Genomic DNA, 57,359 nt, shown 5'->3' with positions numbered 1-57,359 from the left:
ACGGCAGCCGGTGATCGGCGTCAACAAGTACCGGGTCGCGACCGACGAGCAGATCGACGTCCTGAAGGTCGACAACTCCTCCGTGCGCGCCCAGCAGATCGCCAAGCTGAAGCGGCTGCGCGAGGAGCGCGACGAGCAGGCCTGCCAGGACGCGCTCGCCGCCCTCACCCGGGCCGCGGGCGGCGAGGGCAACCTCCTGGAGCTCGCGGTGGACGCGGCCCGCGCGATGGCGACCGTCGGTGAGATCTCCGACGCCCTGGAGAAGGTCTACGGGCGGCACGCCGGGCAGATCCGTACGATCTCCGGTGTGTACCGCAACGAAGCCGGCGCGTCCCCCTCCGTGGACCGCACCCGGGCCCTGGTGGACGCCTTCGGCGAGGCCGAGGGCCGTCGGCCGCGCATCCTGGTCGCCAAGATGGGCCAGGACGGGCACGACCGGGGCCAGAAGGTCATCGCCACCGCCTTCGCCGACCTGGGCTTCGACGTGGACGTCGGCCCGCTGTTCCAGACCCCGGCCGAGGTGGCCCGTCAGGCCGTCGAGGCGGACGTGCACATCGTCGGGGTCTCCTCCCTCGCCGCCGGACACCTGACGCTCGTCCCGGCGCTGCGGGAGGAACTGGCGGCCGAGGGCCGCGAGGACATCATGATCGTGGTGGGCGGGGTGATTCCTCCGCAGGACGTGGCGACGCTCCTGGAGATGGGCGCGGCCGCCGTGTTCCCGCCGGGCACCGTGATCCCCGACGCGGCCCACGACCTGGTGACGCGTCTGGCGGCCGACCTCGGACACGAGCGGTGATCGATCTCGACACGTACGTCAAGGGCGTACGTGAGGGGAAGCGGGCGCTCGTCGCCCGCGCGATCACCCTCGTCGAGTCGACCCGCCCCCAGCACCGGGCCCTCGCCCAGGAGCTCCTGACGGAACTCCTTCCGCACAGCGGCAACGCCGTGCGGATCGGGATCAGCGGTGTGCCCGGTGTCGGCAAGTCGACGTTCATCGACGCGTTCGGCACGATGCTCACCGGGCTCGGCCACCGGGTCGCGGTGCTCGCCGTCGACCCGTCGTCGACCCGTACCGGCGGCTCCATCCTCGGCGACAAGACGCGGATGGAGCGGCTGGCCGTCGACCCGGCGGCCTTCGTACGGCCCTCTCCCAGCGCCGGCACCCTCGGCGGGGTCGCCAAGGCGACCCGGGAGTCGATGGTCGTGATGGAGGCCGCGGGCTACGACGTGGTCCTCGTCGAGACCGTGGGCGTCGGCCAGTCCGAGACCGCCGTCGCCAACATGGTCGACTCCTTCCTGCTGCTCACCCTGGCCCGTACGGGCGACCAGCTCCAGGGCATCAAGAAGGGCGTCCTGGAACTCGCCGACGTGGTCACCGTCAACAAGGCGGACGGTCCGCACGAGCGGGACGCGCGCGCCGCGGCCCGTGAACTCGCGGGCGCGCTGCGGCTGATGCACGGCGCGGACTCCTTCTGGACGCCACCGGTGCTCAGTTGCAGCGCCCGGGAGTCGGCGGGCCTCGACGAGGTCTGGGGGCGGCTCGAACAGCACCGCGCCCTGCTGGACTCGACCGGCCGGCTCACGGCCAAGCGCCACGACCAGCAGGTCGACTGGACCTGGACCATGGTCCAGGACGAGCTCCTGCGCCGTCTCCACGCGGACCCGGCGGTCCAGGACCTCGCGCCCGCCCTGGAGCAGCGGGTGCGCGCGGGCGAGCTGACGGCGACGCTGGCCGCCGAGCGGATCCTGGACGCGTTCGGGAAGCACGACGGCTGACGCGGGACCTTTCACGGACCCCTTCACGGAACCTTCAGGGGGCCTTCCTTCGGGAGGGCCCCCTTGCGCATGCCCCCCTCACACCCACTTTTTTGTGCGTACTTGTCGGGGTGCGGGCGCCGGGCGAAGCTGGGAGCGGCCCGGAGGAAGGAGAACGGCAGGGCCTCAGGAAGCGGCGGGCGCGGTCACGAGCCTCTCCAGGCGGCGGTGGCCCCAGTCGGCCAACGGGGCGAGTGCCGCGCAGAGTTCCTGTCCGAAGCCGGTGAGCGTGTAGACGGTCTTCGGCGGCAGGACGTCGTGCACCTCGCGGTGCACGAGGCCGTCCTCCTCCATCTCGCGCAAGGCCTGGGTCAGCACCTTCTCGCTGATCTCGGGGATCTTCCGGCGCAGTTCGCCGGGGCGGTGCGGGCCGGACTCGAGCAGCCACAGCAGGTACGACTTCCACTTGCCCTCGATGACCACGATCGCGGCGCTCACTCCGCACGTGTTCGAGTCCTGGGCCCTGGCGCGTGCCATCGGCTTCCTTCTCCTTCTTCCGGGATGTCCTTCTCTCGCTGTCTCCACATGTCTACAAGGGAGTTCACCCATGTCTTCTTCCCACCGCACCGCCGTCACCGTCCTCGGCCTCGGGCCGATGGGCCGGGCGCTGGCCGCCGCGTTCCTGGCGGCCGGCACGGGGACCACCGTGTGGAACCGGACGCCCGGCAAGGACCGTGAGCTGGTCGCGGCCTGTGCCGTCGCGGCCCCGACCGCCGAGGAGGCGGTCGCCGCGAGCCCGCTCACGGTGGTCTGCCTGGTCAACTACGACGCCACCGACTCCGTCCTGCGGCAGGAGGCCGTGGCCGCCGCGCTCAAGGGGCGGACCGTCGTGAACCTCAGCGCCGACACCCCCGACCGGGCCCGGGACACCGGGCGCTGGGCCGGCGAGCACGGCATCGGCTACCTCGACGGCGCCATCATGACCCCGACCACGTCCATCGGCACCCCGGCGGGGGTGTTCCTTTACAGCGGCCCGGAGGCGCTCCACGCCGAGCACCGGGCGGTGCTCGACACCCTGGGCGGTGCCCACACCCACCTCGGGGAGGAGATCGGCCGGGCGGCGGCGTACGACATCGCGCTGCTCGACATCTTCTGGACCTCGATGGCGGGCTTCGCCCACGCCGTGGCCGTGGCACGCGCCGAGGGGATCTCCGCCACCGAGCTGGCGCCCTTCGCCCAGGGCATCGGCGCGATCCTGCCGCCGCTGTTCGAGGAGTTGGCCGAGGACATCGAGCGCGGCAGCTTCTCCGGCGAGGGCAACCCGCTCACCTCCGCGGTGTCGACGATGGCGCACATCGTGCACGCCTCGGAGGCGCACGGCATCGACGCGAGCGTGATGCGCGCCGCCGAGGGCCTGGCCCGCCGGACGGTGGGCCTGGGCCACGGCGCGGAGGGCTTCACCCGGGTCACCGAGGTCCTGGGGCGCCGCTGATCCGCTCCGGGCGGTCCCCGTCACGCTCGCGGACACGGTCCCCGTCGGGTCCTGCCGTGCCGGCCGGCCGGCCGCAGGCGCCCACCGGTCACGTACGGGCCAGGAAGGCCGGCCGCAGGGAGGGGTCGACGGCGTCGTAGTACCGGTGGAAGACCGGGGTGGCGGAGCCGGAGACCGGGGGCACGATCCAGCTCCAGTCGGCGGGCGTCTCCCGTCCGTGACGGTCCTCCTGGGCGATGTGCCGCAGGAACCGCTGGGACTCGGTGTGGTGGTCGGCCATCGTCACCCCGGCCTCCTGGAAGGAGTGCAGCACCGCCACGTTGAGCTCGACGAGCGCCCGGTCCCGCCACAGGGTGCGTTCGCTGGAGCGGTCGAGGCCGAGCCGGTCCGCCACCACCGGGAGGAGGTCGTACCGCTCGGTGTCGGCGAGGTTCCGGGCGCCTATCTCGGTGCCCATGTACCAGCCGTTGAACGGCGCCGCCGGATACCGTACGCCGCCGATCTCCAGTGTCATGTCGCTGATCGCGGGCACCGCGTACCAGCGCAGGCCGAGGTCGGCGAACCACGGGTGGTCGGGGTGGGTCAGCGCCACCTCGCGGACGGCGTCGTCCGGCAGCTCGTACCACTCGGGGCGGGCGTCGGGGTGCTCCCGCACCATCAACGGCAGTACCTGGAAGGGCTCCTGGTCGCGCTTCCAGCCCAGGTCCCGGGCCTGGGCGGTCAGCGGCGCGCTGCGCGGGTCGCCGCGCCAGGCTCCCTCCGGCGTGCGGTGTCCTGCGTAGCGCACCAGCTGGTCGTTGAGGATCCTGGGGGCGGAGCTGCCGGGCCGGTCGGGGGCGAAGACGGTGATCACGGGCCGGATGCGGCCGCCGTTGCCGGCCAGCCTGAGGTGCTCGAAGGACGCGGCGGCGATGTCGTCGGCGGAGGTGAGGTGCCGCAGGTCGCGCACCACGAGGCTGCGCCAGTAGAGCCTGCCGATGCAGCGGGCCGCGTTGCGCCAGGCGACGCGTGCGCCGAAGGCGAGTTCGGCCGGGGAGTGCGTGTAGGTGCCGGTGCGATCGACCTCGGCCAGCACCTCGCGTATCCGGCTCCGCACGTCCTCCCCGGCACCCGGCTGCTCGTCGTGGAACTGGCGGATGAACCGCTCCGCCTCCTGCCGGTCCACGAGCCGCGACAGCCGGCCGCGGCCCTCGTGGACGGCGGCTGCGGGCGCGGGGTCCCCGGACGCGTAGGGGCAGGTGCCGGTGCTGGGGACAGACTTCCGGCGGCGGCTGCGACTGAAGATCAATGTGTTCCTCCCGGCCCCATGACTACCGTATGAACACGGCCAGGCGCGGAGAGTGGGTGAATATCCGGTCGCGGAAGGTCTGCACTGGTACGCTTTCGCCGCTCATGCCCGAATGACCGGCTTGCGGCGGACGGCTCCGCCCCGCGCGCCGCCGGGCACGCCGGGAGGAGCCGCCGTCACCCACGCGGGCGGAGCCGCCTCTGTGTCAGAGCCCTCAGATCACGCCCTGCGCGGTCATCGCCCGCGCCACCCGCAGGAATCCGGCCACGTTGGCGCCGAGGACGTAGTCGTCGGCGTTGCCGCCGTACGCCTCGGCCGTGGCCCGGCACTCGGCGTGGACACCGCGCATGACCGCGGCGAGCCGGGTCTCGGTCTGCTCGAAGGTCCAGCTGTCGCGGGCCGCGTTCTGCTGCATCTCCAGGGCCGAGGTCGCCACGCCGCCGGCGTTGGCCGCCTTGCCGGGGCCGAAGAGGACGCCCGCCTCCGCGAACACCTTCACCGCCTCGGGCGTGCAGGGCATGTTCGCGCCCTCGGCGACCGCGAGGACCCCGTGCTTGACCAGGGCGACGGCGTCGTCGAGGCCCAGCTCGTTCTGGGTCGCGCACGGCAGGGCGATGTCGCACGGGATGTCGTACACCGTGCCCCGGGCGGAGAAGCGCGCGGTCGGCTTCTCCTCCGCGTAGGCGGAGATCCGGGCCCGTCGCACCTCCTTGACGTCCTTGAGCAGGTCGAGGTCGATGCCGTCCTCGTCGACGAGGTAACCGGAGGAGTCGCTGCAGGCCACCACGCGGCCGCCCAGGGCGTGCACCTTCTCCGCCGCGTACACCGCCACGTTGCCGGAGCCGGAGACCACGACCCGCCGCCCGTCGAAGTCCTGGCCGCGGGTGGCGAGCATCTCCTCCGCGAAGTAGACCGCGCCGTAGCCCGTGGCCTCGGTGCGGACATGGGAGCCGCCCCAGCCCACGGGCTTGCCGGTGAGGACACCGGACTCGTAGCGGTTGGTGATCCGCTTGTACTGGCCGAAGAGGAAACCGATCTCGCGCGCGCCGACGCCGATGTCCCCGGCCGGCACGTCCGTGTGCTCACCCAGGTGACGGTAGAGCTCGGTCATGAAGGACTGGCAGAAGCGCATGATCTCGGCGTCCGAGCGGCCCTTGGGGTCGAAGTCGGAGCCGCCCTTGCCGCCGCCGATCGCCATGCCCGTCAGCGCGTTCTTGAAGATCTGCTCGAAGCCGAGGAACTTCACGATGCCGAGGTTGACGCTCGGGTGGAACCGCAGCCCGCCCTTGTACGGGCCGAGGGCGCTGTTGAACTCCACCCGGAAACCACGGTTCACCCGCACGGTGCCCTGGTCGTCCACCCACGGAACCCGGAAGAGCAACTGCCGCTCGGGCTCGCACAGCCGCTCCAGGATCGCGGTCTCGACGTACTCGGGGTGCCGCTCGATCGCGGGCGCGAGGGAGTCGAGGACCTCGGCGGCCGCCTGGTGGAACTCCGCCTCCCCGGGGTTGCGCCGGCGGACCTCCGCGTAGACGGATTCCATGTGTGCGCTGACGTTCATGGGTGTCTCTCGCCTTCTTCTTCATCGAAAGGGCCGTTGCGTGCGGGCGACGTCACGCCATTGTTCCCCGGCCCTCCCGTGCGGCCGCCACCGCGTCCGCCCCTCGAACACGGCGGCCTAGCGCCCACTGGTGTCGACGTCGTTGTCGATCCACTCGGTCCAGCCCAGGGGGTAGGCGTACGCGGGCCGGGCGAGGTTGCCGCTGGTGCGGAACGGGCGGCCGTCGTCGTCGATGCGGAGCGTTCCGTGCTCCTCGCCGCTGGACCAGGCGAGCTCCAGGTACCAGGTGACGTCGTGCGCCTGGGCGCGCGCGGCCACGTTGAAGATCACGGGGTCGGACTCGCTCGTCTTGTACGAGAACGTCCGCTGCCCGCCGACGGGGACGGCGGTGGGCCGGCCGGCGTCGAGGTCGACGGCGAAGGCCTTCGTCGACACCTCGCCGCCGCACCCCACCCCCATCACGTAGTCGTTCCAGGCCACGGGCGCCTTCTTGGTCACGACCCGGACGTGGAGGGCCTCCAGGACGACCGTCTGCCGCCCGGTGCCCTGCACGGTCAGCCGGAGCAACTGGTCCCCGCCCGGCACCGCGTCGAGCGCCGCGATCCATCCCGGGGCGTCCTGCTCCGTGGGCGGCGGAGGGACCTGCTCGGGCTCGCGGTCGATCAGATAGTGCTGGGTGCACGGACCTTCCCAGGTGTGGGGCGCGGTGACGACCGTCGGCGCGAACGCCGACCCCGTCGCCCCGCCCTCGGAGGGCCCGGACCGACCGGGCGCTCCGGAGGACGCGGCCGCGCCGCCCGCCCGGTCCTTCTCCGGTACGTCCCCGCCCGGGAGGTCGAGGGCGAGCGCGACCGCCGCCGCGGTGGCGACCACGGCGGCGCCGACCACCACGGCGGTACGCCGGCGGCGCGGCGGCGGGGGCGGGTCCGTCACAGCGGAGGCCGGGGCGGCCGGGGCGGCCACGGGAGGCGGGGCGGCCACGGAGGGCGAATCCGGCGCCCGCTCCGTCGGCTCCGGTGCGCGCTCCGTCGGCGTCGGCTCAGGCAGCGGCTTCGGCGTCGGCTCCGCGGCCTTCCGCCCGCGCGACACGTCCGCCCGTACCCACAGCCGGTGCAGCTCGACGAGTTCGTCGGGGGTCGCCCGGCACAGTCGGGCGAGCCGCTCCACGGGCGCGTAATCCACCGGTACGGCGTCCCCGTTGACGTAACGGTGCAACGTGGAGGCGCTCATGTGCAGGCGCTTGCCCAGGGTGCCGTAGCTGAGCCCCGAACGCTCCTTGAGCTGCCCCAACAGCGCCGCGAACTCGTCCCCCGCCACCGTTCCACCCTCTTCCGGTGTTCGTTCCCGCGTCCCGAGGCAGGTGCATCACTGCAGGTCAGCGCCTTGAATTCATTCCAGCGTCCCATACCGCCCGGGAGGGGCGGCCACTGGGACGGATCTTGTCACACGCTGTGGTCGGCGCAGCAAGGCCGCCACGGGGAACCGGCGGCCGTGCCGCACAACGACCGAATTCCGACCCTGACCCGAGGGGGACTCCCATGTCCGGACGCACCACCCGCACCCGTCTTCTCGCCGCCACGACGCTCGCCGTCGCCGCGCTCTCGCTCACCGCGTGCGGCAGCGGCGCCGTGAAGGACGAGGGCGCCGCCACGACGTCCGTCGCACCCACCGCCACGCAGTCGGCCGCGACCCCGGCCACGCCCACCGCGGGCAGTACGACGACACAGCCCCGGGGCGGTTCGTCCGAGGGGACGGCGGGCTCCACCGGAGGAGCGAAGAACGGCGGTACGGCCACGGGCGCCGCCTCCGGCGGGAAGCCCGGCGGCACCGGCTCCTCCGGAAGCGCCTCCGGCGGGGCGGACGCCTCGGCCTCCGGCGGCGACTCGGACGGGCCCTCGCGGAACAAGCAGTGCGGCGCGGGCAACACCAGGACCACCGCCACCCCCGTCGCCCGCCCGCTCAACCACATGCTGCTCACCGTCACCAACACCAGCTCCGGTCTCTGCGACCTCCTCGGCTACCCGGTCGCCCGTTTCGGCGAGGCCCAGTCCGTCCCGCCGGTCATCGAGGAGACCCACCCGCAGGCGGTCGTGACCCTCGCGCCGGGCGAGTCCGGCTACGCGGGCGTGCTCCTCTCCGCCGCCGACGGCAGCGGACAGCACGGGTACACGACGACGAGCCTCACCGTCGGCTTCACCGACGGCACGACCGCAAGGCCGAAGCTCGCCGGCATGGGGGTGTACGTCGACAGCTCGCTGCGCGTGACGTACTGGCAGGGCTCGATGGACGACGCCCTCAACTGACCGTCTCCGTATCCGTGGTCCGTCCCGGTCGCGCGTCTCGGTCGTCCGTCTCCTGCTCAACCGCGCAGGCGGGTGTGGAGACGGGCGGCCTGGCGCGTCAGGTAGTCGCGTTCGGCGAGGTTGGGGGCCTCCCGGGCCGCGTCGGCGTACAGCCGCGCCGCCGTCGCCAGGTCCCCGGCCCGCTCGTGGAGGTACGCCGCCGCGGCGGTCGCGCGGGGCAGGCGCGGGCCCTGGCCGCGAGCGGGCGGGCCCCCGGGGGAGCCGGTCAGATCGGCGAGCGCCGCGAGCCCGGCACGCGGTCCGTCGGCCTCGCCGACGGCCACGGCCCGGTTGAGCCGGACGACGGGGCTGTCGGTGAGCCGTGCGAGCTCGTCGTACCACTCGACGATCTGCACCCAGTCGGTCTCCTCCGCGGTGGGCGCGTCGGCGTGGAGCGCGGCGACGGCGGCCTGCGCCTGGTACTCGCCGAGCCGGTCGCGGGCGAGGGCCGCCTGCAGGATCTCGACGCCCTCGGCGATCAGCGCGGTGTCCCAGCGGCCCCGGTCCTGCTCGGCGAGCGGCACCAGGCTGCCGTCGGCCGCGGTGCGGCCGGCCCGCCGGGCGTGGTGCAGCAGCATGAGGGCGAGCAGCCCGGCCACCTCGGGGTGGTCGATGACGGCCGCGAGCTGCCGGGTGAGCCGGATGGCCTCGGCGGCGAGGTCGACGTCGCCCGAGTAGCCCTCGTTGAAGACCAGGTAGAGGACGCGCAGCACGGTGGCCACATCTCCCGGCCGGTCGAACCGCACGCCCGAGACGGTGCGCTTGGCGCGGCTGATGCGCTGCGCCATGGTCGCCTCGGGCACCAGATAGGCGCGGGCGATCTGGCGGGTCGTGAGTCCGCCGACCGCGCGCAGCGTGAGCGCGACCGCGGAGGACGGGGTCAGCGAGGGGTGGGCGCAGAGGAAGTAGAGCCGGAGCGTGTCGTCGACCGCCGTCGCGGGTCCGGGCGGCGGCTCCTCCTCGACGAGGTCCTCGCGCCGGCGCCGGGCGGTGTCCGCCCGGGTCGCGTCGAGGAACTTCCGCCAGGCGACGGTGACGAGCCAGCCCTTCGGGTCCCGCGGCGGGTCGTCCGGCCAGCCGCGGACCGCCTCGACCAGGGCGTCCTGGACGGCGTCCTCGGCCGCCGCGAAGTCGGCTCCGCGGCGGACGAGGATACCGAGCACGCCCGGCGTGAGGCTCCTGAGCAGGGCCTCGTCCACGTGAGGGCCCCTCACTCCGTGATCGTGGGCGCCGTGGAGAGGAACGGGCGCAGTTCGAGCCACTCGTGGATCGGCTTGCCGCCGGCGCCCGGCGCAGCGGACAGTTCGCCGGCGAGTTCGACCGCCCGCTCGTAGCTGTCGACGTCGATCTCCATCCAGCCGGCGATGACGTCCTTCGTCTCGGCGAACGGGCCGTCGGTGACCGGCGGCCGCCCCTCGCCGTCGTAGCGGACGAAGGTGCCCTCGGGGGAGAGCGCGTGACCGTCGACGTACTCGCCGGTCTCCTTGAGGCGGTCCGCGAAGTCCCGCATGTACGTGACGTGTGCCGCGATCTCCTCCGGCGTCCACTGGTCCATGGGGACGTCGTTGACGGCGGCGGGAGCGCCTCGGTAGTGCTTCAGCAGCAGGTACTTGGCCATGGGGGTCCGTCTCCTCGGTGCCGGTGCGACCCATTGTGGTCACTTCCGCCCCGGGGACGGAGCCGTCCGCGGGTTCTCGACACCGGCGTCCGGACTTCTTTCGTCCTGCTGGGCGAGCCGGTGCCCCCGGACGGCCGCCACGCCCTCGCACCGCCCGCCGCACGCCGTGCGACGGGCCCGGTTCTGTGACCACCATCACTCTGTGGATGTGCGGACCGTGTCAACCGGACGCCTGGCGCCAGGCGTATGCGGGGTGAAGCGAAAGATCCGGGAGTGAGTGTTGACCGTTGAGGAGTTCGAGGCGTTCTACGAGCAGGCGGTCGCGCGACTCACAGGGCAGCTGTACGTGATGCTGGGCGATCTGCACGAGGCTCAGGACGTCGTGCAGGAGGCCTTCGTCAAGGGGTGGAGCCGGCGGCGGCAGCTGGATCGCGACGGGCAGCCGGAGGCGTGGATCCGTACGGTCGCCTGGCGTCTGGCGGTGAGTCGCTGGCGGTTCCGCAGGCGCACGTCGGACGCCTGGGACCGCGCGGGCGCTCCCCCGCCCGTCGAGGGCCCCGGCCCGGAGCACGTGGTGCTCGTCGACGCGCTGCGCGACCTGCCCGCCCAGCAGCGCCGCACGGTGGCGCTGCACTATCTGTGCGACCTGAGCGTCGAACAGATCGCCGGCGAGACGGGCCAGTCCGCCAGCACCGTCAAGACGCACCTGGTCCGTGGCCGGGTCGCCCTCGCCGATCGTCTGCAACCCCGGAACGTTGAGGAGGACCCCGGTGCGTGACCCCCAGGACTCCCAGGATCCCCAGGACTCCCCGGACCCCCGGGACCCGCTGCGCGAGATGTTCCGGCAGGCCGCCGCCTCCGGGCAGGCCCGCGCCCGCGTCGTACCGGTCGCGCGCATCGCCGAACGCGCCAGGCGTGCGCACCGGCGCCGGGTCGCCGTGGCCGCGGGTGCCGCGTGCCTGATCCTCGCCGGCGGCGGGGTGACCGCGGCGGCTCTGCTGTCGGACCCGCCGGCTCCCGTCGTTCCGGCCGTCAGCCCCTCGGCCGAGGCACCGTCCCCCGCGGAGACCACCGGCCCGCCGTCGAGCAGCTCGACGGCGCCGGGCTCGCCCACCCAGGACGGGCCCGTCGGCGATCCGTCGGCGACGACGACGGACCCGTCGGGCCGGGTGACGACCTCGCCGCCCTGAGCCGCGCGGGCCGGACCGCCCGGCCCCGCCCGACCTGACCTCCGCCGCATGGCCCCCATGACCCCCTCGCCCCGCGACGCGCCGCCGTCGCGCGGTCCGCCATGCCCTCCCACCTCGACGAAAGTCCCTCATGTCCGTGATATCCCCGAGGTCGCGCGAAGAGGCGCCGCCGCTCCCGCCGCTCCTCCCCCCGCCCCGCACCGACCGCGGCCGCCGACGGCTGCCGCGGCTCAGCGCCGAGGACCGGGACGTGCTGTGGCTGTACCTGCTCACCCGCGCCTCCCTGTGGATCACCGCGTACGGCGCGTCCTGGCTCTTCCCTGCCGACGCCGGCGCGCGCGACGCGGGACCCGTCCTCGCGCCCTTCGAACGCTGGGACTGGGGACACTTCCTGAACGTGGCGCGCGACGGGTACTTCCCGGCGGGAAGCGGCCCGTGGGACGCCGAGTGGGACAACCGCGAGGCGTTCTTCCCCGGGTTCCCCCTCGCCCTGCGGGCCGTCCACACCGTCGTGCCGAGCTGGACGGCGGCCGGGCTGCTGATCTCGTTCGTCGCCGGCGGGATCGCGGTCCTGGCCCTCGTACGGATCGCACGCCTGTATCTGCCCGACGCGCACGCGGGCCGGCGGACGGCTCAGCTGCTGCTGCTCTCCCCCTGCGCGGTCTTCCTCGCCACCGGGTACAGCGAGTCGCTCTTCCTCGCCCTCGCCCTGCCGGCCTGGCTCGCCGCACACCGCCGCGCCTGGCCCCTGGCCGCCGTGCTCGCCGCGCTGGCGACGACCGTCCGCGTCAGCGGGCTGTTCCTCGCCGCCGCCCTCGCCCTGCACTTCGTCCTGACGGCCCGCACCCGGTCCGACTGGCGGCCGCTGCCCTGGCTGGCCCTGCCGGCCGCCCCGGCGGCCCTGTACGCCTGGTACCTGCACGCCCGTACCGGCGACTGGATGGCCTGGAAGCACGCCCAGGAGCGGGGGTGGTACCGCCAGTTCCACGCGCCGTGGGAGGCCTGGAGCACCACCTGGGAGTCCGCGTTCGACCAGGTCCTGACGACCGGCTACGCCTTCATGTTCCAGGCCGAACTGCTCGCCATGGTCGTCGGCCTCGCCCTGGTGGCCCTGCTCGTCCACCGCCGCCGCTGGCCCGAGGCCGTCTACGTCGGCCTCAGCCTGTGGGCCCTGGGGACGTCCTACTGGTACCAGTCGATCCCCCGCGCGACCCTCCTGTGGTGGCCCCTGTGGATCACCCTGGCCGCGTGGACCCTTCGCTCACCGCGCTTCAGGACCGCGTACATCTGCCTCGCCGCACCGCTGTCGACGCTGTTCGCCCTGACCTACCTGACGGGCCGCTGGGCCGGCTGACATGCCCACGATCTTGATCGCGCCGAGGGGCAACCCCGGGTCGCCGCACGGCGTCCTACCGACCGTGACCGAGATCTTCGCACCCCACTCCTTCGACGACAACGAAGACGAGGAAGCCGCGCGGCCGGGCCCGTTCTGGCGCCACGCGCTGTGGACGGTGGGCGTCACGGCGGCCGCGGTGGCGGCCGGCTGGGTCACCTCGCTCTTCCGGATCGGCCCCGAGGAGTACGGGCTCCCGCCGTCCGCGCCCGGCGCGCTGTGGCCGTACCTGGCCGCCTGGGCCGCGATCGGCCTCGCCGTGGCGGCCGTCCTGCGCGCCACCGCCGCGAAGGTCCCGGTCTTCGCCCCGGGCCGGATCGCGGCCGGCCTGACGTACCTGGGCACCCGGCTCTCCCTGGGCTGGCGCCCGGAGGCACCACTGGTCGGCGCGATGGCGGCGGCCGCCCTGATCACGGCGGCCGTATGGTGCGCCCTCGCGCTCCGCACGCACCGGAGGGGCGAGGAGACCGGGTCCGGCGCCTAGCCCCGATTCACAGCCCCGCGCCGGCCCCGCTCGCCCCGACCCCGACCCCGGCGTCCCGCCTCAGCGGACCCCGCGGGGGCGGTACTGGACGCTGATGCGGGGTCCCACGGCGCGGCTGGTCTTGGGGACGGCGTGTTCCCAGGTGCGCTGGCAGGAGCCGCCCATCACGACGAGGTCGCCGTGACCGAGGGGGAGGCGGAGCCGCGTGGGGCCGCCGGACCGCGGGCGGAACGCGAGGTCACGGGGGTCTCCCAGGGAGAGGATCGCGACCATCGTGTCGTGGTGGGCGGAACGGCCGGTGCGGTCGCCGTGCCAGGCGACGCTGTCGCGGCCGTCGCGGTAGAGGCACAGTCCGGCGGAGACGAAGGGCTCCCCGAGTTCGGGGGCGTAGTGGGCACCGAGCGTCTGCCGGGCCTCGACGAGAGCGGGGTGCGGCAGGGACGCGCCTTCGCCGTAGTGGGCCAGGAGGCGGGGCACGGCGACGACGTTGTCGTACATCGGCCGTTCCTCCGCCCGCCAGGGCACCCGGCCGACGAGCTCCTCGAACAGCGCGTCGGCGCCGTGCAGCCAGCCGGGCAGGTGGTCGACCCAGGCGCCGTCGTCGAGCGGCGTCCGCCGGAGACCGTCCAGCGGGCCGAAGCGGATCTCGTCGCCCTGGTCGAACAGGGATGCCTGGAGTCCGGGCAGGGTGGGTCGTGCTGCGGTCACGGCTCCACCATAACGCCAAATCGAACAAGTAAGCGAATGGGTACGGGCGGCCCTCCGCACCTGCCCCCACGGTCACCGGGGCGGTGCGGACGCCTCATCACTTTCGCCACTTTCATCGCTTTCGTCGCTCACACCGCGTCCACCGCTCTTGTCCCTCATGTCACCGGCGTAACGGAGGCAGGAGGCGACCACCACCAGCGGCCAGGTGGACTGGACGCAGGTCACAAGACGTTCGGCGACACCGGCGGACCCCCGCCGGTTCATCTCGACGAGGAACCAGACCGCACCGAGGGCCATCAGCGCGCTCACGGCGACGGAGGGCGTCAGCCGGAGCCCCCAGGGCACGCCGCCGCGGCGCACGGCGGCGAGCACCGGCCACACCGCGAGCAGCGTGAAGCCGACCACGACGGCCGCCCCGTGCTTCAGCGACCCCCCGCTGCTCGGCGCGGGGACCAGCGCGACCGCGAAGGCCGCCACACCACCACCGGCGAGTGCCACCCGCCCGGCGGGAGCGGCGGGCCGCAGCCCCCAGGCGGTGACGAGGTGGCAGACGCCCAGCGCGAAGAACGCCCCGGTCATGACCCAGGACCCCTCGGCCCCGTAGGCCGCGAGGACGCTGATGGTCTGCGTGACGGGATCGTAGGCGGGCCCTTCGAGCAGCGCCGCGACGGTCCAGCCGCCGGCCAGCAGCAAAGGGGCGCACCCCGAGGACAACAGGGCCCATCTCGGAACGGATCGCATCGAACCACCGTAGGACGGGTCATACCTCCCCCGGCGCATCACGGGGAACGCGTCAGCCGTGTTCTCCGCGCGGCGGCGTGCGGCACGTACGCGACCCCGCCGGGACGGTCATCCCGCGATCCGGTCGGCGGCCGCGGCCGGCGCCGCGTGGTCGTCGCCCGAGTCGTCGTAGTCGACGGTCCCCGAGGTCAGATGGCCGGCGAGGCCGAGGAGCAGGAACAGCCAGACCAGTACCTGCGCGCCGGTGCTCAGCCGGAGCGGACGGGTCGCCGAGTACGCCGGCTGCGCGGCGGCTTCGGGGGCGTCGCCCAGGAGGCCCTTGGGGTACACGGGCGTCAGCATCATCACGTAGGCGGCGAACCGCATGCGGTACCGGACGACGGCCGCCGTGGCCCCGAAGACCGGTTCGGGGAGGCGGCCCAGGATGATGCCGATCAGCCAGAACACCCAGCTGACGGCGAACCAGCCGGACTGCGCGAGGCTGCTGAGGACGGCCGCAGGGATCATCAGGATCAGCCGGAACAGGACGGCGAGCCGGTTCAGCGGGGTGGCCCGCAGCTCGATGCGCACCGGGTAGTCGGGAGCGTCGAAGGCGAACGGCGGGTAGCGGTCGACGAGAAGGGCGGCGCTCGCCGAGACCCGCGTCTGGTAGGCCAGGACCGAGCCGAGGAAGGACGCGATCGGGTCGGGCAGCCGGCCCAGGACCAGGGCGCTGAACCAACCCGCGATCGTGACGAAGAAGGCGGCGAAGGACAGCAGGGCGACGACGATGAACTGCGGGATGAGGAGCAGCCAGCGCAGGAACACCGTCCACCGGCGCTGCTGACCCGGCGGGGGCACGTCCAGAACGGGCCGCCACTCGGCCCCGCCGACTCCGTCGATCCCGCCGGCACCGGTGCCGTTCGAGGGCCGGGGGTCCCAACCTGCTGCCATGACGGCCTCCGTATCTCCCGCGTCCCCCACTCCCCCATTTCCCGGGTCACATCGATGGTGACGCGGGGGGCAGGCCCTCGCACGGCCACGGGGGCCACCTGGACCACGCGGGACACGGGTACACCGGCACACCGGACCGGGTTACGGGGCACGGTCACGGGTTGCGGGTCGCGAGCCCCGGTCGCGCGCCACGCGCCACGCGCGGCTACGACCGTACGTCCGAGCTCTCGTCCTTCCGTCGTCCCGCCAGCTTCTCGTACAGCCAGGGCCAGCGGGCGACCGCCACCAGGGCCCACACCAGGGCGGCCGGGGATCCGTGGCCGCCGAACGCTCCCAGCAGGACCGGTGCGGCGACCACCGGCACTCCGGCCCCCAGGACCCAGCGGACGCCGCGGCCCGAGACCGCTCCCGCCAGCAGGCCGACGGAGAGGAACACCGCGATGCTGCCGCACATGAGCCAGCGCATCCCGGGCGGCAGCTGCCCGTCCGCGTGCACCACCGCTCCGCCGAGGGAGGAGGCCAGCGCGGCCAGCGCACCGGTCGACACGCAGTGCATGGGCAGTGCGAAGCGCGGGGCCAGCACGCCGAAGCCGAGCAGCGGCACCCCGCACGAGCGGCGCACCGCGAGCGCCCACAGCGCGAGCAGCAGGACGAAGGAGCCCACCGCCAGCCCGGCGAGCCGGGAGGTCCACGCGACGTCCGAGGAGGCCTCCACCGTCAGCGCGACGCTCTCGCCGATCACGATCAGGGTGAACAGCCCCAGCCGTTCGTCGAGGTGCCGGGCGTCGATGCGGGCGGCCACCGGCTTCGGGCGGGTCGGCCGCTCTTGGCCGGCGGCGTGCTCCTGCCACTCCTCCGCGGCCCGCGCCAGGATCTGGTTGCGGGACCGGGCGAACGTGAGCCCCAGGTCGACGGCGAGTCCCGCCGCCCACAGCCAGTAGCGGGCCGGCGCGTCGGCCCACACGGACACGATCCAGGGGACGACCCCCGCCGACAGCTGCGCGATCGGCCAGTCCGCCACGACTTCGCCCCGCCGCTGCCAGACGCGCGCGGCCAGGAGCCGCACGAGCACGTAGGCGAGGGCGAAGGCCCGCGCGTGGTCCGAGCGGATCTCGGGAACGGCCGCGGCCATGACGGCGAGCCCGAACATGCCGATCAGGACCGTTCGGGTGTGCACCTTGTCCGCGGCGACGTTGCCGTACGTGGTGAAGCACATCCACGCCGTCCAGAACGCCAGGTACAGCAAGCAGTAGAAGCCCAGGTCCTCCGCACCCGGGGTGCCGTGCAGCAGGTGCGCCAGCTGGGCGACGCCCGCGACGGCGATGAGGTCGAAGAACAACTCCAGCCATGAGGCGTGCCGTTCGGACTCGGCGGGAGAGGAGGCGGGTGGTGTGCCTGAGGAGGCGGTCTCGGAAGCCATACCCGAGTGATCGGCCGGAGCCCGGCCGCGCTCCAGTCCGCCGGGGGCGGGCATGGCGAACGGCCCGCACCCCTGCCAGGTGCGGGCCGTTCGGCTGCTCACAGGCTTGCCGGAAAGGGGGAGACGGCAAGTCCGTGAGCCGGTGAGCGGTCCCATGCGCTCATCACCCGCATGCCCCCGATCCCACCTTCCACACCACCCCACGGGCGAGGCCGCGGCACGAGTGGCCGGGACGTGCCCCGCGGCGGGGTGGGAACGGCAAGAACCCCCTGGTCAGAGGCTCGGCGGGACCGGGGTCGTGTTCCGGGTCACACCGTCACCGTCGAGGGAGGGGCGGGTCAGCATCGGAAGCGGAGCCGGCAGACGACGGCGTTCGTGTCGCGGCGGACCGCGTGGGCGACGACCGCGCCCCGCTGGTTCTGCAGGGCCCGCTGCCACAGGTGCTCGGGTTCGGCCTCGGGGACGAGGACGGTCACCCGGGTGCCCGGTCCGTTCGCCTCCAGGTCGCGGACGTACGCGGTGATGGGCCGGCCGAGCGAACGGCGCTCGGAGGGGAGCCGGACCAGCGGGACGCCCGGGTTCCACAGCGCCCAGTCGCGTGCGAGGGCCTCGGTGGCCGCCTGGTCCTCGGGGTCGGGGTGGCAGACGGTGACCGCGCGGACCTCGTCGCCGAGGGAGACGGCCGCGGTGAGGGCCTCGCTGGTGAGGCGGGTGAGGGACGAGACGGGGACCAGGACGAGCGAGCGCTCGCGGTGCGGGGGTGCGGGGATCCGGCCGACGCCGAGGCGCTCGCCGATCCGCCCGTACGCCCGGTGCACGGCCTCGAAGGCGAGGACGAGGACGGGCAGGGCGATGACGATCAGCCAGGCCCCGTCGTGGAACTTGGTGGCGGTGACGACGACCGCGGACACCCCGGTCAGGACCGCGCCGAGACCGTTCAGGAGCGCCTTCGGGGCCCACCGGGGGCCGCGCTCGCGGTGCCAGTGCAGGACCATGCCGGTCTGGGCGATGGTGAAGCCGACGAAGACGCCGATCGCGANGCGGCACGAGCGTGTTGGTGTCGCCGCCGGAGAAGACGAGCAGGGCGGCGGAGACGACGGCGAGCCAGACGACACCGTGGCGGTGGACCTGGCGGTCGGCCTTCAGACCGAAGACGTGCGGCAGGTAGTTGTCGCGGGCCAGGAGCTTCAGCAGGACGGGAAGGCCGCCGAAGGAGGTGTTCGCGGAGAGTGCGAGGAGCACCATGGTGGCGAACTGGACGACGTAGAAAGCCCCGTTGTGGCCGAGGGAGGCATCGGCGAGCTGGGCGAGGACGGTGACGCCCTCGACGGGCTGGAGCCCGAAGCGGGAGATCAGGACGGACAGTCCGATCAGCATCACGCCGAGCAGCGCGCCGAGCGCGGCCTCCGCGCGCATCGCCCGGCGGGCCGCCGGGGCGCGGAACGACGGCACCGCGTTGGCGATCGCCTCGACGCCGGTGAGGGCCGAGCAGCCCGAGGCGAAGGCCTTCAGCAGGAGCAGGGCGCCGACGGTGGTGGCGTTGTCGGCGAGGACGGAGGCGTGACCGTCCGAGGCGGCCGTGGAGACGGGGGCGTCGCGGAACAGGCCGACGACGATCAGCACCAGGATCGCGCCGATGAAGACGGCGGTCGGGGCGATGAACGCACGGGCCGAGTCGACGATCCCGCGCAGGTTCACGCCCGTGATCAGGACGAGGACGGCCAGGCAGATCCACACCCGGTCGCCGTACAGCCCGGGGAAGGCCGAGGTCAGCGCGGCCACACCGGCCGTCACGGCCACGGCGACGTTCAGGACGTAGTCGAGGACGAGCGACCCCGCCGCGACCAGGCTGGTGCGACGGCCGAGGTGCGCCTTCGCCACCGCGTACGAGCCGCCGCCCTCCGGGAACGCGGCGATGACCTGCCGGTACGAGGCCACCAGGACCGCCAGCAGGCCCGCGGTGGCCAGCGTCACCGGCAGCGTGAAGCCGAGCCCGTACCCGCCGGCCGCGGCGAGGACCAGGACGATGGCCTCGGGGCCGTACGCCACCGAGGCCATCGCGTCGAGCGAGAGCGCGGCGAGACCGGTGACGGCCGTCAGCCGGTGGCGCGCACCGGTGTCCGGCGGCTCGTCGGCGCCGGGCAGGACGTCCTTCTCGGTGGTCGGAGCGGACATGCGGATGTTCTCCTTCGTGCTCAGGTCCGCTCAGGGTGTGTGCCGGGTGCCCGCGTCCCCGTCGTCCCTGGCGGGTTCTTGGCGCCCGACGGCGCTGTCTTCACGCCTTCTTGACGCGAGCGCCGGGGGACCACGGGCGCCCCCGGGGCTACGGTCGTGCCATGAGCCGAACCAGGGCGCGGACCTCCGCCGACAGCCGCGTGCGACGCGGGTCGCTGTCGCTCGCCGCCGCCGCGGTGCCCGTCTGCGTCCTCGGAGCCGCGTACGAAGCCCTGCCGGTGCTCGGGGCGGGCGCCTGGCTCCTCATCGCGGCCGTCCTGATCGAGCTCGTGTACCGACCGTGACCACCGCGTCTTGACGCTTTCCTGACGCGCGCCGCGTCTTGACGCTTTCCTGACGCGCCCGGCCCGATCCGCCGTCGACGCGTTGCTTACGCTGGCCCGGCCCGTCCGCACGACGGCGCATCCCCCCACCAGCAGCAGCTCAGGAGCACCACCATGGCCACCACACCGGACGCGCGCACCGGACGACTGCGCGCGTGGATGCTGGAGGGCCTCTCCGACATGGGGAAGGGCAGACCCTCCCGGCCCAAGGAGGCCGCTCCCGACACCGGGCACAAGGGGCAGCGCTGGTGGCGCGTCATGTGCCTGACGGGCGTGGACTACTTCTCGACCCTCGGCTACCAGCCCGGCATCGCGGCCCTGGCCGCCGGACTCCTCTCCCCCGTCGCCACCATCGTCCTGGTGATCGTCACCCTGGCCGGCGCACTCCCCGTGTACCGGCGGGTGGCGGAGGAGAGCCCGCGCGGCGAGGGTTCGATCGCGATGCTGTCGCGGCTGCTGTCCTTCTGGAAGGGCAAGCTGTTCGTCCTCACCCTCCTCGGCTTCGCCGCCACCGACTTCCTCATCACGATCACCCTGTCGGCGGCCGACGCCTCCACCCACCTGGTGGAGAACCCCCACCTCGAATCGGCCCTGCACGACAAGCAGGTCCTGATCACCATGATCCTGATCGCCCTGCTCGGCGCGGTCTTCCTCAAGGGGTTCCTGGAGGCCATCGGCGTCGCCGTCGTCCTCGTGGGCGTCTACCTCGGGCTCAACGTGGTCGTCGTCATCAGCGGTTTCTGGCACGTGATCACCGAGGGCCACGTCGTCACCGACTGGACCGCGGCCCTGACCGCCGAGCACGGCAACGTCTTCGCCATGATCGGCGTCGCCCTGATCGTCTTCCCCAAGCTCGCACTCGGCCTGTCCGGCTTCGAGACCGGTGTGGCCGTCATGCCGCACGTGAAGGGCGACCCCGGCGACACGGAGGAGAAGCCCACCGGACGCATCCGGGGGACGAAGAAGCTGCTGACGACCGCCGCGCTGATCATGAGCGTCTTCCTGATCTGCACGAGCTTCATCACCACCGTCCTCATCCCGCACGAGGAGTTCGAGTCCGGCGGCAAGGCCAACGGCCGCGCCCTCGCCTACCTCGCGCACGAGTACCTCGGCAACGCCTTCGGCACCGTCTACGACGTGTCGACCATCCTGATCCTGTGGTTCGCCGGCGCCTCGGCGATGGCCGGCCTGCTCAACCTGATGCCGCGCTACCTGCCGAAGTACGGCATGGCCCCGCACTGGGCGCGGGCCGTCCGCCCCATGGTCATCGTCTTCACCCTGGTCGCGTTCCTCGTGACGTGGATCTTCGACGCCGACGTCGACGCCCAGGGCGGTGCGTACGCCACCGGCGTCCTCGTCCTCATCTGCTCGGCCGCGATCGCGGTGACCATCGCGGCCCGCAAGGCCGGCCAGCGGGGCTGGACCGTCGGCTTCGGCGTCATCTCCGCCGTGTTCCTCTACACCACCGTCGTCAACGTCATCGAGCGGCCCGACGGCGTGAAGATCGGCGCCTGCTTCATCGCCGGCATCATCCTGATCTCCCTCCTCTCCCGCCTCGGCCGCGCCTTCGAGCTCCGCGTCACCCACATCGAGCTCGACGAGATGGCGCAGCGCTTCATCCAGGACATCTCCCGCCGCACCCCGCGCTTCATCGCCAACGAGCCCGACAACCGGGACGTGGCCGAGTACCGCGACAAGATCGAGCAGATCCGCGCCGACAACGACCTGCCGACCACCGAGGACTTCGTCTTCGTCGAGGTGACGGTCACCGACCCCTCGGAGTTCGAGGCAGGCCTGACGGTGCGGGGCGAGGTCCTCCACGACCGCTTCCGCGTCCTCACCGTGGAATCCTCCTCCGTCCCCAACGCGCTGGCCGCGCTGCTCCTCCACTCCCGCGACCTGACGGGTGTCAGCCCCCACGTCTACTTCGAGTGGACCGAGGGCAACCCGTTCGCCAACTTCCTCCGCTTCTTCCTCCTCGGCCAGGGCGAGGTCGCCCCGGTCACCCGCGAGGTGCTGCGCGAGGCGGAACCCGACCGCGACCGCCGCCCCCGCGTCCACGTCGGCTGAGGCCCGGTCGGACCGGGCTCAGCGCAGGTCGAGCCGGGCTCAGCGCAGGTCGAGCCGCATCAGGACCCGGGGGTGACCGGCGAGCACCGACGTGGTGTCGGCGGCGTGGGTGAACCCGGCGCGTTCGAAGTTCTTCCGGATCCCGGCGTACGCCATCGTCAGGTCGACCCTGGCGTCACCGCTGTCGACCGGGTACGCCTCGATCGCCGGCGCGCCGTGGGTGCGGGCGAACTCGACCGCACCGGCGATGAGGACGTGCGAGACGCCCTTCTTGCGATGACCGGGGCGTACGCGGACGCACCACAACGACCAGACCGGCAGGTCGTCGACGTGCGGGATCGTGCGGCTGCGCGCGAAGGAGGTGTCCGAGCGCGGCGCCACGGCGGCCCAGCCGACGGGCTCGTCACCGTCGTAGGCGAGCACCCCGGGAGGCGGGGACGTCCGGCACAGCTCGGCGACGTACGCTCCGCGGGCCGGCCCCCGGAGCTCGTTGTTGAGCTTGGACGGGATGCGGTAGCTCAGGCACCAGCAGACGTTCGCCCCGGGGGACTTCGGACCCACCAGGGTACGGACATCCTCGAAGACCGAAGCCGGGCGCACCACGATGGTCATGGCACCACGATGTCACGGGTGCCCGGCGGGCGCCGCCACCGCCACCGGCCACCGGCCACCGCCGTGGCGAACGGCCGGACGCCGGGTCCGGTGCCGCTCTATGGTGGCGGCTCGATCGTGGAACTACGGGAGGGGCGACGGATGACCGTCGACGGTTTCAAGCTACTCGCTGACGCACACGGCTACCTGCTCACCGCCGCGCGCGGCGTCCCCGCCGGGGCCTGGGGGAACGCCACGCCGTGCTCGGAGTGGACGGTGCGTCAGGTGCTGAACCACGCGCGCCTGGACCAGCAGGCGCTGGTCATGCAGATCACGGACCTCCCGCCCGCGAGCGACCCGTTCGAGCCCGTGGACGCGGTGGCCGACGACCCCGTCGCGGAACTGGCCGCCGTGCTGGAGGCGTCGGCCGCCGCGTGGGAGTCGGAGCGGGACGCGGAGAGCGTGCCCACCCCGATGGGACCGATGCCGGCCCATGTCGGCACCGCAGCCGCGGCACTCGACGCCGGCCTCCACGCGTGGGACATCGCGAAGGCCACCGGGCAGGACCTGCCGCTGACCGAGGAGATGGCAGAAGCGCTGGAGGACATCGCGTCGCAGCTCGTCGACTTCGTGCGCGACTCGTTCGGGAAGTACGCCCCTCCGGTGTCCCTCCCGGAGGGGGCGAGCCGCGCGGACCGCCTCCTCGCGTTCACCGGGCGCGACCCCCGCTGGTCCCGCTGACCTCACCCGCGCGTCAGCGCGCCCCGGTGGCGGCCCGTGCGACGTACGCGTCGATGTGGGTCTGGGTGAGGGTGTCGCCGTGCGCGTCCGTCAGCTCCGCGCGCAGCGACACCGCCTTGCCGGGCCCCGGCGTCGTCACCGTGATCCGGCCGCCGCTCACCGGCGCCGACTTCCAGGTGGCGCCCCGGTCCGTCGACACGGACACGGTCAGCGACCGCACCCCCGACCTCCGGGCCGCGCCCTCCACCGTCACCGCCACCCGGCTCGTGGTGTGCGCCGGGGCGGTGCCGTCGAGCCCGAGGTCCGGACCGAAGCGGACGGCGCTCAGCGGGAGGTCGGTGGCGGTGGCCGTCGCGGCGGAGGTGAACGTCCAGGCCGCCGTCACACTGCCCCGCGAGAGCGTCGCGTTCGCCGTCAGCCGGTAGGCGGCCCGCCCGGCCGGCACGGTGAACGAGGCGTGTCCCGGCTTCTCGCCGCGGCGGGTCGCGATCAGCCGGCCGTCGCGGTGCAGCGTGACGGTCGACGCCGTGAACAGGGGCGCGGACGGCACGTGGCCGTCGCCGTCGGCGAGCAGCGGCACCGTCAGGTCCAGGGTGTCGCCGGTGCGCTGCGCGACGGGCCGGGCGCCCGGCGAGGAGTCCAGGGCCGGGCCGAAGACCGGGGTGTCGAAGGTGTGCACCGTGGTCGAGCCGGGCGTGAACGTGCGCCCGAGGACGAAGTAGTTGTTGGTGGGCCCCTCCGCTGCGGAGAGCGCGCCGTACACGAGGTCCCAGGTGCCGCGCTCGGGAGTGAGGAGGAAGGTCCCGGTGGTCCCCGACGGCAGGGCCAGGGACAGCGCCGGGGAGGGTCCCGCCGACGGCGAGAAGTCGACGAGCCCCGTGCCCCCGCCGGACGCGGGCACCCCGGCGCGCACCACGAGCGTGGCCAGGTCGCCGGGCGCCGGGTGCCGGACCAGGCCGGTCAGCGCCCGCTCGCCGCGGAAGGAGTAGCCGAGGGCGCAGACGCCGCGCGGCCGGTTCCAGTACGAGTCCACCCAGGTCTCCACGGCCCCGCGCTCGGCGGCCGGCCCGAGGTGCGCCGTGCGCAGGTCCAGTGACCTCGTCATCAGGTTCGCGAACCCGGTGACCCCCTCGTACGTCACCTGGACGAACGCCCCGGCCTGCTCGAACACGGCGTCGGCGACCGGCGGGCGGATGTCCACGGGGCGCGCGACCCGTGCGTCGAGCACGACCGTCGTGTCGCGGTCGACGTCCAGCCGGGGCTGCACGAGCCAGTCGTTCCCCCAGTCCTCCTCCCCCACCGGCCTGGTGGTGAGGGTCGAGTCGAGCAGGTACCGCCCGGCGGGCACCTGGACGGTGACGGTGCTGGGCAGGTCCTTCAGCTGACGGCCGCTGCCGGCGTCGGGCCCGGACAGCGCGGTCAGCAGGGTGCGGTAGTCGGTGGTCGGCGCGCCGTCGCGGCCCAGGTGGACGAGGGTCAGCGCGTACGTGCCGGAGGCGCCGCCCGCCGGCCGCCCGGCGGGCGCGGCGTGGGCGGTGACGGCCGGGAGGCCGAGGGCGGCGGTGCCCGCGGCCGCCGCGACACCGAGGCCGCGCAACACGGACCGACGCGTCGCCGCCGGGACGGAGGCGGACGGGACGGAGGAGGAGTGCGGGGAAGAAACGTTCATGACCAGCACTGGCCCGCCCCGCCCCCGCGTTCCCGTGACCCGCGCCACATCCCCTCGCGTCGCGTCAGGCGGCCCGGCGCCTGCCCCGTACGCGGCGGGGGTACGGGAAGAGCCGCGGGGAGCGTTTCGCGGCCACGTCCTCGATCCAGCCGAAGGTCAGGACCAGCAGGCCGGTCAGGGGGATCGCCACCAGCAGCGTGAACCACGGGCTCATCAGGAGCCACTGGAAGTGCTCGTAGAAGAAGCCGACGGACCAGAGGGGGTCGATCAGCGGGACGGCGGCCACCAGGGCGGCCTGGTGCCAGAGGTAGACGCTGACCGCGCGGGCGTTGAGCAGGCTGATCAGACCGTTCCAGCGTTCCAGCGGCCGGGGCCACTGCTCCCAGGAGGGGCTGACGTGGAGCAGGATCGCGACGAAGCCGAAGGACCACAGAGCCTGGGCGATCGGCCAGCTCTCGATGTCGGTGGGGACGGTGGGATCGACCGGCCGGGTCTGCAGGTACCACCAGCCGGCCACCATGATCAGCGGCGCGACGGACGGTACGACGTACTGCGGGATCTTCTTGAGCAGACCCTCCTGGTGGGCCATGCCGAGGATCCAGCAGGAGCCGAACATGGCGAAGTCGCTGAGGTTCTCCCAGACCCGGCCGTAGAGGAACTCCTGGTCGATGAGGAACGTGTTCAGCACGACCGTCACCGCGAGCGGCACGGACAGCGTCACCACCGGCATCCGCCGCAGCGCCCACAGCATGAGCGGCGACAGCAGCACGTACCAGAGGTACGCGCGGAGGTACCAGAGCGGCACGACGACCTGGACCGCCCAGCCCTGCCCCACGAGGTGGTCGAAGCCGTTCAGCGATTCGGCGTACGGCGGGGTGCTCAGCGGCACGAGCCAGAACAGCAGCTTGCCCCACCACCAGTCGGGGTGCCCCTCGGCGTCGGGGCCCCAGCCGTCGACGATCTCGAGGGTGAGGACGACCGCGCCGAACAGCCACATCGGCGGCAGCAGCCGGCGCATGCGCCCCCGGATGACGCCCAGGGCGGGACGGCTGAGCGAGCGCGCCATCAGGGACCCGGCCAGCGCGAACATCACGCCCATCGACGGGAAGACGACGGGCAGCCAGAACCAGCCGAAGTTGTGGTAGACCACCACGCGCACCAGCGCCAGCGCGCGCAGCAGGTCGAGATAGCGGTCCCGGCCGCCCTTGCGCGGGGCCGGTGCCGACGGTTCGGGCTCCGGCCGGAAATCCTGCCGCAGAGCGGGCGGGATCCTCAGCTGGAGGGTCTCCTGGGGTCCCCGGAACTCGAAGGACGCGGTCATGGTCAGGCCTCCACCGGTGCGGCGACCTCGCCGGTGCGCCGGAGCTTCTGCCAGCGCAGCCGGCCACCGGTCAGCGCCGTGATCGTGGACTGCAGCAGGACGATGTACATCAGCTGCCGGTAGACCAGTTGCTGGATCGGCAGGCTGATCAGATGCAGGGGCTTCTCGCCGTCGAGCCGGAAGGCGTACCAGGACAGCACGGCCTGGAGCAGGATGAACCCGCCCCAGCTGGCGAGGGTGATCGGCGCGTCCGCGAACAGCACGCCGTACAGCAGGAACAGGTCGACCAGCGGCGCGAGCAGCGGGGCGACCACGCCGAACATCACGACGAGCGGCAGCCCGAGCCGTCCGAAGCGTCCGGCCGGGCCCCGGGCGGTCACGGCGCGGCGGTGCTTCCACATCGCCTGCATGGAGCCGTAGCTCCAGCGGTACCGCTGGGACCAGAGCTGCTGGAGGCTGGCGGGGGCCTCGGTCCAGGCGCGGGCGCGCTCGGCGTAGACGATGCGCCAGCCGTCGCAGAGCACCGCCATGGTGATGTCGGTGTCCTCGGCGAGGGTGTCGTCGCTCATCCCGCCGACCCGGCCCAGGGCCTCCTTGCGGAAGGCGCCGACCGCGCCGGGGATGGTCGGGATGACGTTGAGCATGTCGTACATCCGGCGGTCCAGGTTGTGGCCGAGGACGTACTCGATGTGCTGCCAGGCGCCGATCAGGCTGTCGCGGTTGCCGACCTTGGCGTTGCCCGCGACCGCGCCGATCCCCGGGTCGCCGAACGGCTGGACCAGCTCGCGCACGGTGGACGGCTCGAAGACGGTGTCGCCGTCCATCATCACGATGATGTCGTGCGACGCGGCCGCGATGCCGGTGTTGAGCGCGGTGGACTTGCCGCCGTTGACCTTGCGGATCAGCCGGACGAACGGCAGGCGCATCTCCTCGACGATGTCCGCGGTGCCGTCCGTCGAGCCGTCGTCGATGACGATCACCTCGATCGGATAGTCGCTGGCGGCGAGGGAGTTCAGGGTGTTCGCGATGCACTCGCGCTCGTTGTACGCCGGGACGAGGACGGTGACCGGCTCGGTGACGGGCGGTCCCCACGCGTCCCGCCGCCGGGAGCGCCGGGCGTGGAGCGGCGCGAGGACGAGCATCAGCGCGAACCGTCCGAAGTTGAGGAAGCCGACGACGGCCAGCAGGGCGACCAGCACCGGCAGGGTGAGCACGGCGGCCTGGGTGGCCCAGATGAAGCACTTGCCCGCCCACAGCTGGTAGCCGTGCACCGGCACGGTGGCGTTGGTGGCGCCGAGTGCCTCGGAGATGGTGGTGAAGCGGTATCCCTCGCCCTTCAGCTTCACGATGATCTGCTCGAGCGCGGCCAGGGTCTCGGTACGGTCGCCACCCGCGTCGTGCAGCAGGACCAGTTCGCCCGCGCCGGGCTTGCGGGGCATCGCCGCCTCGACGATCGCGTCGACGCCGGGGCGCTTCCAGTCGTGGGTGTCGCGGTCGATGAACGCGGTGAGGTAGCCGCGGGAGCCCACGTACTTGATCACCGGGTAGTTCCAGTCGTCGAGCGCCGAGGCGTCGGAGGAGTACGGCGGGCGGAACAGCGCGCTGTGGACGCCCGCGACGCCGGCCAGGGCCAGCTGCGTCTGCGCCAGCTCCCAGCTGATCCGGGCCTCGGACTGGTACACGAGGTCGGGGTGGGTGAAGGTGTGCAGGCCGATCTCGTGGCCGCCCGCGACGATCTGCCGGATCAGCTCCGGGTGGCGCGTGGTCATCGAGCCGGTCACGAAGAAGTCGGCGCGGACGTCGTGGGCCGCGAGCACGGCCAGGATCTTCGGGGTCCACTCCGGCGAGGGGCCGTCGTCGAAGCTGAGGACCACGGTGCGGTCGGGGATCCGGTAGCTCACGGGGCGCTCGTTCCTGCTGCCGCGCGCGTCGATGACCGGGCCGCCCTTGAGCAGGTTCTCGGGCACCGTCGTCTTGTCGACCGAGGTCGCGACCCGGGTGTCGTGGAACGCCTCGTTGGTGGCGAGGCCGCGCAGGACGAGCAGTGCGAGCAGGCAGGCCAGCAGGGACAGCGGCATGAAGAAGCGCAGCGGCGGCGCAGCCAGTCGGCGCGGTCTCAGCAGGGACTGCCGACGACGCTGGTGGCGGGACAAGGGTGCTCCTGGAGATGGGTGGTGCGGACGGTCAGGCACGCTCGGCCCGGCCCGCAGGTGTCGCTCCGGGTGGCACGAGGGCCCCGGTACGCCGTGGAAGGTCGCGAGGTCCGGCGTGACGGCCGGACGCTTCACGAGAGGATTTGCGGACTTCGCCCGCTAGGGGATGTCGTGCTGATCCGGCCTGATCAGCACGACATTCCCTAGGGCCAGGAGGGCGACAGGGGCCCCTTGGTGGGCTGGTAGGAGGGCTTCGGGGGTATCCCCATCGCCGGGGCGTCCGACTGCACGCCGATGAGGCTGCTGCCCATGGCGGCCGCGAGCATCGCGCCGACCACGGAGACCGGCCAGCCGAGGCGGCGCAGCTGACGGCTGCGCAGGCCCGACTGGTCGACGAACACCGGTATGGGCGCCGGCGCGAACTGATGTGATTCAGCCATGCCGGGCTGTACCGAGTGGACCGATCCGCGCCGGGAGGATGTGGCGACGTGGCGCATGAGTTGTGGCCTTTTTGTGCAGGGTGGGGAGACCGCTGAAGCGTAGAGCGGACCGTAGCGCATGGGCTGAATCGATTGGCGTGCGATGTACGTATTTGACATGGTCCGATCGAGCACCGTAACCGGATCGGTATGTCGACGAGCGCTTCCAGACCCTTGAATGACCGGGTCGCGAACACGCGGCGAGATGGCTGGAAACCTTCGCTAGGATGACCGCTCGATTCATGCGATCAGCGATCGGTCCGCATGCCAACGGGCGTGTCCAGTCACCGCCTCTACGCCCCAAGGAGCCCGTGTGAGCCAGCCCCGCCGCACCTCTCGCCGCCGCGCGTGGACCGCGCTCACGCTGCCCGCCCTCCTGTGCGTACTGGCCGCGTGTTCCGCCGCCCCCGCGACCGGCGGCGCCGACGCCGCCGGGCCCGCGCGGGAGGCCTCACCGACGCCGACCGGCCCGCCGGGAACCCTGTTCGACGACTTCGACTACACCGGCGCCGACGACCCTTCCCTCGCCGCCCACGGCTGGGAGGTCCGCACCGGCGGGGGCGGTCCGGGCATCAAGGACACCTGGAGCGCCGACGGCGCCGCCTTCCCCTCCGACCAGACGGCCGAGGCGGGCAAGGTCCTCCGCCTGCGCTCCTCCACGGACGGCACCGCGCAGGGCACCACGCAGACCGAGGTGCAGACCACCGGCGGGAACTTCTTCACGGGAACCTACGCCGCCCGGGTCCACCTCAGCGACAGGCCCACGAGCGGACGCGACGGCGACCACGTCGTCCAGACCTTCTTCCCGATCTCCTCCTCCGACTCCTCGGAGAACTACAGCGAACTCGACTTCGAGTACCTGCCGAACGGCGGCTGGGGTTCGGTGGGTCCGCAGCTCGACAACGTCAGCTGGTACAAGGCCGACCCGCCGGACCGCGTCCACAACACCGTCAAGCGGAGCCTCGCGGGCTGGCACACCATGGTGATCACCGCCATGGACGGGAAGGTCACGTACTCCCTGGACGGCAAGGAGCTCTTCACCAGCTCCGGAAAGTACGTCGCGCGCGAGCAGATGGACATCCACTTCAGCAACTGGCTCATCGACCTCCCCTTCACCGGAGGCCCGCGCGTCTGGGACATGAAGGTCGACTGGGTCTACCACAAGGCCGACGAGGCCGTCTCCCCGGCGGAGATCCGGACGACGGTGGACGACTTCCAGAGCGCCGGCACGGCCTACGTCAACACCGTCGCGACGCCCTGATTCAGGCCCGCAGCCGCACGGCGAGCACGGCGAGCCAGGCACCGGGGCCGAACGGCACCGGGGGCTCGACCTCCGCGCCGAGCGTCACCAGCGCGAGGGCCAGGCCGTCCTCGTCGAGGCCCAGGGCGAGGAGGTCGTACAACTCCCCCGTGAGCTGGGCGACGAGCCCCCCGTCCGTGCCCGCCAGATAGTCGGCGAGCGCGGCCTCGTGGTCGCCGAACTCGTCCGGCATGTCCTGCGAGAACCATCCGCCGAGCAGCTGCGCCAGCTCGGGGAAGCGCGCCCGCCACTCCCAGGGCGTCGCCGGCGCGGCCGGCGGTGGCGCCTCTCCGTTCACCAGGCTTCCGTCGAGCCGGTCGGCGACGCCCGTGAGCCAGTCCCGGATCTCCTCGGGGGGCAGCCCCACGTCGGGCAGCCGGTAGTACTCGCCGAGCCGTATCCGCAGCCGTCCCGGCGGATTGTCGGCGTACACGCGCAGCTGCTCCGCCGCGACGGCGATCGCCCAGGGCCGGGTGCGCCACGTCTGCCGCAGATAGCCGCCCACCGCCTCGGGAGCGTGCGGGCCGAGGCCGAGGTGGGCGCGGACGACCTGGTCGAGCTCGCCGTACTTGCGGTCGTGCTCGGCGGGGTTCAGGGACACGGTGGCCTCTACAGGTCGACGGGCAGGGAGGAGTGCACGGTGAAGGGGGGCCCGCCCGGACCACCGGATCCGGTCCTGCGGAGCACCACCCTGGCAGCGCGCACCGGGATCGGATCCTGGCCGGCGAGCGCCATCCCCGTGGTGAGCAGCGTGCCCACCGGATCGGGCCGCGAGGGCCAGGCGGCCTCGATCACGAGCCGCTGCCGCGTGGACTGGGCGAGCCAGCGGTGGATGACCTGCTCGTTCAGCGTGATCACCTGCTGGGTGGCCCACTGGGCGGTCGCCCGGTCCGGGAAGGTGGCGGCGCGATCGGCGCGGGCCGGGACGCGGGCCGCGGGAGGGGTCGTCATGTCAGGCCCCGCCCCAGCCGCGCAGGGTGGCCCGCTGGGCGGCGGAGTAGTTGGCGTGCCCGTTGGCGACCACGGCGTGCAGCCACTTCTGCGCGGCCTGCAGGTCCTCCATCTGCCGGTCCCAGCGGTCGAGTTCGTCCACGAAGGCCTCGCGAGCCTCGCCCTGCCAGGCCAGGACGACCGGCACCGTGCGGTCGTAGAGCGCGGTCAGGCGCTCGTTGAGCGTCTTCACGATGTCCTCGAGATCGCCGCCTATCTCGCGCAGCGCGACCAGGTCGACGTGGATCGAGCCGTCCTCACTCATGTTTCCCCCTCTGCGGTACGGATGTTCAGAGCTCACTGATCCGGCTGACCGGTGCCGGATCACCACCGGGAGCCGCGTCGGCCGGCCTCTCTCCCGACAGTTCCCGTACCTCCGCGTCGACGTCGACCTTCTTCATCTCGGCCCGGAACTGCCGCAGGGTGTCCAGCTCCTGGCGGGTGAACCCGTCCCGGCTCATCCGGACCGCCTGCGCCAGCACTCCCAGGATCTCCCGCACCCGAACGGCGTCCGCCCCGGCCTCGCGGTGCAGCTTCCGGTACGCCGTCGCCGCCTCGCTGCGCCACCGCGCCTCGGCCCGGTCGACGATCGCGTCCATCCGGCGCACCTGCCCGTCGATGTACGTCCGCATGGCGTCCAGATCGTCGGCGAGACGCTTCAGGTCCTCGTCCGCGACGGCGAGGTTCGGATCGACGGGCATGCGGCGGCTCCTTTCGGGGCGATGGAGTGGTGGGTCAGTGCTGCTCGGTGAAGTGGGCGTGGACGGCGTCGAGCAGCAGCCGCAGCCGCGCGGTCGTCACCGACGGCATGACGGGCGCGAAGGCCGCGTCGAGCTCGGCAGACGAGCGGAACATGTAGAGGACTCGTTGGAGTTGTCCCGCGAGATCGGCGATTCTGCCGTGGCAGTCCGGGTGATCCATGGCGACCAGGTCGAGTGCTTCCGCCTCGGGGTCGCTGCCGTACTCACCGGTGGGCAGCTGTGACGCGAACTCGTTGACGATGTCGAAACGGGCGAGTGCCTCCCACTGCGAGAGCGGCAGTTCGTCATAGCCCGGGCAGTCGCCGAACCACGGGTCCCGGAGGAGCGCCGCGAGCGTACGAAGGAAGGTGTCGGCTTGTTCGTCGCCGGCCGCCCGAGCGAGCCGATCACGGAACACCGTCGGCCTCGCCGCGAACCGCTCCGTGCCGCATTCGTCCGCCAGTGCCTCGAGGAGCGAGGCCACCGCGTCGAAGGGCATGACCCAGGCGATCGTGTGCGAGTCCTGCATCAGGCGGGCGAAACGCTGGAGTTCATCCTCCAAGGGGGCGGCCCCCGGGTTGCGCGAGGCCGCGGCGAGGTCGACGAGGCGGGCGAGCACCCCGCTGGTGAGGACGGCGTCGGTCGGTTCGGTCACCTGACGCATGCTAAGGGGCCTTCGGATAGGCGGTGAGCACGTAGAAGGACTTCGACTCGGGCGAGTAGGCGAGGACCACGTGCACCGTGTGCACGTCCTTGGGCCGGGCCGAGAAGCCCGACGCGGCGAAGTCCGACTGACTCACGGAGGTTCCCACGGCCACCGGATTGCCGTTCGCGTCCGTGACCGGGAAGTCCCAGGCCTTGACGGATCCCGGTCTGAACGTACCGTCGGCCACCTTCCGCTCCTGGTTGCGCATCCAGGTCTCCAGCTCGGTCTTCTTCGCGGGGTCGTTGACCCCGGTCTGCACGTACTGCTCGGCGGACCGCAGATCGCGGAACGTCGACGCGTCGGCGCCGCCCTGGTCGCGCAGTCGGTGCATCAGCTGCTCGGGGGTGAGCCCGATGTGCTTGTCGATCGTGTGGGCTTCCTTGCCGCCCCTCAGGCCCTCGGGGGGTGGGGGCTGGAAGTCGTTGCGCTCCCATTCCACGGACGCGAGGTCGATGCCGAACCTGACGTTCGGGTCCCGCGACTGCTCGTTGAGCGGGACGATCGACCGGTCGAACTCGAAGAGCGAGCGCGCCCCGAACGCCTCCGCCCTCGCCGACTCCGATTGGAAGGTCGGCACCGCGCGCGAAGCCTCCTGCAGCGGTTCGAGCAGGCCTTTCACCTTCTGCGTCTGGGCCCGCAGCGTGGTCTCGTAGGTGTCGACGGCCGCGTTGACGGCGTCCGTGTCGATGCTGAGGAGCACCGCGGCGCCGAGGCCCTTCCACAGCTTCTTGAGGCGCTCGACGAAGTTCCCGATGAAGTCCCTGAAATCGGTGACCTCCAGAAGGGCCAGGGCGTCCTTGATCGCCTTGTGCAGGATCTCGCGCAGTTCGGTGCGGACCTTCTCCGCGGCCTCCGCGTACGTGCGAACGGCCTGGGCCAGGATCTGGGCCGTGGTGCTGAGGACGCCGAAGACCGGGAGGCTCGTGCCCGCACCGGTCGGCGGCTTGTGCCCCCACTCGTAGCCGGCCGTATTCTTGCCCCAGGCCGTCGTGCCCCACACCGACGACACGAACTGCAGCATCGCCCCGTGCCAGTCCCCGTTGGCATGGTCCGTGATGACGTCGATGGTGGCGGTGAGCTGCCCCTGGATGATGCCGACGCCCGTCTGGTACGGCAGCCATGCCTGCGACAGCTGGTTGACCCTGAGGTAGTTCGGGAGCGGCAGTATCTCCAGTGCTCGGCCGGTACGCAGCGCCTCCTCGATCACGGTGCGCATCAGGGAGCCGGGAATGTCGCCGCCGTCGAAGATGTCGGCGAACTCGTCGACGGCGTTGCCGTCGCGGACGCCGAACGGCGGTGGAGCCGGGTAGGCCGGCGGCGCGGAGATGACCTGCGGCGGGGCCTGCGGTACGAAGGACGGGCTGAGGGGGTGGGTCGCGGCGTCCGCCTGCCGGAAGTTGTTGGCCGTGGTGGTGAAACCGACCGCCGCGCCGCCGATGGCGACCACGGCCTTTCCGTGCGCCTCCATGAGCAGGGCGACGACCGCGGCGTACTGGGTGGCGAACTCGGCTGTGGCGGTGCCGGATCCGCCCACCTTGGAGTAGCCCGCGTGCACGTCGAGGAACTGCACGAGCGCCTTGTGGAACGACTGCTGCTCGACGGAGAGGGCCGCGGACACCTGGTACAGGTGGAGTGGCTGGACGTCGAAGCCGCCGGGGCCCGTCCACGGGTTGCTCACGGCGGGCGGCGTCGCCGGAGGCAGCTGGGGCGGCGGGCCGGACACGGGCGGCGTCGGCGGCGCGTTCGGGCTCGGCGACGGCGTCGGCTGAGGTCCTGGCGTGCTCGGCGACGGCCCCGGCGACGGCAGATGCGTCGTGCCGGGTGCCGGTGTCGTGGTGGGCTGCGGGCCGGGACTCGGTGGTGCCGTACCGGTCGGACTCGGGCTCGGGCTCGGCGTACTCACCGGTGATTCCTGACCGTTCCGCACGCCGCGCGGGAGCACGCGCACGCACCCCTGCCCTGTTCTTCTCCCCGTCCCATGAGTCCCCCCGACCCCGTCAGACTGCTGCCGAAGCTAGCAGGACGAGGCGTCACATCTCATGATCGCGACTGGAGTTGGCCGAAAGACCCGAGTCCTTGGCCATCGTGGCGATGCCGCCGTCGAAGCACTCGGCCTTGTGCCCCGTCGTCGCGTGGTCTCGGAACGCGCCGCTTCCCACGGCCCGGGTCCGGGTCGGTCGGCCGTCATCGCCTCCGGTCGCCCACGTGCCCCGCCCCGTCCGGTATCTGCTCGGAGGTCACGCGGTGGGACAGCGGGTCCGCGGTGCTTCGGCTCCCGACCGGGGCGGCGCCGATGGAGCCCGTCAGGGTGACGCCCAGGGCGGCCAGGGCCGCGCTCTTGGCGAGCAGTCGCCCCGGGCCGTGGAGCGACCTGGTCCTCGTGGGCCGGGTCCGCGCGCTCGGGGGCGTACCGGGCGAGCGGTGGACTCCCGACGGGTGCGGAGGGCCGCCGGGCGCCGTCTCCGCCCCGGGATCGCGCGCGTCGGGTGTCGGCAGCGCGGCCAGTGCCGTCTCGCAGGTGCGGGCGTCGGGGCGGCTGGAAGGCGTGTGCGCCGTCATGGCCTTCAACAGTTCGCCGAGGTCCGGGGGAAGTCCGGCGGGCAGCGCCGGCGGGCGGTGCAGCCGTGCGAGTGCCGCCTCCAGGGGCGTTCCGTCGTACTCCCGCTCGCCCTTGAGGGCCTCCAGGAGGACGAGTCCGAGGCTGTAGATGTCGGCCCGCGGCCCGGTGGTCCGGCCCAGTGCCTGTTCCGGCGCCATGTAGGAGGCCGTCCCCGTGAGGATGCCCTCGCCGTCGGTGGCCGGGGCGTCCGTGCCGCTCGCGGCTTCGTGGGGCGCGGCCGCGGGGTCGTCGGTGGCGGCGAAGCGGCGGGAGATCCCGAAGTCCGTCAGGCGCGGGGCCCCGGTCGGGTCCAGGAGGATGTTCGACGGCTTGACGTCGCGGTGCACTATTCCCGTTCCGTGCACGTGGGCGAGCGCGGAGGACAGCGCGGCCCCCATGCGGCAGGTCTCGGTCACCGACAGCGCGGAGCGGGCCAGGCGCCGGCGCAGGGTCGTCCCCCTGACGAGCTCCATCACCAGGAAGGGGCGGCCTTCGTCGTGACCGGAGTCGAAGAGCGTCACGAGACCGGGATGCTGCAGCTGGGCCAGGAGACGCCCCTCGCCGTCGGAGTGCTCCTCGGTCCGGGCGTCGCCGCGGCGGAAGACCTTCACCGCGACGGGCCTGCGCAGCCGGAGGTCCACGGCTTCGTAGACGTCGGCCGCGCCCCCTCTGCCCAGCAGGCCGTCGAGCCGGTACCGGCCGGCGACCGCGTGGGCGGTCAGCCGGGAGTCGGGTTGGACGCGCCACGGACGGACCTGCATCTCGGTGCTCCCTGTCTTCCGTTGCCGCCTTCTGCCGTCCGGCTCTTCGTCGGCGAGCGGGGTGCCGCTCTTCGCCCCCCGCCCGGTGCGGACCCGTCGGCCCGGGGCGGGGGCCGCCTTCGAACATCGCGGCCGTACAGCCGCCGCGTGCGGACCTCGGGGTACGGCTGCCCCGGATGCCCCGGGACATCCCTGTGACATCCGCGCGTTCGACGGACGCGGGCGGCCGGTCGCGTCTCGGGCGGGCGGGAGGACCTCCGGACGCTCCTCGAGGGGTAGGCCCGAACTCGATTCCCCGACGCGGTGGTTCGCCGGGTCGGAGGGCTCGGTGAGCGGGCGCCGATGCGCCCGACCGTGCGTCCGCGCGCCCCTGCGTGAGGGATGGTCGTGGCCGGATCTCGCCTTCACGATGAAGCGCGTCCCGTCCCGCGCGGACGGGACGGTGCGCGTCCGGCGGCGCGAGAGGGCAGGACCGTTCGCGCGTCATCACTTCGGCGATCCGTACGGGGGGATCCATGGGCAGACGCTGGTTGATCACGGGGTGTTCTTCGGGCCTCGGAAGGGCCTTGGCCGCCGCGGCGGCAGGGGCGGGGCACGAACTCGTCGTCACCGCCCGCAAGACCGCGGACCTGGAGGATCTCGCGGCCGCCTGGCCGGGGCGGATCGTCCCGGTTCCGCTGGAGCTGCGGGACCCGACCTCCTGCGAGGAGGCCGTCCGGACGGCCGTCGACCGCCTCGGGGGCATCGATGTCCTCGTCAACAACGCCGGCGTCGGTCTCTTCGGCGCGGTCGAGGAGGTCTCCGACGCCGAACTCCGGGAGCAGTTGGAGATCCTGCTCGTCGGGCCCTGGAGACTCGCACGGCTCGCGCTGCCCCTGATGCGGGCCCAGGGGCACGGCCACATCCTCAACGTCTCGTCCATCGTCGGCCGGATGGCCTTCCCCGGCCTCGGCGCCTACGTGGCCGCGAAGCACGCCCTGGAAGGCATGAGCGAGGCGCTCGCGGTGGAGGCGGCCCCGCACGGCATCCGTGTCACGGTCGTCGAACCCGGCATGTTCGCCACCCGCTACGGCACCGCCATGACGGAAGCCGCCCACCGGGTCCCGGCCTACGACGTGACCAACCGCGAGATGCTCGAAGGCGCGCGCGGACTCGCCGACAGCCCCGAGACCGGACGCCCCGACGACTACGCGGCACGGGTCCTGGCCATCGTCCACGCCGAGGGCCCCACGCCCCTGCGCATCCCGGTCGGCGCCGACGCGTACGGCTATCTCGACGTCGCGGAACAGGCCGCCCGCGAGGAGTACGCCGCGGCCCGGGCGCTGGTCGACGGGCCGCCACCTCAAACGGTCTGACGGACCGTCGTACCGCTTCCCGGGCCGCGCGGACTCCGCGCTCGCACCCGATACGGCCGGCCGTGTCGGGTGCGAGCGCGGGCCGGTCGTGCGAACCCGAGCCGCCCGCGGGGCTGTTGTTACCTGTGCGTTCCGCATAGCCGGAAGGTGACAGCGGCGACTGTCGGGGCCCTCCGGGGACGTGACAGCGTCGTGTCCGTCACCGACCGAGGGAGTGCGCAGTGAACAAGGGGTACGCGGTGTTCTGCGACGCCGACCGTCACTTCTACGACGCGCCGCACCGCCTGGTCTTCGCCGAGGGTGCGGGTGACTCCCTGTACCGGGCGGCCACCCTCCCCGTACCCGAGGGCTGGACGTCCCACCGTACGGGCGACTGGCTCGCCCTGCGCCCCCTGGACCACGCGCTCCCGTCGCAGGGATGGAAGATCCACGTCTCCGCCTGTCTCGACAACGCGGAGGCGATCCTCGCCACCGTCCGTGCGTACTGTCTGGAACAGGACGTGGCCTTCAAGTTCGTCCCCAGCCGCTACCTGCTGCACCAGCGCAACGCCAAGTACGCGGACCGCTCGGCGAGCGGCAAGTTCATCACCGTGTACCCGGCCGACGACCAGCAGTGCGAGCGCGTGGCCACCGATCTGGCGGGGCTGCTGGAGGGCCGGCCGGGTCCGTACATCCTCAGCGATCTGCGCTGGGGCCGCGGCCCCGTGCACCTGCGGTACGGCAGCTTCACCGTCCGCCACTGCTACGACGAGCACGGGGAGCTGCGGCCGGCCGTCGAGGACGGGTCCGGCACGCTCGTGCCCGACCGGCGCGATCCCGTCTTCCATGTGCCCGCCTGGGTGACTCCCCCCGCCTTCCTGACTCCGCACCTGGAGGCGAGGGCCTCGGTGACCGTCCAGGACATGCCGTACGCCGTCGAGAAGGCCCTGCACTTCTCCAACGGCGGTGGGGTGTACGAGGCCCGGGACCGGCGGACCGGGCGGCGGGTCGTGCTGAAGGAGGCGCGGCCGTACGCCGGCCTCGCCGCCGACGGCGCGGACGCCGTGACGCGGCTGCACCGCGAACGCGAGGCGCTGGAACGGCTCTCGGGGCTCGCCTGCACGCCGGAGGTCCTCGACAGCTTCACCGTGGGCGACCACCACTTCCTGGCGCTGGAGTTCGTGGAGGGCAAGCCGCTCAACACCTTCTTCGCGCGGAGGCATCCGCTGATGGAGGCCGATCCGCCGGCGGAGCGGCTCGCCGAGTACACGGAGTGGGCGCTGCGGATGCACGGGCTCGTCGAGCGGGCCGTGGCCGCGGTGCACGCACGCGGGATCGTCTTCAACGACCTGCATCTGTTCAACATCATGGTGTCCGAGGACGAGTCCTCGGTGGTCCTGCTGGACTTCGAGGCGGCCCAACCCGCCGCCGAGGGCGGTCGCCAGACCGTCGCCAACCCGGGGTTCGTGGCGCCCGCCGACCGGCGGGGCTTCGATGTGGACCGGTACGCCCTCGCGTGCCTCCGGATCGCGCTGTTCATCCCGCTCACGAGTCTGCTCGCGGTGGACCGGGGCAAGGCCGCGCACCTCGCGGAGACCGCCGCGGCGCGGTTCCCGCTACCTCCCGGCTTCCTGGACGAGGCGGTTCGGGAGATCACGCGCGACCCGGCCGGCGGCCCGGCAGGCGGGAGCACGCGGGCGGCCGACCGTCCGGCGGACCGCGCCCCGTTCCTGCCCGCGGAGCCGGGTGACTGGCCGAACAGTCGTGACTCCATGGTGGCCGCGATCCTCGCGTCGGCGACACCTGAGAGGGAGGATCGTTTCTTCCCCGGGGACATCGCCCAGTTCGCCACCTCCGGCGGAGGCATGACCGTCGGTCACGGCACGGCCGGAGTGCTCCACGCCCTGCACGAGAGCGGGGCACCCCGATGTCCCGAGGCCGAGGACAGGCTCCTGCGGCACGCCAAGCAACCCGACTCCGGCACACCGCTCGGCTTCTACGACGGTCTCGCCGGTGTCGCGTGGACCCTCGAACGGCTCGGGCACCCGGCCGCCGCGCTCGAACTGGCCTCACTCGTCGCCGAACAGGACCACGAGGGCCTCGCCCCCGACCTGTACGGAGGGACGGCCGGTCTCGGCCTCGCCCTGGACGCCCTGGCCACCGCCACCGGCGAGAGCGGCCTCCACGCGGCGGCCCTGCGCTGCGCCGAGCTGTCCGCCCGCCCGCTCCGGTCGCCCGGGCGACCGGCAGGAGCGGCGGGAGCGGCGGCACCGGCAGGCAAGGCGCGTACGGGACTCCTGTACGGCTCCGCCGGACGGGCCCTGCTGTTCATACGCCTCTACGAGCGCACCCGGGACACCGCCCTCCTCGACCTCGCCGCCGAGGCGCTCCACGACGACCTGAGCCGTTGCGTCCGCGGCGCCTCCGGGACCCTGCAGGTCGACGAGGGCTGGCGCACGATGCCGTACCTCGGCGCGGGCAGCGTGGGCATCGGCATGGTGATCGACGACTACCTGCTCCACCGGCGCGACGACGCCCTGGACCGGGCGCGCCGCGAGATCGTACAGGCGGCGCAGGCCACCTTCTACGCGCAGCCCGGGCTCTTCCGGGGCGTCGCGGGGATGGTGCTCCACCTCGCCCGTACGAACGTCGGCGGCCCCGGCACGACACCGGGGGACGTACGCCGCCAGGTCGGTTGCCTGAGCTGGCACGCCATGTCCTACCAGGGCCGACTCGCCTTCCCCGGCGAGCAGATGATGCGCCTCTCCATGGACCTCTCCACCGGTACGGCGGGCGTCCTGCTCGCGCTCTCCTCGGCCCTGGGCGACCGCCCGGCCCACCTGCCGTTCCTTCCGCCGCTTCCGCGGCCCCACGAACCGGCCCCCTGACGGGGTCGCCCCGCACCACCCGTCCCCTACGAAAGGAAACGATCATGAACCTCTTCGACCTTCAGTCTCTGGAGACCCCCAAGGACGAGGCCATCGGCGACGTCGAGACCGGGAGCCGCGCGAGCCTCCTGCTCTGCGGTGACAGCAGCCTCAGCGTCACCACCTGTAACTGACCCGATCCGGCTTCCCGCACGGCGTCCCGAGCGCCGGTGAGGAGTCACGGGGCCCCGGGAGCGCTGCTCCCGGGGCTCCGGCCGTCGGGGCCGGACACCGGCGGGCCCGGCGGCGACATCGCTTCCGGAGGGGAAGAGAGGAGGCCGGATGGCCTCGCCGACCGGTTCCGACCGGCTGCTCCGCGGCGCCGTACGGCACACGGCGGGCACCACCGCGGCGCTGCTGCTCTGCTCGGTCGCCGGCGCGGCCTGCTCGCTCGCCGTACCCGCGGTCGCCGGCAGGACCCTGGACCTGCTGCTCCGTGACCGGCCCGGGGCGGGGACGTGGCTGCTGTGGACCGCCGTCCTGCTCGCCGCCGAGGTGCTCCTGGAGACCGGCTCCGTCCTTCTGACGCAGCTGACGAACGCCCGCGCCACCGCCTGGATCCGGCTGCGCGCCCTGGGCGGGCTCCTCGGCACCGCTCCCCACCGGGCGGCACCCCACTCGGGCGGCGACGTCGCCGCCCGGCTGTGCGTCAACGCCACCGACAGCGGCACCGCCCCGGCGGCCCTCGCGACCTCGGTGTCGTCCGTGCTCGTGCCGGTCGGCGCACTCGTCGCCCTGGCGCTCATCCATCCCTGGACCGCCGCCGTCTTCGTGGCCGGTCTGCCCCTGCTCCTGCTGCTGCTCCGCGCGTTCGCCACCCAGTCCTCCGACTCGGTCGGCCACTACCAGCGGGCGCAGGGCGCCGTCGCCGCCCGGCTGGCCGAAGCGCTGGGCGGCGCCCGGACCATCGCCGCCGCCGGCACGGCACGGCACGAGGAGGAGCGCGTCCTCGCCCCGCTGCCGGAGATGGCACGGCACGGCACCCGCATGTGGCTCGTCCACGGCCGCGCCGTGGCCCGCAGCGGCGTCCTCCTGCCGCTGCTCACCACGGCCGTCGTCGCGGTCGCGGGAGTCGGCCTCGCCGCGGGCGAGGTCAGCGTGGGCGGTCTGCTCGCCGCCTCCCGGTACGCGGCGCTCGCCGCCGGGATCGGCGGCATCGCGGCGCCGCTCGGCACCCTGGTCCGAGCCCGCAGCGCGGCACGCCGCACCGCCGAACTCGCCGATCTGGCGCCGATGCCGCACGGCTCCGCAGTCCTGCCGGCCGACGCGCCCGGGAACCTGGAACTGCGGGGCGTGCGGGTGACGCGCGGCGGCGTCCCGCTCCTCACGGACGTGACGCTCGCGATCGGCGGCGGATCGACGGTCGCCGTCGTGGGCCGCTCCGGAGCGGGCAAGTCGACGCTGGCCGCCGTCGCGGGCCGGCTGACCGACCCCGACGCCGGGAGCGTCCGCCTGGACGGGGTCGACCTGGCGGCACTGTCCCGCTCTGAACTGCGCGGGGCGACCTCGTACGCCTTCGCGCGTCCCGTCTTCGACGGCGGGGCCACGCCCACGGTCGGCGCCGCGCTGGCCGCCGGGACCGGGCCCGGCCGGAGCCCTGCGACACCGACGAGCGTCCGGGACGCGGCGACGGCCGCCTGCGCCGACACCTTCGTCCGACTGCTGCCGCTGGGCTACGAGACCCCGGTGGACGACGCCCCGCTCTCCGGCGGCGAGGCCCAACGCCTGGGTCTGGCACGGGCGTTCATCGGCCGGGGCCGTCTGATGATCCTCGACGACGCCACGTCGAGCCTCGACACGGCCACCGAACGCCAGGTGGAGACCGCCCTGGCCACTCCGGCACGGGCGTGCACCAGGCTGATCGTCGCCCACCGGGTGTCCACGGCCGCCCGGGCGGACCTGGTCGTCTGGCTGGAGGGGGGCCGCGTACGCAGGTCCGGACCCCACAGCCTGCTCTGGGAGGAGCCGGAGTACCGCGCGGTGTTCAGCGCGGAGGCCGCGCAGACCACGCAGACCACGCAGACCACGGAAGCCACACACGACACAGGGGCTACGCAGGCCACGCCGGCCCCGCCCGCGGACGCTCCCCCGGCGACCGCCGGCTCCGGCGCACTGCGGTCGTCGGCCGTCCCGGGGACGGGAGCGGACGAGTGAGGCCGGCTCCGAGCCCGGAGAGGGCGAAGGAACCGATCACGCCGAGTGCGACGGACCGCCCGGCACCGTCCGCCGCCCCCGGCGAGGCGGACTCGGCCCGGCGCGTCACAGCCTTCCTCCGTTCTCTGCTCCTCCTCCGCAGAAGCGTCCTGCTGAAGCTGGCGGCCTGGTCGGCCGCCGAATCCGCGCAGACGTTCCTCGGCGGCTACTGCGTGGCCCGCGCCCTCGACGACGGATTCCTGAGGGGCGCGCCCTCGACCGGGCTCCTCTGGCTCGCGGGGGCCGCCGTGGCCATCCTGCTCGGCGCTCCCGTCATCCGAGGCGTCTTCGCCCAGCTCCCCCACCTCACGGAACCGCTGCGCGACCAGCTCGTACAAGGGTCGGTCGTACGCGCCCTGCGCACCGCCACGGCCACCGCCACAGGCGGAGGCGGAGGCGGAGGCGGCAGCGGGGACGCCACCGCGGTGTCCCGGCTGACGAGTCAGACCGAGATCGCCCGGGACAGCTTCGCCGGACTGGTGCTCGCCACCCGTTCCTTCGTCTTCGTCGCCGTGGGGGCCCTCGTCGGTCTGCTGTCGCTCGCGCCGCAGTTCCTCCTCGTCGTGCTTCCGCCCCTGGTGCTGGGCCTCGCCCTGTTCACGGCCTCCCTGCGGCCCATGGCGCGGGCCCAGCACCGGTACCTCGACGCGGACGAGGCCGTCGGCCGGCGCGCCGGGATCACCCGCAGCGCGCTGCGGGACACCGTGGCCTGCGGCGCCCAGGAGGCGACCGCCGCGCAGAACCGCCGCGCCGTCGAGGAGGCGGCCGCCGCCCAGCGCGCCCTGGCCCGCTGGGCGTCCGTCCGCACGTTCTCGGTGGCGACGGCCGGACAGCTGCCGGTCCTCCTGCTGCTCGCCACGGCGCCGTGGCTTCTGCGCCAGGGCGTCACGGCCGGAGCCGTGGTGGGTGCGCTCACCTACGTCCTCCAGTCGCTGCTCCCCGCGCTGCACACCCTGATGACCGTCCTGGGCGCCGCGGGCGCGCGGCTCTTCGTCGTCCTCGACCGGCTCACGCAGCCGCCGCCCCCTGTCCCGACCCCTTCCCCGACCCCCGACCCCGCCGCCGACTCCCCCGGCCCGCGCCGTACCGGCCGCGCCGCCGCGGCCCTGGAGCTGCGCCACGTCCGCGCCGCGTACGGACCCGGGGCACGCCCCGTGCTGGACGCGCTGGAACTGACCGTCGAGCAGGGGGAACACATCGCCGTGGTCGGCCCGAGCGGCATCGGCAAGTCGACCCTGCTGCACATCGCGGCGGGCATGCTCACCCCCGATCACGGCGACGTACGGCTCTTCGGCCGCGACGTCGCGGCCTGCCCGCCCTCCGAGCTCCCCGCCCTGCGCGTGCTGATCCCCCAGGAGGCGTACGTCTTCACGGGCACCCTGCGGGACAACCTGCGGTACCTGCGGCCCGATGCCGACCGGGCCGCCGTCGACCGGACCGTGGACGCGCTCGCCCTGGCACCGCTCGTCGACCGGGTGGGCGGGCTCGACCGTACGCTGACGCCCGACGCCCTGTCCCTCGGCGAACGCCAGCGGATCGCGCTGGGGCGCGCCCATCTGGCCCCCGCCCCGCTGCTCCTGCTCGACGAGGCGACCTGCCACCTGGACCCCGTCGCGGAGGCCACGGCCGAGCGGGCCCTGAGCGCGCGGCCGGGGACCCTGGTCGTGGTCGCCCACCGGTTGTCGTCCGCTCTCAGGGCCGACCGGATCCTCGTCCTCGACGGCACCCTGGCCCGGTACGGAACGCACGACGAGCTGCTCGCGCGTTCCGCTCTCTACCGCGATCTGGTAGGGCACTGGAGCCGGGTCCGCGAGTGAGCGGACCGTGACGGCGAGGACGCCGCGGCGGTGCTCTAGGTCCACCCGGCGCCCTGGGCGATCCGGATGGCGTCCACGCGGTTCCGTGCGCCGACCTTGCGGATGACGCTCGCCATGTAGTTGCGGACGGTGCCCTTGGTCAGGAACAGCGTCGCGGCGATCTCGGCGACCGGCGCTCCGTCGGCGGCCAGCGAGAGGACGCTCAGCTCGCGCCGGGTCAGCGGCATCTCCGCCGCCTGGAGGAACCCGAGCGCGAGCGTGTCGTCGATGTAGCGCTCCCCCTTGGCCAGACGGTGCACGGCCTCCAATAATCGACACTTCGGGGCGTTCTGGTCGACGAAGCCGGTCGCCCCCGCGGCATGGGCCCGGCGCAGCACCCCCGGCCGCTGCCCGGGGACGAGGGCCAGCAGCGCGGGCCGGACACCCGGCCCCTCCCCCGAGGCCGGTGCGGCAGCGGCCACGGGCCGCACCGCCGAGGCAGGCAGACACCCGGCGTCCGCCACGTACACGTCGGGCTCGGACACCCCCGCCGCCGGGCCGTGCGGCCATCGGTCGAGCGAGGAGCCCACCATGATCCCGCCCGACCTCAGCAGTTCGACCAGCGCGGTCCGCAGGAGCTGCGCCTCGTAGACCACCGTCACTCGTATCATTCCCACCCCTTCGGTCCTCCGCCGTGCCAGAGGTGCACGACGCGAGCAGCCACCCCCACCCCTCTGCCCTTGCCGCATCAGGCGGAACACAGCACCGGGTGCACAAGGGGGCGCACTCCGGAGCGCCCCGGCCGGATCCGGTGCGTCCCTTCGAAGGCGAAGCAGGCCGACGGCCTGCGCTGCCGGCCGCGCCGAACCAGGAATGTCCAGATCGGACCCATACGGGCGCGCGACGGCGGAAGTGCGCCCCCAGGGGCCCGGCGGCACCGCCCGTGCGCCGCCCCCCAGGGGCCCGGCCGGACCGCACCCGCCGCCGCCGGGGTTCGGCCGCGGCGCCGGACCGCACCTCCCGTGCGCCGCTGCCCGGGGTCCGGCCGCGACGGGAACCGGGTGCGGTGGTCCGGACGCGTACCGTGAACATCTCGGGCCCTGGCCGCGGGGAGGTGCTACAACTGGGGTTGTGAGCCCGTCTCGTCTCTCGTGCCCGGCGTACCGGTGCGGTCGAAACTAGGCAGAAGATTCGGAAGCGTCGCCGGACAGGTCTTCGTCCTTCAGGTGGCGATCGTGGTGCTGCTCGCCGCCGGTGCCCTGCTGGCCCTGCTGCTGCAGTCGCGGTACGACATCGACCGTGAGGCGCGCAACCGGTCCGTGTCCGTGGCACAGACCTTCGCGAACTCCCTGGGCCTGCAGGAAGCGCTGAGGTCGCCGGACCCGTCCGCGATCCTGCAGCCCCTCACCGAGAAGACGCGGAAGGACGCGGGCGTGGACTTCCTCGTGGTGATGGACACGAACGGCATCCGCTACACCCACCCGCAGCCCGACCTCATCGGCAAGCAGTTCGTCGGGACGATCGAGCCCTCACTGGCCGGCGAGGTGTACACCGAGAGTGTCGAGGGGCCGCTCGGCAAGGAGATCCAGGCGACCGTCCCGGTCACCTCGCCCGGGGGTCAGGTCGTCGCCCTGGTCTCGGCTGGTCTGACGGTGGCGAGCGTGACCGGCGTCGCCGACCGTCAGCTCCCGGTCATCCTCCTGGCCATCGCCATCGGTCTGGCCCTGGCCACCGTCGGCACGGCGCTGATCAGCCGAAGACTTCGGCGCCAGACCCACGGGCTCGGCACGCAGGAGATGACCCGCATGTACGAGCACCACGACGCGGTGCTCCACTCCGTCCGCGAAGGGGTGGTGATCACGGACGGCGACGGACGGCTGCTCCTGGCGAACGACGAGGCGGGACGGCTGCTCGGCCTGCCGGACGACGCCGAAGGGCGCCCCGTCGACGAGGTCGGGATGGACCGTCGCATGGCGGAACTGCTGCTGTCCGGCCGGGTGGCCACGGACGAGGTGCTGGAGGCCGGGGACCGGCTGCTCGTGGTCAATCAGCGGCCCACGCTCCCGCGGGGCTCGGCGGTCACCATCCGCGACTCCACCGAGATGCAGCTCCTGAGCAGTCGGGCGGAGACGGCCCGCAAGCGGCTCAAGCTGCTGTACGACGCGGGGGGTGACATCGGGACGACCCTCGACGTGGTCCGCACCGCGAAGGAGCTGGCCGACGTCGCCGTTCCCCAGTTCGCGGACTTCGTCACGGTCGATCTGGCCGACGCGGTACTGCACGGCGACGAGCCCGGCCCGGGCGCCGACATGCGGCGCACGGCGGTCAGCGGCATCCGACCCGATCACCCGCTGTACCCGCTCGGCGCACTGATCGACTTCCTGCCGTCCACACCGCAGGCCCGTGGCTACGGTACGGGCACGACGGAGCTCGTACCCGATCTCCATGACGCGCCGGGCTGGCACGCCCAGGACCCGCAGCGGACGTCCCAGATCGTCGACTACGGCATCCACTCGCTCATCGCGGCGCCGCTGAAGGCCAGGGGTGTCGTGCTCGGGATCGTCAACTTCTGGCGGTCGCAGAAGCCGGAGCCGTTCGACGAGGACGACCTGTCCCTGGCCGAGGAGCTCGTCGGCCGCGCCGCGGTCACCATGGACAACGCCCGCCGCTACACCCGCGAGCACCATCTGGCCGTGACGCTCCAGCGCAGCCTGCTGCCGCGGGACCTGCCCGAGCAGAGCGCGGTGGACGTCGCGCACTTCTACCAGCCCGCGCAGTCCGGAGTGGGCGGGGACTGGTTCGACGTGATCCCGCTGTCGGGCAGCCGCGTCGGGCTCGTCGTCGGAGACGTCGTCGGGCACGGCCTGCACGCCGCGGCCACCATGGGGCGGCTGCGCACGGCCGTGCACAACTTCTCCTCCCTGGACCTGCCGCCCGACGAACTCCTCGCCCGTCTCGACAACCTCGTCCAGCGCATGGACCAGGAAGGCGACGGCACGCCCTCGGACGGCGGTGTCATGGGTGCGACCTGCCTGTACGCCGTCTACGACCCGGTCTCCCAGAACTGCGCCATGGCGCGGGCAGGACACGTGCCACCGCTCGTGGTCGCCCCGGACGGCACGACGACGATCTCGGAACTGCCGGCCGGCCCTCCGCTGGGGCTGGGAGGCATGCCGTTCGAGACCATGGAAGTGCACCTGGCGGAAGGCAGTCAGCTCGTCCTGTACACCGACGGGCTGGTCGAGGAGCGGAGCCGGGACATCTCGGAGGGCCTGGAGACGCTGCGCACCGCGCTGAGCCACCCCGACCGGGACCCGGAGGCCAGCCGCCGCGCCGTGCTCGACGCCCTGCTCCCCGCCCGGCCGGCCGACGACATCGCGCTGCTCATCGCCCGGACACGGACTCTGGGCCCCGGCCGAGTCGCCGAGTGGGACGTACCGTTCGACCCGAGCGAGGTCGGCACCGTGCGCGCCCTCGCGGCCGGGAAACTCGATGAGTGGGGCCTGGAGGAGCTCGCCTTCACCACGGAACTGATCCTCAGCGAGCTCATCACGAACGCCATCAGGTACGCCGCCGCGCCCGTGCGCGTGCGTCTGCTGTGCGATCGCAATCTGACCTGCGAGGTGTGGGACGGCAGCAGCACCGCCCCGCATCTGCAGTACGCCACCACCACGGACGAGGGAGGCCGCGGACTGTTCCTGGTGGCCCAGCTCAGCGAGCACTGGGGCACCCGGTACACCCCGGAAGGCAAGGTGATCTGGGCCGAACAGGCCCTGCCCGCGGAGGGCGGTGCCTTCTCCTAGACCTCGGTCGTCGCCCGCCGGCGCGGTCGACACGAGTTGGGCCCCACGTAGTCCCCGGAAACGGGTCAGAGGCCGCTTCAGATTGCTCTGAAACGACCTCTGACCTGCGACTCTTTCGAGTCGGGACGACAGGATTTGAACCTGCGACCCCTTGACCCCCAGTCAAGTGCGCTACCAAGCTGCGCCACGTCCCGGTGCTCGTCCTCGTGGGGTTTCCCCCGCGTCGGCGTGCAGGGAAAACACTACCTCACTCCGGAGGGTGGGTTGACGCACGGGCTGTCACCGCGCCGCAGGTGGTGGCCAGGGCCGTTGCCTCGGCGAGGGCGGTGGCCGAGCCCGTCGCGTGGGCGAGGTCCAGGCGGGCTCGGGACTCCTCGTAGCGGGAGGGGGACTCCGCCAGGTGCGCGACGGCGCGGGTGAGGAGGCGGCGGGACTCGGCGGGGGTGGCGAAGAGGGCCAGGCAGCGGAGGGCTTCGCCGCGGGCGGTGGGGGTGCCGAGGCGTTCCGCGTGGGCGCGGGCCTCGGTGGCGACGCGGGCCGCGCGGTCCGGGTCCGTCGTCGCGAGGGCCCGCGCGAGGTCGAAGGGCCAGGGTGCCCAGAGCACGTGGTGGCGGCCGCGGGCGGTCAGCGCCTCGGCCGCCGCCTCCAGGGTGTGGGCCGCCTCCTCGTGCCGGCCCTCGGCCAGCAGGAGGCGGCCGAGGACGCTCGGGCCGTCGGGCAGCACGATCGCTCCCGGCCAGGGCGGGCCGAAGGCGTAGCGGTCGGCGACCTCCCTGGCCTCGGCGGTACGGCCCCGGGCGAGCAGCGTGTCGACCAGGAGGCAGGCCGTGTCCCAGTGGACGGGGAGCCCGCGGCCCACCCGGTCCGCCAGGCGGAGTCCCTCCTCCAGGTGGTGCTGCGCCCTGGGCAGGTCTCCGCGCCTGCGGTGGGCCAGGCCCAGGAGGGTGTGGGCGAAGGCCAGGTGGGCGCCGTTCCAGCCGGAGATCTCGAAGGCCCGCACCGCCTCGCCGAACAGGGCCCGCGCCCGGTCGGGCCGGTCGGCGAACGCGTACGCGATGCCGGTGAGCGCCGGGATCTCGAAACCCCAGGTGGTGTCGGTCCAGCCGAGCCCCCTGGCCGGTGCGCCGTCGACGAGGGCGCTGTCGCAGAGTCGTACGACCTCGGCCGCCGGTTCGCCCCTGAGCATCGCGTCGAAGGCGCGGACGGCGAGCAGGGCGCGTTCCGGGTTGTCCGCCCCGGTGAGGCGCCCGGTGAGCTCGGCGAGGCGACGCGAGCGGCCCGGGCCGTCCTCCTCCGCGGCCTGGAACCCCTCGTACATGAAGTGCGCGGCCTGGAGGCGCCGTCGGCCGGTGCCGGGCGGGGTGCGGACCGCCTCGGCCTCGACGGTCCGCGCCGCCTCCCCGAGCTGGTTGCTGTGGGCGAGGACCTGGGCGAGCCGGTAGGTGGCGTCGACGCGGAGCGTGTCGTCCAGGCCGGGCAGGTCGAGCGCCGAGCGGAGGTGCCGGACGGTCGCGGCCGGCGCGGTGAGCAGCGACGCGCAGCCGAGCTCGTAGAGGACGACGGCGTACGTCTCGGGGCCCGGCGGCTCGGCGAGGGCCCGGTCCAGGCAGCGGCGGGCCGCGTCGGGGGCTCCGACGGCCAGGTGCTCGGCGGCGCCGGCCCGCAGCAGGCGGACGGCGTCCTCGTCGTCCGCCGGCTGGACGTCGAGGAGGTGCCGGGCGGCGGCGGCCGGACCGTGTCCCGCCTCGGCCAGCGCCCGTGCGGCGCGCCCGTGCAGGGCGGACCGTGTCGCTGCGGGCACCGATCCGTACACGGCCGTCGCGATCAGCGGATGCGTGAATTCCAGCGGACCCGCCGGGGCGGGAGGCGCCGACGGCGTGGCGGTCGTGGGTGTGGCGTCGGCGTGTGCGGAGGGGGCCGGTGTCGCCGGCGTATCGGGCGCCGTCACGATCCTCGCCCGGCGGAGGCGGTCCGTGTGCGCCGCCAGCTCGGTTCCCGCCATCCCCGTGAGCGCCCTCAGGAGTCGCGGCGTGCTGTCCGGGCCGAGCACGGCGATCGCCCTCGCCAGGCGCGTCGGTCCGGCGCCGAGCGCCTGGAGGCGGGCGACGAGGCCCCCGCCGCGCGCGCCCGTCCCCAGCTCGCGGAGCAGGGCGACGGATCCTGCCACGGGGTCGACCTCCCGCTCGCGGGCCTTGGCGAGCAGTTCGACCGTCTCGTACGCGTTCCCCGACGTCACCGTCCACAGTGCGTGGCAGAACGGTTCGTCGGCGTGCCCGCCGAGTGCGTCGCGCGCCAGTGCGGCGGTGGCCTCCGGCGTCAGGGCGTCCAGGCCCAGGGTCAGGAATGCGCGGTGGCCGAGCGCCGCCAGGGTGGCGGGTGCGCCGGGCGCGTGGGGCTCGGGTGGCGGCGGGCGGTGGGCGAGGACGACCAGGACGGGGAGGCCCCCGCCGTTCCGGGTCCGGGTGTACGCGTCGAGCCAGGCCAGGGATTCCGCGTCGGCCCACTGGGCGTCGTCGACGAGCAGCACGGGCGGCCGGTCCTGCAGCCGTGCGGCCAGGCAGTCCAGGAGCCGGACGAGTCCGCCCCGTACGACCTGCGGGTCGGCGGGTGCGGCCGGGGGCGGAGGCGGCGGTGCGAGGCCCAGCGCGGGGGCGATCCGGCCGACCGCCTCCGCGCCCCGGCCGTCCGGCGCCGGCAGGAGTTCCCTCGCCTCCACTGCGGGTTGGAGCAGTTGGCGCGTGACGTGGAACGGGACGGAGGTGTGCGTCTCGTCGCCTCGGGCCGTCAGGACGGTGCACCGGTCCCCGGCGATGCGGCCGATCTCGGCGAGGAGCGCGGTCTTCCCCCTGCCCGCCTCTCCCCGGTAGACGAGGACGCACCCGCCGCGGGCGGGTTCCGCGACGAGGCCCTCGACCGCGCGGGCGGCCGCGGCGAGTTCCGGGCCGCGTTCGAGGAGGAGACCCCCTCGCACCGGGTCCGCGCCGGGCTTCTCAGGCGCGCCACCCGCTTTCGAAGGCGCTCCCGACGACCGTACGGGCAAGGACTGTTCAGGATCCGACGGCACCGGTGACCCACTCTCCCCACAAGAGCTGCTGCCGTGACCGGCCCGCGCGACCCACGCGGCCCGGTGTGCGGTGGACCGTCGAGCCTAGCGGTCCCGATCGTCCCGGGGGCGACAATGGACGGGTGAACCGGACAGCGAGGGACCGCGGCAGGGATCGCGACGAGGAGGGGCGGGCCCGCAGCGCGCGTCCCCGCGACGGGCTCGGCCGGCCGCTGCCGTACGGTGCCGAGGGAGTGCCCCGGCAGCCCGAGGGTGTCGTCCGCGCTCCCGACGAGACCCTGCGCGAGGCGCAGCGGCTGCTGGACGCGGGAATGCCCTTCCACGCGCACGAGGTCTTCGAGGACGCCTGGAAGTCCGGCCCCGGGTCCGAGCGCGACCTGTGGCAGGGCCTCGCGCAGCTCGCCGTGGGCCTGACGCACGCCGCTCGCGGCAACACGGCGGGCGGTGCGCGGCTGCTGCGCCGCGGCGCCGACCGCCTGGCGGGCGGGCCGGGGAGCACGGCGGCCGCGGCGTATGGCATCGACGCCGTCGGACTCGTGGCGTGGGCGCGGGAGTTGGCCGAGCGCGCCGGCGAGGGCGGAGAGGTCGAGGCAGTGACCGAGGGAGCGGCCGAGGGAGCGGACACGGCCGGAGTCACCCGCCCGGCGGCCGCCGTCGGCCGCACCGCCGTCGAGCGCGTTCCCGTCGGGCGCGTTCCCGTCGGGCCCGTCGTCGTCGACGCGGCGGCCGAGGCGCCCCGGCTGAGGCCGGACCGGCCCTGAGGTCGGCCCCGTCGTGGAGGGTGCGCTCGTCGCCCTGAGGACGGCGCCCGTCCTCACGCCCGCGCCGTCCTGAGCCCTACGCCTCCGCCCCCGGGTCGAGTGCCCGCAGCAGGACCGACGTGTGGCTCGCCGAGGGGTCCTTGGCAGCCGTGAGGAGGGTGACCGTCTCCTTCGCCGCGATCCCCCTCAGGCGGTCGAGGGCCGCCGCCGCGTCGGGGGCCTCGAGTTCGGCCTCGTAGCGCCTGCGGAACTCCTCGTACTCGCCCTCGGGTCCGTGGTACCAGCGGCGGAGTTCCGTCGACGGCGTGAGGGCTTTCGGCCATTCGTCGATACGGGCGTCGGTCTTGGCGAGTCCGCGCGGCCAGAGCCGGTCGACGAGGACCCGTACGCCGTCGTCCGGCGAAGGTGTCTCGTAGATCCGGCGGACGCGGACAGAAGGGGCGGGCGAGGCGGGCCGGGCGGGCTCTCCGGGCTCCGTGGGGTGTGCGGGCATGGTTCCAGCCTGGCAAACCGGCCCGCGCCTCACCCCTCGACGCGCAGCGCCGGAAGGAGGACGGCGTCGACGAAGGTCCGCATGGTCGACACGTCCGTGAAGCGGTCCTCGAAGAGCCGCTCGATGCGGAGCATGCCCAGGAAGCAGGGGGCGACGAAGCCGATCGCCGGGTTGTCCGCGTCGACCTCGCCCCGCTCGACCGCACGCGCCACGACCGCGTCGATGGCCGCGACCTCGGGGGCGATGACGGTCTCCCGCAGTGCGGCGCGCAGGTCGGGGTGCTGGATGAAGGCCTGGGCGACGGCTTCCATGAGTTCGGCGTCGCGCTCCCGGTGGGAGGCGGCGATCCGGCCCGCCTCGCGCAGGTCGCCCGCGAGGCTGCCGGTGTCGATGCCGGTGAAGACGGTGCACCGGCGCTGGGCGAGCGCGGCCGTGACGAGCTGCGGCTTCGTGCCCCACTGCCGGTAGAGGGTGGCCTTGCCGCACTTGGTGCGGGCCGCGACGCCCTCCATGGTCACCGAGTCGTATCCGCCCTCGCGCAGGAGGCAGAGCACGGCGTCGTACAGCTCCGTCTCGCGCTCCGGCGTGATCTTGCTGCGGCGGGCCGCCGCGGTGGCGGCCTCCGCGGACGCCGGCCCCGACGTGGACGCCGGCCCCGACGTGGACGCCGACATGGACGCTGATCCGGACGCTGACATGGACGCGGACGTGGACATCGATCCCTCCCGGACACCTCTGTCTCTGCACATACGAGAGTAGGGGGTGCACAATCGAGACGCAAACGTATCGATACGCTTGCGTCTCGATGAAATCGGATCTAGGCTCACTCCGTTTGTTGGCGATTTGACTGATTAGAGGGCCGCGCGATGGCTGCCGGGATACGCGGGATACCAGGACCACGTCCTGCCGGGTCGGGACTGACGCCTACCCCCGCACCGCCCGCGCCCCCCGCACACTCCGCGCCCTCCGGGCTCGACGAGCACGGAAGCGGCGAGGGGGACGGCGGCGCGTCGGCCAGACCGCCGCTGCTCCGCGAGCTCGCGCTCGTCACCGCGCTCTTCCTCGTCTACAAGTTCGGCCGGCTCTTCGCCAACGGCCACGAGTCCCGCGCCTTCCGGAACGCCGACCGCGTCTGGGACGCCGAGCGCGCGATCCACCTGCCGGGCGAGGGAACGATCCAGCAGCTGCTCCTGCACGGCGAACCGCTGATCCGTGCCGCGAACACCTACTACGCGGCCGTGCACTTCCCGGCGACCATCGCCTTCCTCGTCTGGCTGTACCTGCGCCGCCCCGCCCACTACGTGTGGTCGCGCCGTGTCCTCGCGCTCCTCACCGGTGCCGCCCTCGCGCTGCACCTCCTGATGCCGCTCGCGCCGCCGCGGATGCTCGCCGCGAGCGGGCTCGTCGACACCGCGCGGGTCTACGGCCCCTCGGTGTACGGGGCGACGCCGGAGACCGACTCGATGGCCAACCAGTTCGCGGCCATGCCCTCGCTGCACTTCGGCTGGGCCCTGATGGTCGCGATCGGACTCATCGCCGCCACCCGGTCCCGCTGGCGGGTCCTGTGGCTGCTACACCCGCTGTTCACCCTGCTCGTCATCGTCGGCACCGCCAACCACTACTGGTTCGACGCGCTCGCCGCCGCCGCGCTGCTCGGTCTCGCCCTGCTCGCCGTGCGCGCCCCCGGCCGCCGGACGGCGCCCCCACCCGTACCGCGTCAGACCGGTGCGACCCCTCTCCCGGTCGGAGCACTCCGATGAACCCCGCCACCGGCACCGTCGTGGCGGTGCTCCTCTCGCTCGTCTCCGCCGCCGGGTACGCGCTCGCCGCCGTCGCCCAGTCGAGGCTCGCCGCCGCCTCCCCCGTCCAGGACGGACGCGGGGCGCTCCGTGCCCTGCTCGCCCGCGGGCAGTGGTGGTCGGCGGTCGGGCTCAACGCCGCCGGAGCCCTCGCCCACGTGGCCGCCCTGCACTACGGGCCGCTGACCCTGGTCCAGCCGCTCGGCGCGCTGACCCTGGTGGCGGCGCTGCCGCTGGGCGCGTACGCGGCGCGGCGCCGGGTGACGCGCACCGAGTGGCGCGGGGCGCTGTGGACCCTGGCGGGTCTCGTCGGGCTGGTCGCGGTGACCGGCCCCACCGAGCCGGGCGAGGCGCTGAGCCTGCGCGAGTCCCTGGTCGTCGCCGCGGCGACGGTCCTCCTGATCGCCGCGCTCGCCTCGGGCCGGCGCTCGGCGAAGGGGCACGCGCCGCGTGGACTCGGGCACGCCACGGCCTCCGGGATCGCCTCGGGCGTGGCCTCCGCGCTCACCCAGACGCTGACGGCCGCGTTCGCGCTCGAACTCCCGGGCGGCAAGCCGGCCTGGTGGCAGACCGCGCTCCTCGCGGTGCTGATCTCGGGCTTCGCGACGGGCGGCCTGCTGCTCTCCCAGGCCGCGTACCGGGGCGGCCTCGCGGCCCCGCTCGCCGTGGTCAACCTCTCCAACCCGGCCGCCGCCGCGATCATCGGCGTGGCACTGCTCGGCGAGACGTTCCGCGCGGGCGCGTGGGGCTGGCTGGTCGCGGCCGGCGCGTCGCTGGTCGCGGCGCGGGGCGTGGTGCTGCTGACGAAGGGGGGCTCCCCGGACGCGGCCCCGACCGCGCAGCCGGAGGTCGTTCCGGTGGCGGTGGGTCGGCCCGACACGGTGGCGATGCCCGAGACGGTGGCGGTGGAGGTGGCAGCGCCCGCGGCGGTGGTCGTGGCAGCGCCGGCGGCGGTGACGCTGACGGCGCCTGCGTCCGCGCAGGATTCGACGCCCGAGCCGACGACAGCGGCGAAGCACGCACCCGAACCCGTACCCGTCTCCGCCCCCACACCGACCCCCGCACCCGTCCTCGTGCCCCAGGCCGCCTCCGGGCCCGGAAGCGTGGGCTCCACGCGCGCGCGTCCCGCTGCCCGGTGGACCGTTCTCCGGTCCGTCCCCACCCCCCGGTCGACGGCCGACGACCTTCCCCTGCACCGTTCGACCCGACCCGATCCGGCCACAGCCGAGCCGGACGCACCCTTGCGGACGCCCTTGAATTCGTCATCTTGACGACAACCGGGAAACCCCCCTATCGTCAACATGACGACAAGGGGGTTTCTTCATGGCCGACATCACCCGGCGGGCCGGCTGGCGCCATCTGCGCTCCGCGCCCACCGCGCACATCCGCCACCAGCGCCGCGGCACGCTGGTGCACGACGGCGAGGGCCTGAGCTTCTGGTTCCGCCCGCTCACCGCCGCCCTCTCCGAGGTCCCGGTCAACGACCGCGAACTGGCCATGGCCTTCCACGCCCGGACCGCCGACTTCCAGGACGTCAGCGTCCAATCCACCGTCACGTACCGGATCGGCGATCCGGCGGCCGCCGCCACCCGGCTCGACTTCTCCATCGACCCCGACACGGGCGCGTGGCGCGGCACCCCGCTGGAGCAGATCGCCACCCTCCTCACCGAGACCGCCCAGCAGCACGCCCTCGACGTCCTCGCCCGCACCTCGCTGGCCGAGGCCCTCGTCGACGGCGTGGCGGCGGTACGGGACCGCGTCACCGCCGGACTCGCGGCCGAGCCGCGCCTGCCGTCCACCGGCATCGAGGTCGTCGCCGTCCGGGTGGTCGCGATCCGCCCCGAACCCGAGGTCGAGCGAGCCCTGCGCACCCCCGCCCGCGAGCAGATCCAGCAGGAGGCCGACCGGGCCACCTACGAGCGACGCGCGGTCGCCGTCGAGCGCGAGCGCGCCATCGCGGAGAACGAACTGGCGAGCAAGATCGAGCTCGCCCGCCAGGAGGAGCGGCTCGTCGAGCAGCGCGGCACCAACGCCCGCCGCGAGGCCGAGGAGAACGCCGCGGCCGACGCCGTACGGGCCGAGGCCGAGGCCGTGCGGAAGGTCCGCCTCGCGCGGGCCGAGGCCGAGGCGGCGCGCGAGGTCGGGCAGGCGCGCGCCGGAGCGCAGTCCTCGTGGCTGCGGGCGCACGCCGAGGTGGAACCCGCCACCCTGCACGCCCTCGCCGTGTCCCGCGCCGCCGAGAACCTGCCCCGCATCGAGCATCTGACGCTCTCGCCCGATGTCCTGACGGGGCTGCTCGCCAAGCTGGGCGAGGGCGGGGCCCGGCCGTGAGCCTCGCGCCGCGCGCGGTCCTCGTGCACCGGACCACGGAGTACGAGGAGCTGCTCGCCCGGCACGGCACGCACGGCCAGGCCGCGTTCTTCCTCTCCGCGCGCGGCCGCTCGGTGGACGCCGTGCGCGAGCGGCACGAGCGCGCCCACCGTGCGCTGGCCGAGGTGGCGGCCGCGGTGCCCCTGGCCTGGCGGCAGACCCGGGTGGAACGCGCCGATCTGGACCGGTTCCTGTTCGGGCCCGAGGACGTGGTCGTGGTGGTGGGCCAGGACGGGCTGGTCGCCAACGCGGCCAAGTACCTCACCGGGCAGCCCGTCATCGGGATCGACGCCGACCCGGGCCGCAACCCGGGAGTCCTGGTCCGCCACCGGGCCGACCGGGCGCGGCGCCTGCTGCCGTACGCGGCGGGGGCCGGGGCGGCGGTCGACGAGCTCACGATGGTGGAGGCCGTCACCGACGACGCGCAGCGGCTGCTCGCCCTGAACGAGATCTACGTCGGGCCGCGGAGCCATCAGACCGCCCGCTACACCCTGGATCTCGACGCGACGGGACTCCCTCCCGAGGCCCAGGCCTCGTCGGGGGTGCTCGTCGGCACGGGCACGGGGGCGACGGGCTGGCTGCGGTCGCTGTGGGAGCAGCGCTCCAGCGCGCTCGCGCTGCCCGCCCCGGCGGATGCCCGGCTCGCCTGGTTCGTCCGCGAGGCGTGGCCGTCCCCGACGACCGGGACGACCCGGGTCGAGGGCCTCCTCGACCCGGGTCAGGGGCTGCGCCTGACCGTCGAGTCGGACCGGCTGGTGGTGTTCGGCGACGGCGTCGAGTCGGACGCCCTGGAGCTGACGTGGGGCCAGACCGTGCGCCTCACGGTCGCGGGGCCGCGCCTCCGCCTCGTGCACTGACGGCGGTCCGGCGGGCGACGGCGGCCGACGGCGCGCGATCACGGTCCGGTGGCGGCCCGGGTCCGGCGACGGCCCGGGGTCCGGTGGCCGCCCGCCACCGAGCCGCGGCCGGAATCGATCGGCCGTGGGCGGGGACCGTCGCGAGGGGCGCTAAGCTCGGCGCGCTTTGCCCGGTTCTTCGCTGAGGATCTGTCCGCAAATCAGCTGTTTCATCTGTTCCGGGCTCCCCGTCGAGTTCGCGCCCGCTCCCGGCCGTTGAAGGGATCCTCCATGGCCTCCGCCTCCGCCTCCCCCGGCTCGCTGTCCGTCTCCCCCGCCACGGAGCGGGAGTGGGCGCTCGTGCGCGCCTGGGCGGCCGA

At 73.5% G+C, this 57,359-nt stretch carries 49 protein-coding genes, 1 tRNA gene and 3 pseudogenes (2 of these 53 cut by a window edge); 24 read left to right on the top strand and 29 right to left on the bottom strand.

What is annotated here, in order from left to right; translation table 11 throughout:
* Positions 1-796: the 3' portion of a methylmalonyl-CoA mutase gene (scpA, locus tag AMK27_RS08880; protein WP_073904511.1), read on the top strand. 1,379 nt of this gene lie to the left of the window's left edge; only the last 796 of its 2,175 coding nucleotides appear in the window; its start codon lies off the left edge, out of view; the stop codon is at positions 794-796.
* The gene (meaB, locus tag AMK27_RS08875) at positions 793-1,776 is read left to right on the top strand and encodes a methylmalonyl Co-A mutase-associated GTPase MeaB (RefSeq protein ID WP_073904510.1); all 984 of its coding nucleotides are present in this window, start codon (positions 793-795) and stop codon (positions 1,774-1,776) included. Before scpA ends, meaB begins: the two co-directional genes overlap by 4 nt.
* 165 nt (positions 1,777-1,941) lie before the next feature.
* Here meaB and AMK27_RS08870 read toward each other — a convergent pair whose 3' ends face one another.
* Positions 1,942-2,292, bottom strand: coding sequence for a winged helix-turn-helix transcriptional regulator (locus tag AMK27_RS08870; RefSeq protein ID WP_073904508.1), 351 nt, complete (start codon positions 2,290-2,292; stop codon positions 1,942-1,944).
* Between the two features lie 70 nt (positions 2,293-2,362).
* On the opposite strand from AMK27_RS08870, the gene AMK27_RS08865 reads away from it, so the two are divergent.
* Positions 2,363-3,247: an NAD(P)-dependent oxidoreductase gene (locus AMK27_RS08865; RefSeq protein WP_073904506.1), complete on the top strand. Its 885-nt coding sequence runs from the start codon at positions 2,363-2,365 to the stop codon at positions 3,245-3,247.
* An 88-nt stretch (positions 3,248-3,335) separates the two neighbouring features.
* Here AMK27_RS08865 and AMK27_RS08860 read toward each other — a convergent pair whose 3' ends face one another.
* The 3 genes from AMK27_RS08860 to AMK27_RS08850 all read right to left on the bottom strand — a co-directional run bounded on the left by AMK27_RS08860 (position 3,336) and on the right by AMK27_RS08850 (position 7,413).
* Entirely contained in the window at positions 3,336-4,535 is a 1,200-nt protein-coding gene (locus tag AMK27_RS08860) for a nitric oxide synthase oxygenase (protein WP_445194843.1), read from the bottom strand.
* Between the two features lie 214 nt (positions 4,536-4,749).
* Complete coding sequence (gdhA, locus tag AMK27_RS08855) at positions 4,750-6,096, bottom strand: NADP-specific glutamate dehydrogenase (RefSeq protein WP_073904504.1); 1,347 nt, start codon at positions 6,094-6,096, stop codon at positions 4,750-4,752.
* Positions 6,097-6,213: 117 nt separating this feature from the next.
* Positions 6,214-7,413 carry a helix-turn-helix domain-containing protein gene (locus tag AMK27_RS08850; protein WP_073904502.1) on the bottom strand — a complete coding sequence of 400 codons (1,200 nt, stop codon included), beginning with the start codon at positions 7,411-7,413 and terminating at the stop codon, positions 6,214-6,216.
* A gap of 221 nt (positions 7,414-7,634) precedes the next feature.
* Here AMK27_RS08850 and AMK27_RS08845 point away from each other — a divergent pair, with 221 nt between their 5' ends.
* The gene (locus AMK27_RS08845; RefSeq protein WP_073904500.1) at positions 7,635-8,399 is read left to right on the top strand and encodes a DUF4232 domain-containing protein; all 765 of its coding nucleotides are present in this window, start codon (positions 7,635-7,637) and stop codon (positions 8,397-8,399) included.
* A gap of 56 nt (positions 8,400-8,455) precedes the next feature.
* Here the strand turns inward: AMK27_RS08845 and AMK27_RS08840 are convergent, their stop codons facing one another.
* Positions 8,456-9,637 (bottom strand): RNA polymerase sigma factor, encoded by a 1,182-nt coding sequence (locus AMK27_RS08840; protein WP_073904498.1) that lies wholly within the window; start codon positions 9,635-9,637, stop codon positions 8,456-8,458.
* Between the two features lie 11 nt (positions 9,638-9,648).
* Entirely contained in the window at positions 9,649-10,056 is a 408-nt protein-coding gene (locus AMK27_RS08835; protein ID WP_073904496.1) for a YciI family protein, read from the bottom strand.
* A 280-nt stretch (positions 10,057-10,336) separates the two neighbouring features.
* On the opposite strand from AMK27_RS08835, the gene AMK27_RS08830 reads away from it, so the two are divergent.
* From AMK27_RS08830 to AMK27_RS08815, 4 genes are all read left to right on the top strand, one after another.
* Complete coding sequence (locus AMK27_RS08830; protein WP_073905866.1) at positions 10,337-10,834, top strand: SigE family RNA polymerase sigma factor; 498 nt, start codon at positions 10,337-10,339, stop codon at positions 10,832-10,834.
* Positions 10,827-11,246 (top strand): hypothetical protein, encoded by a 420-nt coding sequence (locus tag AMK27_RS08825; protein WP_241847391.1) that lies wholly within the window; start codon positions 10,827-10,829, stop codon positions 11,244-11,246. The genes AMK27_RS08830 and AMK27_RS08825 overlap by 8 nt, the downstream gene beginning before the upstream one ends.
* A gap of 130 nt (positions 11,247-11,376) precedes the next feature.
* Entirely contained in the window at positions 11,377-12,600 is a 1,224-nt protein-coding gene (locus tag AMK27_RS08820; protein WP_079188307.1) for a mannosyltransferase family protein, read from the top strand.
* A gap of 64 nt (positions 12,601-12,664) precedes the next feature.
* Positions 12,665-13,123, top strand: coding sequence for a hypothetical protein (locus AMK27_RS08815; RefSeq protein WP_198955826.1), 459 nt, complete (start codon positions 12,665-12,667; stop codon positions 13,121-13,123).
* A gap of 60 nt (positions 13,124-13,183) precedes the next feature.
* Here the strand turns inward: AMK27_RS08815 and AMK27_RS08810 are convergent, their stop codons facing one another.
* The 6 genes and pseudogenes from AMK27_RS08810 to AMK27_RS43535 form a co-directional block, all read right to left on the bottom strand.
* Positions 13,184-13,831 carry an alpha-ketoglutarate-dependent dioxygenase AlkB gene (locus AMK27_RS08810; RefSeq protein WP_107425515.1) on the bottom strand — a complete coding sequence of 216 codons (648 nt, stop codon included), beginning with the start codon at positions 13,829-13,831 and terminating at the stop codon, positions 13,184-13,186.
* A gap of 72 nt (positions 13,832-13,903) precedes the next feature.
* A complete protein-coding gene (locus AMK27_RS08805) occupies positions 13,904-14,572 on the bottom strand; it encodes a DUF998 domain-containing protein (RefSeq protein WP_079188386.1) in 669 nt (222 codons plus the stop codon).
* A gap of 108 nt (positions 14,573-14,680) precedes the next feature.
* Complete coding sequence (locus AMK27_RS08800; RefSeq protein ID WP_073904493.1) at positions 14,681-15,505, bottom strand: DUF4389 domain-containing protein; 825 nt, start codon at positions 15,503-15,505, stop codon at positions 14,681-14,683.
* A gap of 205 nt (positions 15,506-15,710) precedes the next feature.
* Positions 15,711-16,925: a low temperature requirement protein A gene (locus AMK27_RS08795; protein ID WP_073904491.1), complete on the bottom strand. Its 1,215-nt coding sequence runs from the start codon at positions 16,923-16,925 to the stop codon at positions 15,711-15,713.
* Between the two features lie 338 nt (positions 16,926-17,263).
* Positions 17,264-17,964: pseudogene (locus tag AMK27_RS43540) on the bottom strand (amino acid permease); the annotation flags it as partial.
* Position 17,965: 1 nt separating this feature from the next.
* A pseudogene (locus AMK27_RS43535) lies at positions 17,966-19,025 on the bottom strand (APC family permease); the annotation flags it as partial.
* 236 nt (positions 19,026-19,261) lie between these two features.
* Here AMK27_RS43535 and AMK27_RS42305 point away from each other — a divergent pair.
* Positions 19,262-19,444 (top strand): hypothetical protein, encoded by a 183-nt coding sequence (locus AMK27_RS42305; RefSeq protein WP_143204838.1) that lies wholly within the window; start codon positions 19,262-19,264, stop codon positions 19,442-19,444.
* A 153-nt stretch (positions 19,445-19,597) separates the two neighbouring features.
* A complete protein-coding gene (locus AMK27_RS08785) occupies positions 19,598-21,553 on the top strand; it encodes an APC family permease (RefSeq protein WP_073904490.1) in 1,956 nt (651 codons plus the stop codon).
* A gap of 39 nt (positions 21,554-21,592) precedes the next feature.
* Here AMK27_RS08785 and AMK27_RS08780 read toward each other — a convergent pair whose 3' ends face one another.
* On the bottom strand, positions 21,593-22,165 hold the full coding sequence (locus AMK27_RS08780) for a GNAT family N-acetyltransferase (protein WP_073904488.1): 573 nt from the start codon (positions 22,163-22,165) through the stop codon (positions 21,593-21,595).
* 141 nt (positions 22,166-22,306) lie between these two features.
* Between AMK27_RS08780 and AMK27_RS08775 the strand changes: the two genes are divergently transcribed.
* Positions 22,307-22,885, top strand: a complete 579-nt coding sequence (locus AMK27_RS08775) for a TIGR03086 family metal-binding protein (RefSeq protein WP_073904486.1) — start codon at positions 22,307-22,309, stop codon at positions 22,883-22,885.
* 13 nt (positions 22,886-22,898) lie between these two features.
* On the opposite strand, the gene AMK27_RS08770 is transcribed toward AMK27_RS08775, so the two are convergent.
* The 4 genes from AMK27_RS08770 to AMK27_RS08755 form a co-directional block, all read right to left on the bottom strand.
* Positions 22,899-24,554, bottom strand: coding sequence for a serine protease (locus AMK27_RS08770; RefSeq protein WP_143204837.1), 1,656 nt, complete (start codon positions 24,552-24,554; stop codon positions 22,899-22,901).
* Between the two features lie 64 nt (positions 24,555-24,618).
* On the bottom strand, positions 24,619-25,875 hold the full coding sequence (locus AMK27_RS08765; RefSeq protein ID WP_079188305.1) for an acyltransferase family protein: 1,257 nt from the start codon (positions 25,873-25,875) through the stop codon (positions 24,619-24,621).
* A 2-nt stretch (positions 25,876-25,877) separates the two neighbouring features.
* On the bottom strand, positions 25,878-28,028 hold the full coding sequence (locus AMK27_RS08760) for a bifunctional polysaccharide deacetylase/glycosyltransferase family 2 protein (RefSeq protein ID WP_073904484.1): 2,151 nt from the start codon (positions 28,026-28,028) through the stop codon (positions 25,878-25,880).
* 203 nt (positions 28,029-28,231) lie between these two features.
* Entirely contained in the window at positions 28,232-28,468 is a 237-nt protein-coding gene (locus AMK27_RS08755) for a hypothetical protein (protein ID WP_143204836.1), read from the bottom strand.
* A gap of 352 nt (positions 28,469-28,820) precedes the next feature.
* On the opposite strand from AMK27_RS08755, the gene AMK27_RS08750 reads away from it, so the two are divergent.
* Entirely contained in the window at positions 28,821-29,768 is a 948-nt protein-coding gene (locus AMK27_RS08750) for a glycoside hydrolase family 16 protein (protein ID WP_073904480.1), read from the top strand.
* A gap of 1 nt (position 29,769) precedes the next feature.
* Here the strand turns inward: AMK27_RS08750 and AMK27_RS08745 are convergent, their stop codons facing one another.
* From AMK27_RS08745 to AMK27_RS08715, 7 genes are all read right to left on the bottom strand, one after another.
* Positions 29,770-30,408 (bottom strand): contact-dependent growth inhibition system immunity protein, encoded by a 639-nt coding sequence (locus tag AMK27_RS08745; RefSeq protein WP_073904478.1) that lies wholly within the window; start codon positions 30,406-30,408, stop codon positions 29,770-29,772.
* A gap of 8 nt (positions 30,409-30,416) precedes the next feature.
* Positions 30,417-30,758 (bottom strand): RNase A-like domain-containing protein, encoded by a 342-nt coding sequence (locus tag AMK27_RS08740; protein ID WP_073904476.1) that lies wholly within the window; start codon positions 30,756-30,758, stop codon positions 30,417-30,419.
* 1 nt (position 30,759) lies between these two features.
* Complete coding sequence (locus AMK27_RS08735; RefSeq protein WP_073904474.1) at positions 30,760-31,062, bottom strand: WXG100 family type VII secretion target; 303 nt, start codon at positions 31,060-31,062, stop codon at positions 30,760-30,762.
* Positions 31,063-31,087: 25 nt separating this feature from the next.
* On the bottom strand, positions 31,088-31,498 hold the full coding sequence (locus AMK27_RS08730) for a WXG100 family type VII secretion target (protein ID WP_073904472.1): 411 nt from the start codon (positions 31,496-31,498) through the stop codon (positions 31,088-31,090).
* Between the two features lie 34 nt (positions 31,499-31,532).
* Entirely contained in the window at positions 31,533-32,192 is a 660-nt protein-coding gene (locus AMK27_RS08725; RefSeq protein ID WP_143204835.1) for a hypothetical protein, read from the bottom strand.
* Positions 32,193-32,202: 10 nt separating this feature from the next.
* Positions 32,203-33,921 (bottom strand): RNase A-like domain-containing protein, encoded by a 1,719-nt coding sequence (locus tag AMK27_RS08720; protein WP_073904468.1) that lies wholly within the window; start codon positions 33,919-33,921, stop codon positions 32,203-32,205.
* Positions 33,922-34,427: 506 nt separating this feature from the next.
* Positions 34,428-35,603 carry a serine/threonine-protein kinase gene (locus AMK27_RS08715; RefSeq protein ID WP_073904467.1) on the bottom strand — a complete coding sequence of 392 codons (1,176 nt, stop codon included), beginning with the start codon at positions 35,601-35,603 and terminating at the stop codon, positions 34,428-34,430.
* Positions 35,604-36,118: 515 nt separating this feature from the next.
* On the opposite strand from AMK27_RS08715, the gene AMK27_RS08710 reads away from it, so the two are divergent.
* From AMK27_RS08710 to AMK27_RS08690, 5 genes are all read left to right on the top strand, one after another.
* The gene (locus AMK27_RS08710) at positions 36,119-36,958 is read left to right on the top strand and encodes an SDR family oxidoreductase (RefSeq protein WP_073904465.1); all 840 of its coding nucleotides are present in this window, start codon (positions 36,119-36,121) and stop codon (positions 36,956-36,958) included.
* Between the two features lie 221 nt (positions 36,959-37,179).
* On the top strand, positions 37,180-39,825 hold the full coding sequence (gene lanKC, locus AMK27_RS08705; protein WP_073904463.1) for a class III lanthionine synthetase LanKC: 2,646 nt from the start codon (positions 37,180-37,182) through the stop codon (positions 39,823-39,825).
* Between the two features lie 44 nt (positions 39,826-39,869).
* On the top strand, positions 39,870-39,998 hold the full coding sequence (gene ramS, locus AMK27_RS08700) for a mycelium formation morphogenetic lantipeptide SapB (RefSeq protein WP_015037662.1): 129 nt from the start codon (positions 39,870-39,872) through the stop codon (positions 39,996-39,998).
* A 148-nt stretch (positions 39,999-40,146) separates the two neighbouring features.
* Positions 40,147-42,018, top strand: a complete 1,872-nt coding sequence (locus AMK27_RS08695) for an ATP-binding cassette domain-containing protein (protein ID WP_073904461.1) — start codon at positions 40,147-40,149, stop codon at positions 42,016-42,018.
* Positions 42,015-43,874 (top strand): ATP-binding cassette domain-containing protein, encoded by a 1,860-nt coding sequence (locus AMK27_RS08690; protein WP_079188304.1) that lies wholly within the window; start codon positions 42,015-42,017, stop codon positions 43,872-43,874. Before AMK27_RS08695 ends, AMK27_RS08690 begins: the two co-directional genes overlap by 4 nt.
* 35 nt (positions 43,875-43,909) lie before the next feature.
* On the opposite strand, the gene AMK27_RS08685 is transcribed toward AMK27_RS08690, so the two are convergent.
* Positions 43,910-44,524: a helix-turn-helix transcriptional regulator gene (locus tag AMK27_RS08685; RefSeq protein WP_073904459.1), complete on the bottom strand. Its 615-nt coding sequence runs from the start codon at positions 44,522-44,524 to the stop codon at positions 43,910-43,912.
* A 555-nt stretch (positions 44,525-45,079) separates the two neighbouring features.
* On the opposite strand from AMK27_RS08685, the gene AMK27_RS08680 reads away from it, so the two are divergent.
* Entirely contained in the window at positions 45,080-47,656 is a 2,577-nt protein-coding gene (locus AMK27_RS08680) for a SpoIIE family protein phosphatase/ATP-binding protein (protein ID WP_107425513.1), read from the top strand.
* Between the two features lie 120 nt (positions 47,657-47,776).
* Here the strand turns inward: AMK27_RS08680 and AMK27_RS08675 are convergent.
* Both AMK27_RS08675 and AMK27_RS08670 read right to left on the bottom strand, forming a co-directional pair.
* Positions 47,777-47,850: transfer RNA gene (locus AMK27_RS08675), tRNA-Pro, on the bottom strand.
* A gap of 53 nt (positions 47,851-47,903) precedes the next feature.
* Complete coding sequence (locus AMK27_RS08670; RefSeq protein WP_073904455.1) at positions 47,904-50,627, bottom strand: ATP-binding protein; 2,724 nt, start codon at positions 50,625-50,627, stop codon at positions 47,904-47,906.
* Between the two features lie 215 nt (positions 50,628-50,842).
* Here AMK27_RS08670 and AMK27_RS08665 point away from each other — a divergent pair.
* Positions 50,843-51,322, top strand: a pseudogene (locus AMK27_RS08665) (DUF309 domain-containing protein); the annotation flags it as partial.
* A gap of 235 nt (positions 51,323-51,557) precedes the next feature.
* Here AMK27_RS08665 and AMK27_RS08660 read toward each other — a convergent pair.
* Together AMK27_RS08660 and AMK27_RS08655 are read right to left on the bottom strand one after the other, a co-directional pair.
* Positions 51,558-51,974, bottom strand: a complete 417-nt coding sequence (locus AMK27_RS08660; RefSeq protein WP_073904453.1) for a DUF488 domain-containing protein — start codon at positions 51,972-51,974, stop codon at positions 51,558-51,560.
* Positions 51,975-52,003: 29 nt separating this feature from the next.
* A complete protein-coding gene (locus tag AMK27_RS08655) occupies positions 52,004-52,648 on the bottom strand; it encodes a TetR/AcrR family transcriptional regulator (protein ID WP_073904451.1) in 645 nt (214 codons plus the stop codon).
* Positions 52,649-52,840: 192 nt separating this feature from the next.
* Here AMK27_RS08655 and AMK27_RS08650 point away from each other — a divergent pair, with 192 nt between their 5' ends.
* The 5 genes from AMK27_RS08650 to AMK27_RS08630 form a co-directional block, all read left to right on the top strand.
* Positions 52,841-53,734 (top strand): phosphatase PAP2 family protein, encoded by an 894-nt coding sequence (locus tag AMK27_RS08650; RefSeq protein ID WP_241847388.1) that lies wholly within the window; start codon positions 52,841-52,843, stop codon positions 53,732-53,734.
* Complete coding sequence (locus AMK27_RS44515; RefSeq protein WP_445194842.1) at positions 53,731-55,044, top strand: DMT family transporter; 1,314 nt, start codon at positions 53,731-53,733, stop codon at positions 55,042-55,044. Before AMK27_RS08650 ends, AMK27_RS44515 begins: the two co-directional genes overlap by 4 nt.
* Before the next feature lie 52 nt (positions 55,045-55,096).
* Positions 55,097-56,104: an SPFH domain-containing protein gene (locus AMK27_RS08640; protein ID WP_073904449.1), complete on the top strand. Its 1,008-nt coding sequence runs from the start codon at positions 55,097-55,099 to the stop codon at positions 56,102-56,104.
* The gene (locus tag AMK27_RS08635; RefSeq protein WP_073904447.1) at positions 56,101-57,000 is read left to right on the top strand and encodes an NAD(+)/NADH kinase; all 900 of its coding nucleotides are present in this window, start codon (positions 56,101-56,103) and stop codon (positions 56,998-57,000) included. The genes AMK27_RS08640 and AMK27_RS08635 overlap by 4 nt, the downstream gene beginning before the upstream one ends.
* Positions 57,001-57,270: 270 nt before the next feature.
* Positions 57,271-57,359, top strand: the start of a protein-coding gene (locus AMK27_RS08630; RefSeq protein WP_073904446.1) for a GNAT family N-acetyltransferase. It continues 784 nt past the right edge of the window; 89 of the gene's 873 nt are visible here — the first part of the coding sequence; it begins with the start codon at positions 57,271-57,273; the stop codon falls past the right edge of the window.

It is taken from the genome of Streptomyces sp. CB02009 (assembly GCF_001905825.1).
In the GTDB taxonomy this organism is placed as follows: domain Bacteria; phylum Actinomycetota; class Actinomycetes; order Streptomycetales; family Streptomycetaceae; genus Streptomyces.
The sequence above is the reverse complement of the archived record's forward strand: the minus strand, read 5'-3'. Positions and strand labels throughout refer to the sequence as shown.

Excerpts from the sequence above, each read along its gene's own strand:
- AMK27_RS08835 (WP_073904496.1), bottom strand. The coding sequence starts at position 10,056 with ATGGCCAAGTACCTGCTGCTGAAGCACTACCGAGGCGCTCCCGCCGCC.
- gdhA (WP_073904504.1), bottom strand. The coding sequence starts at position 6,096 with ATGAACGTCAGCGCACACATGGAATCCGTCTACGCGGAGGTCCGCCGG.
- AMK27_RS08660 (WP_073904453.1), bottom strand. The coding sequence starts at position 51,974 with ATGCCCGCACACCCCACGGAGCCCGGAGAGCCCGCCCGGCCCGCCTCG.
- AMK27_RS08735 (WP_073904474.1), bottom strand. The coding sequence starts at position 31,062 with ATGAGTGAGGACGGCTCGATCCACGTCGACCTGGTCGCGCTGCGCGAG.
- AMK27_RS08800 (WP_073904493.1), bottom strand. The coding sequence starts at position 15,505 with ATGGCAGCAGGTTGGGACCCCCGGCCCTCGAACGGCACCGGTGCCGGC.
- AMK27_RS08640 (WP_073904449.1), top strand. The coding sequence starts at position 55,097 with ATGGCCGACATCACCCGGCGGGCCGGCTGGCGCCATCTGCGCTCCGCG.
- AMK27_RS08820 (WP_079188307.1), top strand. The coding sequence starts at position 11,377 with ATGTCCGTGATATCCCCGAGGTCGCGCGAAGAGGCGCCGCCGCTCCCG.
- AMK27_RS08650 (WP_241847388.1), top strand. The coding sequence starts at position 52,841 with ATGGCTGCCGGGATACGCGGGATACCAGGACCACGTCCTGCCGGGTCG.
- ramS (WP_015037662.1), top strand. The coding sequence starts at position 39,870 with ATGAACCTCTTCGACCTTCAGTCTCTGGAGACCCCCAAGGACGAGGCC.
- AMK27_RS08655 (WP_073904451.1), bottom strand. The coding sequence starts at position 52,648 with ATGTCGGCGTCCACGTCGGGGCCGGCGTCCACGTCGGGGCCGGCGTCC.
- AMK27_RS08795 (WP_073904491.1), bottom strand. The coding sequence starts at position 16,925 with ATGGCTTCCGAGACCGCCTCCTCAGGCACACCACCCGCCTCCTCTCCC.
- AMK27_RS08740 (WP_073904476.1), bottom strand. The coding sequence starts at position 30,758 with ATGACGACCCCTCCCGCGGCCCGCGTCCCGGCCCGCGCCGATCGCGCC.
- AMK27_RS08755 (WP_143204836.1), bottom strand. The coding sequence starts at position 28,468 with ATGGCTGAATCACATCAGTTCGCGCCGGCGCCCATACCGGTGTTCGTC.
- AMK27_RS08805 (WP_079188386.1), bottom strand. The coding sequence starts at position 14,572 with ATGCGATCCGTTCCGAGATGGGCCCTGTTGTCCTCGGGGTGCGCCCCT.
- AMK27_RS08730 (WP_073904472.1), bottom strand. The coding sequence starts at position 31,498 with ATGCCCGTCGATCCGAACCTCGCCGTCGCGGACGAGGACCTGAAGCGT.
- AMK27_RS08780 (WP_073904488.1), bottom strand. The coding sequence starts at position 22,165 with ATGACCATCGTGGTGCGCCCGGCTTCGGTCTTCGAGGATGTCCGTACC.
- AMK27_RS08775 (WP_073904486.1), top strand. The coding sequence starts at position 22,307 with ATGACCGTCGACGGTTTCAAGCTACTCGCTGACGCACACGGCTACCTG.
- AMK27_RS08765 (WP_079188305.1), bottom strand. The coding sequence starts at position 25,875 with ATGACCGCGTCCTTCGAGTTCCGGGGACCCCAGGAGACCCTCCAGCTG.
- AMK27_RS08685 (WP_073904459.1), bottom strand. The coding sequence starts at position 44,524 with ATGATACGAGTGACGGTGGTCTACGAGGCGCAGCTCCTGCGGACCGCG.
- AMK27_RS42305 (WP_143204838.1), top strand. The coding sequence starts at position 19,262 with ATGAGCCGAACCAGGGCGCGGACCTCCGCCGACAGCCGCGTGCGACGC.
- AMK27_RS08845 (WP_073904500.1), top strand. The coding sequence starts at position 7,635 with ATGTCCGGACGCACCACCCGCACCCGTCTTCTCGCCGCCACGACGCTC.
- AMK27_RS08715 (WP_073904467.1), bottom strand. The coding sequence starts at position 35,603 with ATGCAGGTCCGTCCGTGGCGCGTCCAACCCGACTCCCGGCTGACCGCC.
- AMK27_RS08770 (WP_143204837.1), bottom strand. The coding sequence starts at position 24,554 with ATGAACGTTTCTTCCCCGCACTCCTCCTCCGTCCCGTCCGCCTCCGTC.
- AMK27_RS08710 (WP_073904465.1), top strand. The coding sequence starts at position 36,119 with ATGGGCAGACGCTGGTTGATCACGGGGTGTTCTTCGGGCCTCGGAAGG.
- AMK27_RS08870 (WP_073904508.1), bottom strand. The coding sequence starts at position 2,292 with ATGGCACGCGCCAGGGCCCAGGACTCGAACACGTGCGGAGTGAGCGCC.
- AMK27_RS44515 (WP_445194842.1), top strand. The coding sequence starts at position 53,731 with ATGAACCCCGCCACCGGCACCGTCGTGGCGGTGCTCCTCTCGCTCGTC.
- AMK27_RS08785 (WP_073904490.1), top strand. The coding sequence starts at position 19,598 with ATGGCCACCACACCGGACGCGCGCACCGGACGACTGCGCGCGTGGATG.
- AMK27_RS08865 (WP_073904506.1), top strand. The coding sequence starts at position 2,363 with ATGTCTTCTTCCCACCGCACCGCCGTCACCGTCCTCGGCCTCGGGCCG.
- AMK27_RS08695 (WP_073904461.1), top strand. The coding sequence starts at position 40,147 with ATGGCCTCGCCGACCGGTTCCGACCGGCTGCTCCGCGGCGCCGTACGG.